The 57,671-nt window shown below is 58.3% G+C and carries 26 protein-coding genes and 12 pseudogenes; 28 read left to right on the forward strand and 10 right to left on the reverse strand.

Annotated features, from left to right (window positions below; translation table 11 throughout):
* Positions 1–1,216: 1,216 nt before the first annotated feature.
* Together I6F12_RS10545 and I6F12_RS10550 are read right to left on the reverse strand one after the other, a co-directional pair.
* Entirely contained in the window at positions 1,217–2,275 is a 1,059-nt protein-coding gene (locus I6F12_RS10545) for a phosphotransferase family protein (RefSeq protein WP_225156148.1), read from the reverse strand.
* Positions 2,276–2,323: 48 nt separating this feature from the next.
* The gene (locus tag I6F12_RS10550; protein WP_225156149.1) at positions 2,324–3,559 is read right to left on the reverse strand and encodes an acyl-CoA dehydrogenase family protein; all 1,236 of its coding nucleotides are present in this window, start codon (positions 3,557–3,559) and stop codon (positions 2,324–2,326) included.
* Between the two features lie 1,984 nt (positions 3,560–5,543).
* Here I6F12_RS10550 and I6F12_RS10555 point away from each other — a divergent pair.
* From I6F12_RS10555 to I6F12_RS10570, 3 genes and pseudogenes are all read left to right on the forward strand, one after another.
* Positions 5,544–6,083 carry a hypothetical protein gene (locus I6F12_RS10555; RefSeq protein WP_225156150.1) on the forward strand — a complete coding sequence of 180 codons (540 nt, stop codon included), beginning with the start codon at positions 5,544–5,546 and terminating at the stop codon, positions 6,081–6,083.
* Between the two features lie 268 nt (positions 6,084–6,351).
* Positions 6,352–9,669, forward strand: coding sequence for a carboxyl transferase domain-containing protein (locus I6F12_RS10560; protein ID WP_225156151.1), 3,318 nt, complete (start codon positions 6,352–6,354; stop codon positions 9,667–9,669).
* Between the two features lie 916 nt (positions 9,670–10,585).
* Positions 10,586–10,997 (forward strand): annotated as a pseudogene (locus I6F12_RS10570) (IS5/IS1182 family transposase); the annotation flags it as partial.
* An 81-nt stretch (positions 10,998–11,078) separates the two neighbouring features.
* On the opposite strand, the pseudogene I6F12_RS37465 reads toward I6F12_RS10570, so the two are convergent.
* Positions 11,079–12,604, reverse strand: a pseudogene (locus I6F12_RS37465) (IS66 family transposase).
* 770 nt (positions 12,605–13,374) lie between these two features.
* Between I6F12_RS37465 and I6F12_RS10595 the strand changes: the two are divergent.
* Positions 13,375–13,702: pseudogene (locus I6F12_RS10595) on the forward strand (IS21 family transposase); the annotation flags it as partial.
* Between the two features lie 38 nt (positions 13,703–13,740).
* Here the strand turns inward: I6F12_RS10595 and I6F12_RS10600 are convergent.
* Positions 13,741–14,463, reverse strand: a pseudogene (locus I6F12_RS10600) (IS5 family transposase).
* Positions 14,464–15,076: 613 nt separating this feature from the next.
* Here I6F12_RS10600 and istB point away from each other — a divergent pair.
* From istB to I6F12_RS10645, 8 genes and pseudogenes are all read left to right on the forward strand, one after another.
* Positions 15,077–15,819: pseudogene (gene istB / locus I6F12_RS10605) on the forward strand (IS21-like element helper ATPase IstB).
* A gap of 1,636 nt (positions 15,820–17,455) precedes the next feature.
* Positions 17,456–17,917: pseudogene (locus tag I6F12_RS10615) on the forward strand (transposase); the annotation flags it as partial.
* 34 nt (positions 17,918–17,951) lie between these two features.
* Positions 17,952–18,504: pseudogene (locus I6F12_RS10620) on the forward strand (IS481 family transposase); the annotation flags it as partial.
* Between the two features lie 199 nt (positions 18,505–18,703).
* Positions 18,704–19,000 (forward strand): hypothetical protein, encoded by a 297-nt coding sequence (locus tag I6F12_RS10625; protein ID WP_225156154.1) that lies wholly within the window; start codon positions 18,704–18,706, stop codon positions 18,998–19,000.
* A gap of 1,274 nt (positions 19,001–20,274) precedes the next feature.
* Positions 20,275–21,129 (forward strand): MaoC family dehydratase, encoded by an 855-nt coding sequence (locus I6F12_RS10630; RefSeq protein ID WP_225156155.1) that lies wholly within the window; start codon positions 20,275–20,277, stop codon positions 21,127–21,129.
* Positions 21,130–21,425: 296 nt separating this feature from the next.
* Positions 21,426–21,749, forward strand: a complete 324-nt coding sequence (locus I6F12_RS37470) for a CCE_0567 family metalloprotein (protein ID WP_345944166.1) — start codon at positions 21,426–21,428, stop codon at positions 21,747–21,749.
* Positions 21,750–21,863: 114 nt separating this feature from the next.
* Positions 21,864–22,036: pseudogene (locus I6F12_RS10640) on the forward strand (IS5/IS1182 family transposase); the annotation flags it as partial.
* 345 nt (positions 22,037–22,381) lie between these two features.
* The gene (locus I6F12_RS10645) at positions 22,382–22,879 is read left to right on the forward strand and encodes a hypothetical protein (RefSeq protein ID WP_225156156.1); all 498 of its coding nucleotides are present in this window, start codon (positions 22,382–22,384) and stop codon (positions 22,877–22,879) included.
* A gap of 558 nt (positions 22,880–23,437) precedes the next feature.
* Here I6F12_RS10645 and I6F12_RS10650 read toward each other — a convergent pair.
* Positions 23,438–24,377 (reverse strand): annotated as a pseudogene (locus I6F12_RS10650) (IS630 family transposase).
* Positions 24,378–24,700: 323 nt separating this feature from the next.
* Between I6F12_RS10650 and I6F12_RS10655 the strand changes: the two are divergent.
* From I6F12_RS10655 to I6F12_RS10715, 13 genes and pseudogenes are all read left to right on the forward strand, one after another.
* Positions 24,701–25,477: pseudogene (locus tag I6F12_RS10655) on the forward strand (IS630 family transposase); the annotation flags it as partial.
* A 720-nt stretch (positions 25,478–26,197) separates the two neighbouring features.
* Positions 26,198–27,406 carry an acetyl-CoA C-acetyltransferase gene (locus I6F12_RS10660; RefSeq protein WP_225156157.1) on the forward strand — a complete coding sequence of 403 codons (1,209 nt, stop codon included), beginning with the start codon at positions 26,198–26,200 and terminating at the stop codon, positions 27,404–27,406.
* A gap of 150 nt (positions 27,407–27,556) precedes the next feature.
* Entirely contained in the window at positions 27,557–29,776 is a 2,220-nt protein-coding gene (locus I6F12_RS10665) for a 3-hydroxyacyl-CoA dehydrogenase NAD-binding domain-containing protein (protein ID WP_225156158.1), read from the forward strand.
* Positions 29,777–29,792: 16 nt separating this feature from the next.
* A complete protein-coding gene (locus I6F12_RS10670) occupies positions 29,793–30,965 on the forward strand; it encodes a Xaa-Pro peptidase family protein (protein ID WP_225156159.1) in 1,173 nt (390 codons plus the stop codon).
* 435 nt (positions 30,966–31,400) lie between these two features.
* Complete coding sequence (ectB, locus tag I6F12_RS10675) at positions 31,401–32,735, forward strand: diaminobutyrate--2-oxoglutarate transaminase (RefSeq protein ID WP_225156160.1); 1,335 nt, start codon at positions 31,401–31,403, stop codon at positions 32,733–32,735.
* A gap of 1,588 nt (positions 32,736–34,323) precedes the next feature.
* Complete coding sequence (locus I6F12_RS10680) at positions 34,324–34,518, forward strand: hypothetical protein (protein WP_225156161.1); 195 nt, start codon at positions 34,324–34,326, stop codon at positions 34,516–34,518.
* A gap of 753 nt (positions 34,519–35,271) precedes the next feature.
* Positions 35,272–35,880 carry a transposase gene (locus I6F12_RS10685; protein ID WP_225156162.1) on the forward strand — a complete coding sequence of 203 codons (609 nt, stop codon included), beginning with the start codon at positions 35,272–35,274 and terminating at the stop codon, positions 35,878–35,880.
* A gap of 1,766 nt (positions 35,881–37,646) precedes the next feature.
* Positions 37,647–38,390, forward strand: coding sequence for a hypothetical protein (locus tag I6F12_RS10690; RefSeq protein WP_225156164.1), 744 nt, complete (start codon positions 37,647–37,649; stop codon positions 38,388–38,390).
* 371 nt (positions 38,391–38,761) lie between these two features.
* Positions 38,762–40,135 (forward strand): aspartate aminotransferase family protein, encoded by a 1,374-nt coding sequence (locus I6F12_RS10695; RefSeq protein ID WP_225156165.1) that lies wholly within the window; start codon positions 38,762–38,764, stop codon positions 40,133–40,135.
* A 484-nt stretch (positions 40,136–40,619) separates the two neighbouring features.
* Complete coding sequence (locus tag I6F12_RS10700; protein ID WP_225156166.1) at positions 40,620–40,895, forward strand: transposase; 276 nt, start codon at positions 40,620–40,622, stop codon at positions 40,893–40,895.
* A gap of 438 nt (positions 40,896–41,333) precedes the next feature.
* Entirely contained in the window at positions 41,334–41,537 is a 204-nt protein-coding gene (locus I6F12_RS10705) for a transposase (protein WP_225156167.1), read from the forward strand.
* Positions 41,500–41,877 carry a hypothetical protein gene (locus tag I6F12_RS10710; protein WP_225156169.1) on the forward strand — a complete coding sequence of 126 codons (378 nt, stop codon included), beginning with the start codon at positions 41,500–41,502 and terminating at the stop codon, positions 41,875–41,877. Before I6F12_RS10705 ends, I6F12_RS10710 begins: the two co-directional genes overlap by 38 nt.
* Before the next feature lie 760 nt (positions 41,878–42,637).
* Positions 42,638–43,382: pseudogene (locus I6F12_RS10715) on the forward strand (transposase); the annotation flags it as partial.
* 96 nt (positions 43,383–43,478) lie between these two features.
* On the opposite strand, the gene I6F12_RS10720 reads toward I6F12_RS10715, so the two are convergent.
* Positions 43,479–43,811 (reverse strand): transposase, encoded by a 333-nt coding sequence (locus tag I6F12_RS10720; RefSeq protein WP_225156555.1) that lies wholly within the window; start codon positions 43,809–43,811, stop codon positions 43,479–43,481.
* 863 nt (positions 43,812–44,674) lie between these two features.
* Between I6F12_RS10720 and I6F12_RS10725 the strand changes: the two are divergent.
* Positions 44,675–44,894, forward strand: a pseudogene (locus I6F12_RS10725) (IS256 family transposase); the annotation flags it as partial.
* 730 nt (positions 44,895–45,624) lie between these two features.
* Here I6F12_RS10725 and I6F12_RS10730 read toward each other — a convergent pair.
* Positions 45,625–47,166 (reverse strand): acyl-CoA synthetase, encoded by a 1,542-nt coding sequence (locus I6F12_RS10730; protein WP_225156170.1) that lies wholly within the window; start codon positions 47,164–47,166, stop codon positions 45,625–45,627.
* 2,616 nt (positions 47,167–49,782) lie between these two features.
* Here I6F12_RS10730 and I6F12_RS10740 point away from each other — a divergent pair.
* Positions 49,783–51,060, forward strand: coding sequence for an aminotransferase class I/II-fold pyridoxal phosphate-dependent enzyme (locus tag I6F12_RS10740; protein WP_225156171.1), 1,278 nt, complete (start codon positions 49,783–49,785; stop codon positions 51,058–51,060).
* 257 nt (positions 51,061–51,317) lie between these two features.
* Complete coding sequence (locus tag I6F12_RS10745; RefSeq protein ID WP_225156173.1) at positions 51,318–52,106, forward strand: SDR family NAD(P)-dependent oxidoreductase; 789 nt, start codon at positions 51,318–51,320, stop codon at positions 52,104–52,106.
* 2,576 nt (positions 52,107–54,682) lie between these two features.
* Here the strand turns inward: I6F12_RS10745 and I6F12_RS10750 are convergent.
* The 3 genes from I6F12_RS10750 to pabB form a co-directional block, all read right to left on the reverse strand.
* Positions 54,683–54,904: a hypothetical protein gene (locus I6F12_RS10750; RefSeq protein ID WP_225156174.1), complete on the reverse strand. Its 222-nt coding sequence runs from the start codon at positions 54,902–54,904 to the stop codon at positions 54,683–54,685.
* Positions 54,905–55,428: 524 nt separating this feature from the next.
* Positions 55,429–56,007, reverse strand: coding sequence for an aminodeoxychorismate/anthranilate synthase component II (locus I6F12_RS10755; protein WP_225156176.1), 579 nt, complete (start codon positions 56,005–56,007; stop codon positions 55,429–55,431).
* Positions 56,004–57,395 (reverse strand): aminodeoxychorismate synthase component I, encoded by a 1,392-nt coding sequence (pabB, locus tag I6F12_RS10760; protein ID WP_225156556.1) that lies wholly within the window; start codon positions 57,393–57,395, stop codon positions 56,004–56,006. Before pabB ends, I6F12_RS10755 begins: the two co-directional genes overlap by 4 nt.
* Positions 57,396–57,671 lie beyond the last annotated feature (276 nt).

Here is a 57,671-nt window from a genome sequence, read left to right on the forward strand (position 1 = left end):
GCGGGATCTGGCGCTGCTATGCCGAGGGCTCCGCGCCAGCTCCCGTCGCTACCACCGCCCAACCGGGCAAATCCAACAACCGGAGCCAACTCAGGATTGGATAAAACTTGGGGGCAAGGTCAGCCCGTCCCTAAACTCGCATCCACTACTCTCTCGATCAATCCAACATTCCCCGTCCATGGACCGCAAACAGCCTTTTGTCGATCGATCCCTCAATGTCAGCCCCATAGAGCACTCCCCTCGCGAATCAGGTGCTCAGCAAGGAATCACAAATGATTCTTTCAATTCAAGATTTCGCCGATCAGCGGATCAGCTTGAATGGTCAAAGTTATGGGTAATTGAAAGCCGGTGAGGACCGCATAGCGGTCACCCAGGCTGCTTGAAGTGGGTAAATGCACCCCAGCGCTTGAGCATGTCGTCCATCGCCCTTGGCAACATCGTTGGGTCTGTGAGAGCTTGGCGCGTTGTTCACGCATCCAGACCTTCAGATCACAGCGACCAGCGGGACGCTGCGCTCTCACAGGCCTTGCCGCGACAATCTCCATGCGTCCGCTCGCTGGCGCCACTAAAGCTACTGAGGGGCGCCGGTGGTTCCTCCCACATCAACATTGCCAGCAATAAGGCTGGCTGAGGTTGTTCACTATTGCTCGTGCGCGGCCCAACGATCGTCGCCAAGTCAACAGGATCGAGCGCGAGATGCCGTATCGTCGCGCTGTGGATGAGAGCGCATGCGGGGCCTACAAACTCTCCGGGACGATCTTGAGCTTCTCATCATCGGTCCGGCGACGGCGACGGCCAGTCTCAACAACCTCGAACCGTTCAATCTGAGCACTGAACTTATTGCCGACCATAAGCGCTGTTACACAGCACGCGCCCTACCCGAGAAGGCGGCCCTCACCGGAAGGAGACCTCTTTGCGTCGGCCGGCATCATTCTCTTGTTGTAGAGCTCGAAGGGTCATGTATCCCGCATCTCGCGGTGACTACGCGTTCTGAGAAAGGGCGAGATTATGACCCTCGCACATCGCTGTTGCGCAACGTATGGTGTGCAATTCCACCTCGAATTGATACTGAGACAGGCGACGTCCTGCTCACAAAGTTCCTAAGGCGCAGAGACTTCCTGGTGTGGTGCCGATATAACGCAAGTAGCGACTCATCGAGATTGGAAATCTGGGCAACGGCCGCGCAGTTTATTGGGTTTATTTTGCTGCTCGCGCGCTACACTGCCCCCGCTCTCTGCGCATACTCCCAGGACGCCTGCGCGAGGGGGACGGTGCGCTTGGCGGCCTCGAGAGCTTTGGCATTGGCCGCGGTACCCTCGCGGATGCGGCCTGCAATACCCTGGGTGATGCCTGCGAGACGGAAGAGATTATATGAGAAGTACCAGTTCAAGTCTGGAAGCTCAGTGCCGGTACAATTGGAATAGATGTCCGCGGCCTCTTCCATCCTAGGGATGTTGAGTACATGAAAGTCGGCACCGCGCAGACCCGGCATGGTCCACTGCATCAACAGGTAGGTGAAATCGGCCGTGGGGTCGCCGAGCGTAGATAACTCCCAGTCGAGCACCGCAGTCACCCGCGGCTCCGTGGCATGGAAAATCATGTTGTCAAGGCGATAGTCACCATGCACGACAGAGATACGTTTTTGCTCGGGGAGCGTCCGCGGCAGCCACTCGATTAGCTTTTCGATTTCGGGAATATATTGCGTTTCCGAGGCCCGATATTGCCTAGTCCAGCGGTCGACCTGACGCGCGAAATAATTACCGGGCTTGCCGAAGCCCACGAGATCGAGATTTTCGGGATCGTACATGTGGAGCTTCGCTAACGTCTCGATCTTGCTCGTAAAGATCGCGGGTCTCACCTCCCGCGAAAGACTTGGCAGGGTGGGGTCCCAGAACACCCGCCCCTCTTCCATGGACATGATATAGAATGCTGCACCGATAACGTTGTCATCGGTACAAAGCGCGTGGGCATGCGCAACTGGATATCCCCGTTTGCCAAGAGCCGAGATGACGCGGAACTCCCGGTCAACCGAATGCGCCGAAGGCAACAGTTTGCCGAAGGGCTTGCGGCGCATCACGTAAGAGCCACCGGGCGTGTTCAACCGATATGTCGGGTTTGACTGTCCACCCTTGAATCGCAGCACGGTGAGAGGACCCGTATAGCCCTCCACGCGCTCGCGCATCCAGGCATCAAGGTTTGTCTCGTTGAAGCGATGCCTCTCCTCAATAGGCTTCGTGCCTGAAAACTCTTCATCCTCATTTAGATCTTTGGCCAAGAGGCGCTCCTTCAGCTCTTCTTTGGAGCGCCACGGCGCCCCGTTTTCTCAAATTACCGCAGAATCGGCGTATTTTCGCAGTTCAAGCCTGGCGATCGAGCGGCAGTGCACCTCATCGGGGCCATCCGCGAGACGCATCGTTCGAGCGGAGGCATAGTGGCGCGCAAGCCCAGCCTCGTCCGACACGCCGGCACCGCCGAAGGCTTGGATAGCCTGGTCGATGACCTTGAGCGCCATGCGAGGGGCCGCCACTTTGATCATGGCGATTTCGAGCTGAGCGGTCTTGTTACCGACCTTATCCATGATATCGGCTGCCTTCAGGCACAACAGCCGGGTCATTTCGATGTCAATGCGCGCCTCAGCAATGCGCTGCTCCCAAACCGAATGCTCGGCTACCCTCTTCCCGAAAGCGACGCGCGAATTGAGCCGGTGGACCATTTTCTCCATGGCCTCTTCGGCCCTGCCGATGGTGCGCATGCAATGGTGAATGCGGCCGGGACCGAGCCGACCTTGGGCGATCTCAAAACCTCTGCCTTCACCCAGCAACAGATTGCCTCTGGGAACCCGGACATTCTCAAGCAGCACTTGGCCGTGACCATGCGGCGCATCGTCATAGCCAAACACGGGCAGCATCCGCTCGATCGTGATGCCGGGCGCGTCCAGCGGAACCAGGATCTGTGACTGCTGTTTGTGGCGCGGCGCGTTCAAGTCGGTCTTGCCCATAAGAACGGCAATCTTGCAGCGAGGATCGCCAACGCCTGATGACCACCACTTGCGCCCGTTGATGATGTAATGATTCCCGTCCCGCTCGATCCGGGTCTCGATATTGGTCGCATCCGATGAGGCGACTGCAGGCTCCGTCATGAGGAACGCAGAGCGGATCTCACCATCGAGTAGGGGGCGCAGCCATTTGCGCTTCTGCTCCTGGGTACCGTATCGGATTAGGACCTCCATATTGCCTGTATCCGGCGCAGAGCAGTTGAAGACTTCTGAAGCCCAACCGATGCGCCCCATCTCTTCCGCAAGCAGTGCATATTCCAGGTTGGTCAATCCCGCGCCCCGAAATTCATCGTCCTCATGCGCAGATGGCGGCAGAAACAAGTTCCAGAGCCCTTCGGCACGCGCCTTCTTCTTCAGCTCCTCTACTACAGGGATGATCTTCCACCTATCACCCTCGACATCTTGTTGATGGTAGACGGGAACGGCTGGCCGAACATGTTTGGTCATGAACGACCGCACACGATCCAGCCACTCCGTTTGCTTCGCCGACATTGTAAAGTCCATGTAACTCTCCTTCTCTTCTACCTTGCTTTAAGAACAACGATCATGAATGCTCGCATCTCCATTGCCCCCCGTCTCACTCGTCACGTCCTGATGGGGCACAGCCGCAAAGAACAGTGCCTTTTAATTCTCTTTTACGGCCACTTTTTCGCATCACTCTTTCAACGCGCTCTTGTGTTTATGGACAGTAGATCGATTCACGTCAGACGTGGCCTTGCCTGGGCTCGTCGCCTCCTGAAAGGACTTCACCAGCACATTTTCATCTCACGAATGCCTGCCCCTGATATAGGCTTATGGCGGTGGATCAACGAGAGGCTTTTTGCGGGGTTGGATAGCGGGCATAAACTCGACTGTGTCGACCGAGGAGTTTGCGGCTACCTTGGCGGGAACGGCTATTGACCTCAACATTTTACGAGCTTGTCTTCCATAAATGTGAAGATGCAATCTTAGGAAGTCACGAAGCTTTCGATTGCACCCGAGGGGCTCTGGATGATCTATGGTATGGTCAACTCTAAATCAGCTGACCTCGCTATACAGTCGGCTTTCAGTTTGATCGCCTCCGATACGCTGATGACGCCGCGCCCGCCGGCGACCACAAGCACTGGGCATCTCAATTTCGCAATAGGTGCTAGCGACGGGGCGGAAGCTATTTCTTCGTCTAATCCATCTGCAGCTCGCATCATCCATCCGACAGGCCACACACCGCGACCCGCCGCAGCAATGCGCCGATCAGAAGCAGCGAATTCCGTCGCGATAGCAGCCGACAAACCTTCTCCATAAGTGCCAGTGCGCGTAGCATCAACCTCGGGCCGAGCTGACAAATGTCCAAACAGCAAGACGACAAGAATTCCGATTGGCCGCGAAAAATTTGAAGACGTTTGAATGAGAGACAACGAGAACCGACAGACCCCGACTAACCGCTACAGGCGGGAGCCTTGCCAGAATCGTTTCTCCTGTTTCGTCTTCCTTGCCGATGCAAATGATTGCCGGGGTGCATACACCGAGTCCGCCGCCGGCAAGTAGTAGGCGGGAAGTTCGATGGGGTCGCAGCACAAGCGAATGGGGCATATTTTAGTGCATTAACGGCCTTTGAAGTTGCCAGGCGACTCATTGATGATGGTAACCCACAAAGTGCGGAAATCTCGGCGAGACTCACGTCTAGCATTCTTCATCGAAGGTTCCATTTTAGTTTGATGCTCAGCCCACTGCGCAGGTGGTAGAGGTCTCAGACACTCATCCATCTGGTCACCCAAGACCGTCGACTCATGGATTCGCAGAGTTCGACAGGCAAAATGGCCAAAAACATCGCGGTGTCTCGCCGCGCGGAAGCAAGATCGTCCATGGCGTGAGAACATGCGGCGCGCTCCATGCACTTGCCCCCTTAGTGTTGATCCGTCCTCCCGCTCAGGATTCGAAAGTTGAACCAGCGACTCGCGCGCAGATCGCCCAGTGCCCTTGAGTCCTTCGGCAAAACATCGATTTCGGCTTAGGCTTGTCTCTTCGCTCCGATTCTTATCCGCTCAGAAAGTCGAAGTTCCCTAATATCGCAGCCGACAGGGCCGAAATTCTGCGTGTCGTTACCTGAACGCGAAACTTTTCGACGAGGCTAAGGGCTGTTGGTCGCGCAATTGGCGGAGTAACGGCGTCCAATCTTTTTGTTTGGGGGGCGACGGCGCGGCGCCCAGATCGGCTCAAGGTTGCAGAATGTTGTGCATAACGACGGTCACGGTCGAACCCTGCTAAACTGATATCAGGTCGCTGAAAAAAGCTGCCCCTTGATAACAAGTCGCAGAATTTCGGTTTAGGACGGCGGATTTTAAGGCAAACGCGGCTCTCAACATTGGCTATCCTTCGATTTATGATTTCAAAAATACCACACTCCCTGAGAGTGTTGAATCCCCCGACGTTGCGCCCCGGCCCGATGCTGAACTCGGCAACCTGTAGCTTCGCGTCATCTTGGAGACGGTCCCAGAAGCTTGGGGACAGAATGTTGTCTTCGGCGATCCGGCCGTTGAACGTACCTGCATTGCAGCCGCCCGACGGTTGGTCGGCGCGAAGCGCCGTGGCGTTCAGCTCAACCCGCTGGTTTTCTATTCGTCATCAAGCGGTGGCCTCGTTCGTGAATGCCCCCGTGATGATATCGAGCGTGCTGCTGTTACCAGCGCTGCTTCGCCAACTCCCGCGGGATGCTAAAATCCCAGTTCTAACCTATGACTCGACGTATTGTGCTGAAGATCTGTTCAGGACTGGTGATCCCGCCGAGCGAACAAGAGTCGTAATCGGCAGTGCCGAAGGTGGCAAGCTTTGGTATAGCGAGCCGACACTGATCGACGTCGCGACGTTCGAGACGGATGTTGTTGCGTGCGTCTACGTGCTGCGATCCGTCGATCGCGGCTATCGTCTTCAAGTTCGTGGTGCTTCCACCGATTATACGACATCACAGACCGGTGCCGGCTCACCATCGCCTCTGTGGCCTGAGCGTGTCACCACATATCGCGAAAATGCTGCCGTGATTGCTAAGAAATGAACAGCGATCGACACCCGGGGCGATGCCGCCGCCGACCTCGGCATTGAACGTGGCTGCACCGCGCCTTGGTTTTGTTTCATACGTTCTCAGCCAGGCGCTGAAAGTCAAGCTACGCGTGCGCACGAGATCGTGGATCGGGCTACCGCCGCGATGACGGTCACCTGCCAAATTTAAGCTCGCCCTGCGCTATTCGACGGGAGTGGCCGTCGGGAAGGTTCGCAAGGTCTGTTTTCCGTGCCTGCACCGTCAAAAGAATGAGGAGAGCGAATTGAAGAAGCTGTTGATCGCGAACCGGGGAGAGATTGCTTTGCGTGTACAGCGCGCCGCACGCGACCTCGGTGTTGCCACGGTGGCCGTCTACTCTCAGGATGACGTCTGCTCACGGCACCGGATGCTGGCCGACGTGGCGCAGGCCCTGCCTGGCGCGGGCCCGTCTGCGTACATGGACATCGCGGGAATCATCGCGGCAGCGAAGGAGACTGGATGCGACGCCGTCCATCCGGGGTACGGCTTTTTGAGCGAGCGGACAGACTTTGCCCAGGCTTGCCGCGATGCGGGTATCAAGTTCGTCGGCCCCACGGTGCAGCAGCTGGCGCTGTTCGGTAACAAGGGTCATGCATTGCAGTTCGCGGCAAAGTGCGGGGTGGCAGTGATGCCAGCCACGCCAGGCGAAGCCTCGCTTGAGCAAATTACAGCGTTCTTCGACGCCCAGGGCGGCTCCGGCATCGTCATCAAGGCCTCGGGCGGGGGCGGCGGTCGCGGCATGCGCATTGTGCGCCGCCGAGAAGACATCGCCGAGGCATATGCGCGTTGTCGGTCGGAGGCGAGGGCTGCCTTCGGCGTCGACGCATTGTACGCCGAACGCCTTGTCAGTCGGGCGCGCCATATTGAAGTGCAGATCGCCGGCGACGGTACCCACGTCGTCACCCTCGGCGAACGGGATTGCACTCTGCAGCGCCGGTTTCAGAAACTGGTGGAGATCGCTCCGAGCCCCGTGTTGAAACCCGAACTTCGCGAGCGAATCACCGCTGCAGCTTGCGGCATTGCATGCCGGGTTGGCTATCTGAACCTGGGCACCTTCGAGTTCCTGGTCGAAGAAACCGAGGGTGGCGCGCATCACGGGTTCGTCTTTATCGAGGCCAATCCGCGGTTGCAGGTGGAGCACACCGTGACCGAGCAGGTCACAGGCGTGGACCTGGTAGCGCTGCAGATTGGGCTGGCAGCGGGCCGGAGTCTAGGCGAGCTGGGCATTGACCCGAGTTCGCCTCCCCAACCCAGGGGATACTCCATTCAGGTACGCATCAATGCGGAGCTGATGGATGCCACGGGTGCCGCGCGCCCGGCGCACGGACGCCTGGAACGGTTCGACCCGCCTTCGGGTCCTGACGTTCGAGTCGACTCGCACGGCTACACCGGCTATGAGCCGGCGCCTAGCTTTGATACGCTTCTCGCGAAACTGATTGTCACGAGTGCGTCCCCCCGGTTCGGTGACGCCGTACGCCGTCTGCAGCGGAGCTTACTAGAATTCCGCATTGTCGGCGTGCCGACCAACCTGGACCTGCTGCGCGCTCTCGCGCAGCGTGCGGACTTTCTCTCGCAGAACGTACACACGCGCCACTTTGAAGCGATTGTTCGGGAGCTAACCGAATCTGCAGCGGAAATCGGGGAAGCCGAGCGCGCGCGAGAAACGCTCCTTGAGGGTACGAGCGTCCGCTTCACCACAGCAGCGCCGCCTTCCGCCGACATTGACGAAACCGTCGGCTACGGAGCTGCGGCAGTTCGCGCTCCGCTGAGTGGGCAAGTGGTCGAGATCACTGTCCAGTTGGATGATCTAATTCAGCCAGGGCAAACGGTTGCGGTCCTTGAGGCCATGAAGATGGAGCACACGATTGCTGCCCAATGTGGCGGTCGGGTGATCGATCTGCGGCTGCAGGCCGGAGCTCAGGCGTTCGAAGGCCAGGTACTCCTGGTACTGGAGCCCCTCGAGACTGATAGGGTTTCCGGGCATTCAACGCACGGCACCGACCCACATGTGATTCGGGGGGATCTGCAGCGGGTGCTAGATCGACATACTGTTCTTTATGACGAAGCCCGTCCCGACGCCGTGGCCAAGCGGCGTTCGCGCGGGCAGCGCACGGCGCGTGAAAACGTCGCCGACTTGTGCGATCCGGACAGCTTCGTGGAATATGGTGCGCTAGCGCTAGCAGCGCAGGCCACTCGCCGCACGCAGGCGGATCTGATCGCGCACACGCCGGCCGACGGGCTTATCACCGGGATCGGGAACGTCAACGAGGCCTTGGTTGGCAAAGCGCACGCGCGCACCGCCGTGATGGCCTACGACGCCACGGTGTTGGCGGGCACCCAAGGAAAGCGCAACCACCTCAAAACGGACCGCATCGTCGAGGTGGCAGCGCGCGACGAGCTGCCTCTTGTGCTGTTCGCGGAAGGTGGCGGCGGCCGCCCCGGAGATGTGGACATTCCTTCGGTCTCCGGCCTCTTCCAACCGTCGTTTGCTGCATTCGCTCATCTCAGCGGCAAGGTGCCGGTCGTAGGCATCGTCTCCGGCCGCTGCTTTGCCGGCAATGCCGCTTTCCTAGGATGCTGCGATGTCATTATCGCGGATCGGTCCGCCAACATCGGCATGGCCGGTCCCGCCATGATCGAAGGCGGCGGCCTCGGGGTCTTTCGCCCTGAGGATGTTGGTCCAGCCTCCGTACAATACGCAAACGGCGTCGTCGACGTTCTCGTGGAGAACGAAGCACAGGCCACGCAAGTTGCCAAACATTACTTGTCCATGTTCCAGGGCTGCATCGAGCACTGGATCGCGCCCGATCCGATCCACTTGCGTCACGTCGTGCCGGAAAGCCGCTTACGCGTGTACGACACCCGCAAGGCGATCCAGGGCATCGCGGATACGGGCAGCGTGCTAATGCTGCGGAGCGGATTCGGTCTTGGGGTCCATACGGCGCTCGCTCGCGTGGAAGGACAGCCCGTGGGCATCATGGCCAACAACCCGCATCACCTCGGGGGCGCGATCGACCCGGATGCCGCGGACAAGGCCGCGCGTTTCATGCAGCTGTGCGACGCACACGGGCTTCCGATCGTGTCCCTGATTGATACGCCGGGCTTCATGGTCGGCCCCGAAGTGGAGGCTCGCGCGCAGGTGAGGCACGTCTCGCGCATGTTCCTCGCTGCCGCCAAACTGCGCGTCGCCTTGCTGGCAGTTATACTGCGCAAAGGCTATGGCCTGGGCGCCATGGCAATGGCAGGTGGGGGCTTCCGGTCAGCGAACCTCACCATCTCCTGGCCGACCGGCGAGTTCGGGCCGATGGGACTGGAAGGCGCCATTCGGCTGGGCTTCAAAAAAGAGCTGGAGGCAGTTGCCAATGGGCCGGAGCGCAAGGCACTGTTTGATCGACTCGTGGCGCAAGCCTACGAACGTGGACACGCGATAAGCACAGCCGCGGCCGTCGAAATCGATGCGGTCATTGACCCCGCTGAAACGCGCAGGTGGATTGTACAAGGGATCGCGTCGGCGGCCTTGCGAGGTAGCCGCGCACGCCGCTCGTTCATAGACGCCTGGTGACATGAGCCGGTGGCATGCAAGACGCCACGATCCGCCCATTGTTATCGACCATCAGGCTCGCACACGTGACGATGAGCGTGGCGCGCAACGATTTGCTTGGGATCGATGGTCGGGCCGAACGGACGATATTTACGATTGGCTAAATCGACGGGCGAGTACCAACACGAGCAATGAAGCGTCTGCCAACAGCGGTCTGATGGTGATCGCGTCCATTTTTTGAGGCCACACAAGTGGAACTTGATAAACTTGATGGCAAGCGCCAAGAGCAGGAGTCCCACGCGCGAGGATCGTCTCCTGAGGGTCGAGTCGCACTAGGAGCAGCGGGAGGACTTGGGAAGGCCATCGCGACCGAATTGCGTGAACGAGGGGCGGACGTGCATGGCGTGGACATCGTTAGCGAAGGTGTTTTTCACGCGGATCTCTCCACTGCGAGCGGGAATCGAGACGTGGTCGCCTATGTACTTGCAACCGCTCCTGACATTCTTGTCTTGAATCCCGGATGTCAGTTCATCGCAACACTCGATCAGTTTCCGGATGCCGAATGGAATTGTCTTCGATCTGTAATGCTGGATGGACCATTCTTCGCGCTAAAAGCGGCTTGGCCGGCTTTGACGAAATCTTCCGGTGCTTGCGTCGTGGTCACGGCATCACCCGTAAGCTACGGGGGGCGCGCTAGAAGGCTGCGTACTGTGCCTCGGTCTGGTCCGCGTTGAGGCGTTGGTGGGCGCTGCGCATGGTCTAACCGTCAACGCGATCGCGCCGGGCGGATGGAAACCGGGCAGATGCGTGGTCAGATGGAAGTTCAGGCCGCAAACCGAGACATGAGCGCCGGCGAGGTAATCGCCCTTTTCCGCGCGGAGCAAGCAGGCGATCGCTTCGTCGACGTGCATGAGATTGCGCCAACCGTTGGCTTTAAAGCCTATCGGTGGCGCACAAGACTGACGCCATCGGCCCCAAGGTCCTGGAGCGGGTGGTCGTCGATACCAAGGCGCAGCCCAAGGCCATCGCGCATCCGACTGATGCCCGTCTGATGCAATGGGGCACTCACCAAGCTCGTCGGGCTCGCCAAGCGAAGCCACGTGCCGCTGCGCCAGAGCTATCTGCTGGCCAAGCGCGCCGCTTCATGACCGGCCGCTATAGCCACGCCCAACAGTTCAAACGCGCGCGGCGCCAGCTCAAGTTCCTGCGGACAGGCTTGGTCGGATTATCCGCGACATCCGCCGCAAGATTGATGGCGATACGGTGCTCAAAGCTCGCTTCGGCCCGTTGCTCGGTTTAGCGCAGCAGGTGCGCAGCCACGACAGCATCAGCGCGGTCCGAAGGTCTATGATACGCCTACGATAAAGACCGCTAAAACTGACGCCTGCGCGCGGGCACGGCGCGAGCTATATGATGGCGTTGGGTGAAGGTCAGGGGGCTTTCTGATCGTCGAATTTGGCGGCTTGGCGCAGAAGCTTCCATTCCCTGGGCAGCAGTTCGTGCAGCCGCGATGCAGGCAGATCGGCGATGCGGGCGAGGACGTCAGCAAACCAGGCCTTTGGATCGACGTCACTGAGACGACACGTCGTGATCGTCGTCAGCAAAATGGCGGCACGGTCGGCACCACGCTGGCTGCCCGCGAAGGTCCAGTCGCGCCGTCCCAAGGCGATGCCTCTCAAAGCGCGTGCGCCGTAATTATTGCTCAAGCAGATCCTTCCGTCGTCAAGGAAGCAGGCGAAGCCCTCCCAGCGCCTGAGCATGTAGTTGATCGGCTTCAGGACCTCGGACGAGCGCGAGAGGGTTTTGCGCTCACGCAGCAGCCAGTCGAGTGCGTCGTCGAGAAGCGGCTTGCGCTGTCCATGGCGCACGGCGCGCCGCTCGTCGGCGCTCGATCTCGAACAGGGCATCCAGCCGCCTGACCGCCTCCAATGCGATCGGGGATACCGGTTTGCCCTTCTTGCCTTGCCGAGCATTTTCTCGATGTCAGCCAGCGTCGAAGAAGCCTCGCCGTGCATGTGCAAAGCAATACGCCGGCGTAATTGGTCGTGTCCTCTTCTGCGGATCGAACAATGGCTCGATACGGTTGTAGCAATCGGCTTGCAGGATGCCGGCGCAGATGCTTCTTGGGATGCGCCTCCTCGGTCGATCGACGTGTAATAGACCGCGTCGTAGGCCCGACGAAACGGCCGGTCATCCCGCACATACGTCCAGATCTGCCCTGTCGTGCACTTGCCCTTCGGCAGGATACGGATGGTGGTGTCGTCGCCATGAAGTCGCTCGGCGACGAGCACATGGCATTCGATCAAGTGGAAGAGCGGCATGACGGCAAAGGTCCCGTGGTCGATCTGGTCGGCCAGCGTCGCTAGCGGCAAATCGATCCTTTCGGTCTTAAAGCGCACGCTCTGGCGGTTGAGCGGGATAAGCATGCCGAAGTTGTCGAACAGGATCGTCGCCAACAATTGTGGGCCGATGAAGGCGCGCGGCGTGGCATGGAACGGCGCCAAGCGGCTGGCTGATCTGCTCGCAATCGCGGCAGGTGAACTTTTCGCGTACGGTCTCGATGTCCTTGAAGCGGCGCGGGATCTCCTCCAGCGTCTTGGTCACGTCCTCGCCGACCTTCGCCAGCCGCGATCCAATCGCAGCAAGCGCAGATCGTTGGAGCTTCAACGACAACGCGCTCGTGTGCGCACCGGCTGCTTACGCGTGAACGGACGTACGTTCTGCGTCTTCGCTGCCGCCTGTGCGGCAAGCTCATCCTCACTCGCTGTGGTGACGAGTTCCTCGAGCTCCAACTCCAACTGCTCGAGCAGCCGTGCCGAGCGCTCGGATCGCCGCCCGTGCAGTTCGCGTTTGAACTTCTCAATTCGCAGCTCAAGATGCGCGATCAGCGCCTCGCCTGCAGCGCCGCCAGAGCGCTGACAAGGTCCGATGGAAGATCGTCCGGCTTCGATATCATGAAGCCATTGAATCAGATCAAGCCGCAGATTTAAACTAAAAACGGCTATCCGACCCGTGTCGGACTCTGTGCTTCTTGCGGGTTGCGCCAATCCATTCCGGACAAGAGGCAGCTCATCTGAGCCGGCGCGATCGTCACAGCTTCGCGCGCAACCCGATGGCCAGATGAACCTTCCTCGATCGAGTCTTTTGGTGAACAGGCATGCGTGTAGCCTGTCGCAAGCCACACTCGCGCGCCCGTCGGAACCGGGATCACCGGCCTACCAAAGCATCGAGTACGCGACAGAGCGCGTCGCCATCAACGTCGTCATCGACCCGGATGCGGTGCCCGCTAACAAGATCTATCTCGATGATGCCCAGGCTCTTCCGGCGACGCGCCGTCGTCGGCGTCAATGGCGCTTCGGCAACCTCCCGCACAGATACAGACGACCCAATTGCGGCCGGCACGAACGGCGCCATATTCACTGCACCGTGCTTGCAAACTCTTTGCGCCAACCTGAACCGGCCACGCGAGCCACCTCGGAAGCACTGGCGCCGGGCTCGAGCGATGATGCAAAAGCTGTTCCTTCTCGCCTGCGACCACCGGCGCCGCCGCTCGACCGATGTGATTACCTCCGCCCTCGAATCGTCATAGCGCTTCTCCTAGGATTACCCCTAGGACCAGCAGCCATCGCGTTTGTCAAACAAGGCGGCCTTCAATGGAGCGATACCCTGCTCCTGCCGTGGCTCGCAGATCAGGTCGCACAGCGGGCGGAGGCCGGCGCGGTTAGCGACAATCTCAAGGCGGGCATCACCCGGGCGTGCTTTCACGAGCCGATGCTCAACCGGACTCATGCCGATCTTGCCCGCCAGTACCGCACCGCTATTGTTCCATCACGGCCGTACCGTCCACGCGACCAAGGTCGAGGTGGGCGTCCAAATCGTTGGGCGATGGATTCTGGCGCGCTTGCGCAACCGCCGTTTCTTCTCGCTCGCTGCCCTCAACGAGGCGAACCACGCACTGCTCGTCGATCTCAACAATCGACCGTTGCGAAGCTGGGGACGAAGTCGGCGCGAGCTATTCGAGGAGCTCGACCGACCGGCACTGACCCCATTGCCCGACGAACCCTACTAGAGTGTGGACTCAATTGATCGAAGTCAAATTCGCACGGAAGCGAGTTGAACGAAAGCGAAGAACGTCGCGCCGAGCTTGTCGTAGCGGGTGGCGATGCGTCGAAACCGCTTCACTTTGTTGAAGAAGCGCTCAACGTGGTTGCGCTCGCGATGATGGCCTTCTTCCACAGGAGCCTCTTCTTCCGGTTGGATTTGTTGGGAATGTTGGGGATCGCACCTTGATCGCGGATGTGGGCACGAACACGATCGGCGTCGTAGCCTTTGTCGGCGATGACGACGGCGCGCGCATCGAGTCCGTCGAGCAGGGCCTCGGCGCACGCCACGTCGTGGGCCTCGCCGGGGGTGATCACGAGGCGGACCGGCCGGTCTTTCGCGTCGACGCGCGCGTGGATATTGGTGGTGAGGCCGCCTCGGCTTCGGCCCACACAACGATCTCCACTCTTTTTTCACCCCGAAGCATGCTGATGGACCCGCACGACCGAACTGGCGATCATCTGCACCTTGCCATCGTGTGCCTTGACGACCGCATCCATCAGCCGGGTCCCAGATGCCGGCTTTGCGCCAGCGGTTGAAGCGATTGTAAGCGATCGTATAAGGCCCGGATCGCTTGGGCAGATCTCGCCACGGCGCTCCCGCGCGCAGGACACAGAAAATGCCGTTGAGAACGCGGCGGTTGTTGCCTGGCTTGTCACCTCGACGGTCCTTCGGGGTCGTAGCGCATGATACCAGCCCCGATGTTCGGTACATGGTCCGCCCTGATCCGCTAGACGAATTTGAGTACACGACATAGTACGCTGAGTGGAAGCGCTGTCGGGTCAACCTTCGATTATCATGTCGCTATTGCAAAAATTATTGCAGCGTGCCTCACAACCTCGTGCATAAAGAGGTTGAGGCACGGATCACCCGAAAGACCGTCGAGATTTTCTTGCGCGGCAAGCGCGTCGCCTCGCATCTGCGCAGCACGCAGCCGCATCGTCCGACCACTGCTCGCGAGCATATGCCAAGCTCGCATCGCCGCTACCGCGACTGGGCCCATGAGCGTATCCGCTCCGAGGCCGCTAAGGTAGGGGCCCGACGCCGAGACCCTGATTGAGGTCATCCTGCGCTCGCGGCCGCATCCGGAACAGGGCTTCCGCTCGGCCATCGGCATTCTTGGACTGGTAAAGAGCTATGGGGAGGAACGTGTCGACGCCACCTGCGCCCGCTCGATGCTGCTCAATGCCCGTTCCTACAAGTCGGTAGCCGCCATCCTCAAGTACGCCACCGATAAAACCGCGCCTCCCGGCCCAGGAGGCGGCGCCCATTCTCCTCCACGCCAACATCCGCGGCCGCAACTACTACAAATGATCAGGAGATCATCGTGCTCATCCAACCGACCGTCGAACGCCTGCGCGCACTCGGCCTCACCACCATGGCAGACACCCTCATCGAACTGCAGGACAATCCCGAGGCCGCCGATATGCCGCACCCCGATTGGCTCGGCCTCCTCGTCGATCGCGAGGTCACGTCCTGCGACAACCGCCGCCTTCGTACGGCGCTTGAGCATTGCCAAGCTCCGGCAGGCCGCCACCATCGAGAATATCGATGATCGCACCGCTCGTGGTCTCGACCGTTCCCTCTTTAAGACCCTCGCCACCTGCCAACGGACCCGCGAGCACAACCATCCTGTCATCGTCGGTCCGACCGGCACCGGGAAGTCCTGGCTGGCTTGCGCGCTTGGCAACAGAGGCTCTCGCGATGGCTTCTCCATCCTCTACAAGCCCGTCCCCCGCCTGTTCGCCGATCTCGACCAGGCGCGTGGCGAAGGCCCTCTCGCACGCCTGATCGCGGCGCTGGAGCGCGTCAATTTACTCATCCTTGACGACTGGGGACTCGAACCGCTCACTGCCGACTAGCGCCGTGACCTGCTCGAGATCGTCGATGATCGCTATGACAAGGGATCATTGTTGATCACAAGCCAGGTCCCCGTGTCGCAATGGCATGACGTGATTGCCGATTTACGCTCGGAGACGCCATATTGACCGCATCATTCACAATGCCCACCGCGTCGAGCTCAAGAGCGACAGCCTGCGTCGTCGGGCCGACGACCGGACAACAGCGTGACCACCGCGCGCCCCGATCGCCCAACCAGCCCACACGCCCCTCCCGCGCGCGCCGCTGCGTCGCTCGTGGGGGCCACTCCGCGCCGCGCGCGGGGCCCTCCCAGGGCCGCTAAACCGATCTCCAGACCCTCCCGCCCGTCTTGACCAGGAAGACCATTTCCAGCACACATCAACACGTCAGTCGTGTTCGCCGCCGCAAGTGATGACCATCGTTTGGAAACGGTGATCACGATCGCCTGCAATCGCTGATCACCATCCCTGGAATACGCACGTAGGGGCTGGCGATGCACCGAAACTGCTTCGCTTATTGAAGAACGCTCAACGTGGTCGCGCTCGCGATAGATGGCCTTCTTCCACCGAACCTTCTTCTTCCGGTTGTTTTGCTGCCGATGTTGGGGAGCGCCCCTTGATCACTGGTCTGAGCGCGAACACGAGTGGCATTATAGCCATTGTCGGCAACGACGATGCGCGAATAGAGTCAGTCGAGCAAGGCGCCGGCGCACTTCACGTTGTGGGTCTCGCCGAGGGTGATCATGAGTCGGAGCGGGCGGTCTTCGCGTGGTAGATTATGGTGGTGAGGCCGCCTCCGCTTCAGCCCACGCAACGATTTCCACTCTTTCACCCCCGGAGACATGTTGATGGACCCGACGGTCAAACTGTCGATCATCTGCGGCGTTGCCATCTTGTGCCTTGACGACCGCATCGATAAGCCGCTCCCAGATGCCGGCTTTGCTCCTGCGGTTGAAGGGATTGTACGCGGTCGTATACGGCCCGAATGGCTCGGGCAGATCGTGCCACGGCGCGCCCGGACGCAACACCCAGATGGTGTTGAGAACGCAGCGGCAGCTGCCTGGCTTGCGACCTCAACGGTCCTTCGGGAGAAGGGGTTCCATAACACTCCATTCGAAATCCGTCAGGTTCGTAGGGCATGATCCCAGCCCTGGTGTCGGTAGCTTGAATCATGATCCGCAGTACAAATGAAACAACCGTCCACCACAACTCTCGCGATTGCTCCACGTGTATCGCACTGCCAAAGACGTCAAGCTTCCGACAGCTGCGATTTTCATGAGTACCGTCTGGATAACGGGGGCTTCCCGACAGAAAGGGCGGACACATCGGAATTTTCGCGCTCATTGCTCCCACTACATCCGGCGACGGTATTGGCCCGTAGGCGTCACGAGAGTAAGGTAATCGTTCTTGTAGGCCGCGTACTCATAAATTAACCGCGTCGATCGATGTCCGCTCATTCCTCGATTGTATTGCTAAACTCCGGTTGGGCGACTCGCAAACCATGATTCCGTTGGTTTGGGGCGGCATCTGCGGGAGCAGCGATGATTGGGCAGCAGGAGAGCGGCCGGGCCCAGTTCATTTACTCGTTAGATCTCGACAAGGTGGCGGCGGCTGTTCACCTGATACGGCAACTTGACGGCAACTGATCTCTTCTAGCATTACAGTTGCATTCTCTTCGAGGGTTCTGAATCCATGAGTTGCTTGGCATCTCGCAACGATGAAGCCCACAGCGCCAACGTATTCTCAACCGACGCACCACCAATCATCAGATCCCGAATCATGGTCACCCACCGGGCGGAAGCGGCCGGCGATCCAGACCCGCGGCGCCAGCAGGCGATGGCGGTCGGATGCCGACGCACGATGACGACGCGGTCCTGGTCATCGATGAGACCGGCTTTTTGCAACAGGGCAAGCCCTCGTGCGGGGTCGCACGCCAGTACACTGGCTCGGCGGGCAAGATCACCAATTGCCAGATCGGAGTGTTCGCCTCCTATGTGTCGCGGCGTGGCCATGCCTTCATCGACCGGGCGCTCTAACTTCCAAAGGAATGGACGGACGAATCCGCTCGCCTGAAGGCAGTGCATGTACCGACCGATGTGAGCTTTGCGACGAAGCCTAAGATCGCGCGTCGAATGATCGCTCGCGCGATCGCCGCAAAGGTGCCGTTCTCGTTCGTGGCGGCGGACAGCGTGTACGGCACCCGAGAGATCGAAACCCTGCTGCGCAAGCTGGGCAAGGGCTATGTTCTGGGTGTTGCTTCCAATCATGTGTTCCGTTCTTGGGCAAGCAGCAGCCTGTCGCCGGCACTGCCTCCGCGATCGCGCAGAGCCTTCCCAAGAAGGCCTGGCATCGCCTCTCGTCCGGCGAAGGGACCAAAGCTCCGCGTTGGCACGACTGGGCCTCAATCAGAAGACTGTCGCGAAGTGGAAGCAGCGCGAGACCGTCACCGATCGTTCGACTCGCCCCAAGGAGCCAAATCCACTGTCCTTTCCATCGCGGAGGAGGCGATCATCGTCGCTTTCCGGCGGCACACGCTGCTGCTCACTCGACGATTGCCTCTATGCACTGCAGCCTGCCATCCCGCATCTGACGTGGTCATCCCTGCATCGCTGCCTCCAGCGCCACGCCATCAGCCGATTGCCGGAGGTCGAAATGGCAAGCCCTCGAAGAAGAAGTTCAGGGCTTATCCGATTGGTCTATTTCCACATCCACATCGCCGAACTCCAGACCGCTGAAGGCAAGCTCTACCTCTACATCGCAATCGATCGGACCAGCAAGTTCGCGTTCGTGCAACTGGGCAGGAAGACGGGAAGGAACCTCGGCCGCGGCCTTCCTGGAAGCTCTTATTGCGGCGGTCCCCTACAAGATCCACACGATTCTCACCGACAATGGAATGGCGCTTTGGCCATAAGCACGTCTACGTCGCCTGCTCCCGTGCGCTACTGCTCAATACCCCTTCCTACAAGTCGAGTCGTCGCCATCCTCAAGAACGCCACCGACAAAGCCGGCTCCTTCCGCCCATCTACGCGATTAGCTTCGGCGCACAGGAGTGGAACGGTAACAAAATCTGCTAATCAATTCACGCTTACTTACTGATGGCGCATGTCGCCTCGCCTGAAAATATGTCGACGCAACCACTATCGCCGCCGCCTTCGCTGAACGAGGTGCAGAAGATGGTTTCTCGCGAAATGACGGTCGAGGATGGCGCGGTCGTCACTATCGGCACCATTCATGGCGGCGCGGGGACCAACATCATCTGCCTATCTGTCGACATGGAGTTGACAATCACGACGGCTAGCTCGCAGCGCAGGCGGCTGCTCTCCCGTGAGTACGTGAACTGGTCGAAGGCGTGGCTTCGATGCACCACGCCGAACGCATTAGGGGCGGTGTAGCAAAACCCGCCAAATCAACTTGGGCGCCCGTCGCCCAAATACAACCTTATCGCACTACCTGCATGAAGACAGCCTGATCGTCTTCGACCGTGACCGTGCGGATCGTGATATTAGTGTTCATGCGCCCCTTGACCAATCGCTCCGCCACAGACCTCTCGCATCACCCGCTCGATTGCTTCGATGTCATTCTTGACTACCTGACGACTGAAACTGACCCACGTCATAGAAATGCCGGATGAAATCCGGGCAGACGCTGAGCGGGAATTACAGGCCGCGACCGGTTCCAATGTCCTGTTCTGATCGTAGCAAGGAAACTGGCCCGCCCCCTGCAACGTGGGAAGAACAGGGTGATACTTAACGAAAAGTGGGCAAAGTGCTGACCATGGATCGCCTTCAAAAGCCTCTCTCTCGATTCCAAATCGCCTGCCCATTCGTGCCCCTGCGGGTACCAAGCGAGTTCCAGATCGGATAATAGTAGCATTTCAGAAAACCCTGCCTTTGCTGCGCAAATCGAGGAACTGACCAGACAGTGCCGTCGTCGACCTGAAGAAGAGGCGCTGGCAGTGGCGGTTGTATCGCTCGCCAACGCAACGGAGCTTCTGTGCGCTCTACCGGTGGAATGGATGCGTGACCCGCACAAACCGCAGCGGCGCTCTTGAAGCGTCTGCATTCTCAGTTGGGTTACAACCAGCTGGAGCGCGGCGTTTCGTATGTATGTCGCGGGCTACAAGGGATCGTTATTTTGGTCAACTGCCGCACGAGGTGGCTCATGCTTGGCGCATGCAAGCCTCCCTATGCATGAACGCTGATCAGCGCGATTTGTAACGGAGCAGTCGTGACTCGTGTGGTTCCTTCGAAACGCGTGTCATTAATCCGACGCGCGTCGCAAAACGAACGGGCTCCTTAGAAAAGGCGCGATATTTTCTATCGAGCGACTTGGTATGTGATTTGCTTGCCCGTGAATCTAAGCAATTGGAGGGCGAGCCATCGTAAATCTCATGGATAACTCGCTGAATGCAACCGGTCCTCTACTTCCCGTCGGCGCAGACGGCGAACGGCTCGCGCATCACCCGTTGCAGATTAATTTCGTCCATTGCGATTTCGGGAAAATGAACGCAGCCGGAGGACGAAGCTGGTGATCCAACCGAAAGCGACGGGCCGCCATTCTCCACTTGATCCACTCTCTTGCTGTGGGACAGGGGGGGCACCCAAGCGGACGCGAAAGCCGCAACAACAGAACCGCTAACTTTCAGCCCAGGAGGAGTTTCAAAAAGATGCCGATCGACTACGAACAGCTCATTGCCATGAAGAATCTCAACCAGAAATATAGCTACAGCGATCGCGAGGTAATGCTTTACGCGTACGCTATCGGCATGGGTGCCGATCCGCTGGATAAGGAGGAACTCGCCTTTGTCAATGAGGCGACCGCGACGCCGCGCCCGTTGAAGGTGGTGCCGACCTTCGCGTCCGTGGCTGCTTGGGGTGCGAAACCCGGCGAGATGAACCTCAACCACGTAATGTTGCTGGACGGCGAGCGCGACATCATCTTCCACAAGCCGCTTGCGACCGCCGCTAACATCACAGCTGATTCCACTGTGCTTGCGGTGTTCGACAAGGGCAAGGACAAGGGCGCCGTGATCCAGCACCAGACCGTATTGAAGAATACAGAGGGTGAGCCGCTCACGACGATTGTTGCCTCGTATTTTGCGCGCGGCGACGGCGGTTTTGGCGGATCATCGGGTGGCCAACCCGCCCCGCATCATGTCCCGACCCGCGCGCCTGACCGGACAGTCGATATTTTGACCCGCCCCGATCAGGCGCTGATCTATCGCTTGTGCGGCGACCGCGGCCCGTTGCACTCCGACCCCACATTCGCGAAACTTGCTGGCTATTCCAGACCGATCCTGCAAGGTATGTGCACCTATGGCATCACTTGCCGGGCTATTTTGCAAACTTACGCCGACTATGATCCGACAGCGTTCAAACGGCACTCGGCACGATTCTCTTCGCCGGTCTATCCTGGAGAGACTGTGACGCTGGAGATGTGGAGGGATGGCGACGTAATCTCGTTCGAGGCGAGGGCGCGTGGCGCTACGGTGATCAAGAACGGGATGACGTTGTTGGGCTAAAAAGGGATGTTTCTGAGCACCATGTCGGGTTTACAACGATACTCCGTCTTGCCGCGCGAACACTCGAACGTCAGGCTGCACTGGTACGCTCCTTGCTAACGCTAGCTAAGAGATGTCATTGCAACTTCAGACCATTGAAGGACATCAGCATGAGTGGACTGCGAACTTAGCAACGTGGAATTACCTACTTCAAATAGCTGGTCAGCGAAAAATCGAACCAAAAGAAATGTTCGAAATAAAGCGCACAAAAGTACTGAGAGACTTTCAAGCGCATAGCAAATGATTCAGGGCATCTCATGAGCGATCTTGAAATCTTGAAAACTGAGGTGAGGACACTATGGGCCAAAGCGACGCGGGCCAAGACGGATCTGTGTGACCTTTTAGGGGAACTTCCCGCCAACTGGACGTTAATCGTGGCGAAAGCGCAGGAGGCGCACGATGCGTTTTCGGAACTCGAGCGCAAGCGCGGTAACCTGGAAGAGGTAGAAGAGGCCTCTGGATATCCAAGCACGGCATTTGCAACGCGCGACGGCTGTAGCTCGACGCCGGATTGCCTGATTTCGCTCAATCAACAACCGTGCAACGGCTGCGGACGCTGTTTCAGAATTTGCGGAGTTTGAGAGAAATCGACGAGGCGGACGATCGGTCAGGCCAGCGATATGACCCGCCGCTTTCAGCTGAAGTGAGCGGATGCAACCTCGCGCTCGGTTGCCTGCATCAGGCCGCCATCTAGCTACGATGGCGACGGCTTTCGCGCCGAAATCGTCAATCGCGGCGCCAAGCTCGTCATTCCAAACAAATCCAACAGGGTGATCCTCACAGCTTCAGCAAACGCGCTTACAAAGGGCGCAACGTTATCGAGCGCTGTTTCTGCCGGCTCAGGTACTTCAGGCATGTCGCGACTCACTAGGACAAACTTGCCAGCCATTCTTGGCAGCCATCCACCTCGCCACCATCTGCCGACTGGATCAATTGAGTCTGAACCTGGCACCACTTTGGCACATTCGTCGATTTGGCGAGCCTGCAATGATTGGCTCGAAAATGGGCGATGAACCTGATGCTCATCAACGTCTGGACCCGCAAATTCGGCAGGGTCCTCCGTTTGCCGCAGGGCGATATGCCGGCCAGGCTGGGCGCTGGCCGGCCCTTCCAAATCTGCGGTGTTGCGCCGGTTCGGTGAACTCTCCGCGGCCCGGATGGCGGAGGGGGGCCACCGATCTGTCGCGCCTCAATTTGCTCGCGGTCCAGATCGATGGGGCTTCACGTCGACGATGATCTGATCCTCGTGGCGCGTTGGGGTTCGACAGCAATGGGGAGACGCTTCATCTGGCCGTTGTCGATGGCGCGACAGAGAATGCGCCTACCGTACAAAGCACTCCTGAACAAGCTGGTGTGGCGTGGCCTTGATCCTGGCATCTGCGGCCTCTTCATTGTTGACGGCGCGAAGGCGCCGGAGAGGGCGATCCGGCAGAACTTCGGCAGTCACACGCCGATCCGCGGTGCCAGGTTCATAAGGCTCGCAATATTGTCGAGCGCTTGTCGAAACATCTCCATGCGACAGTCAGAAAGGGCTGCCGCCGGCCTGGCAAATCAATTACCTGGGCGCGCCGAACATCTGATCAAGAATCTGGCCCCTCGACTAGAGCTTGAGACACCGGGCGCATCGGCCTGCATCCTCGAAGGCCGGGATGAGATCTTCACGGTGATGCGCCTTGGCCTGCCGTTGGAACTAGGGCGTTCGCTTGCTTGATACCCAACATCATCGAGAACATGAACAGCACGATCCGTCGCGTTTGTTGCAACGCCAAATGCTGGCGTGACGCGAGCATGGGTTGCGCTGGACGCTACCGACATGATCGAGGCGGCTAATGGGCTTCAGCCGCCTGAAGACGTGCAAGCAACTGCCGGTCCTCGCGTCGGCTCTGAAGGCCATTCAGACCCGCCACGCTCCGCTTGAGCAGGAGAGGAAGGCCGCGTAAGGTCAGACTCCCGCACCGGCCGCTCCGCGAACTTCAACATGAAGCGCGACATCCCCTTACTATAACTCGCCACTTTATCCGACACTGCGCTACCTGAACCGATGCTTCGCGCGTCCGGTGGTGGCTCAAAACTAGCCTCAAGCGACGTCGCCGGCGATGATTGGATCCGCAGGGTCTCTTTGCGCGATCCAACGCTCTTCGGCCATTGGCCTGCGCTATGCGGCGCAACGGCTGGACGATAAGAGCCGTATGAGCCGCGAGGCTCACGTACGGATCCATGAGCCCTGCGCGGTGAAAGTCCCCCGGGCGATGCCTAAAGCGTGATGGCATTAGGTTCGATAGCCTGAATTTTTGAGGTAGTTGGCGCATTCCTCGGAGGTGAAGGCATCGAGTGCATGGCCGATTGCGGTGCAGACCGCGTCGACGGTTCGGGCGGCAGCTTTGCGGACGAGCTGCTTGAGCTTGGCAAAGACCTGTTCGCTCGGGTTCAGGTCTGGCGAGTATTTTGGCAGGAAGAAGAGTTTGGCGCCGACCGAAGGGATGAGCTGGCGAACCGCTTTGCTCCTGTGGCTACAGAGATTATCCAAGACGACGATGTCACCGGGCGGAAGGGTCGGCAGGAGAACCTTCTCGACATAGGTGCGGAAGCTCACGCGATCGATCGGCCCCTCGATGAACCATGGCGCATCGATCCGGTCATGGCGCAGTGCGGCCAGGAAGGTCATGGTCGTCCAGCGGCCGTGGGGAACTTTTGCGTGAAGCCTGCTCCCGCGCGGCGCCCACCCCCGCAAGGGCGCCATATCGGTCCGGGTCCAAGTCTCGTCGATCAAGACCAGCCGTTCAGCTTCGACGCGATCTTGATACTTTGCCCACTGGGCTCGCCGCCGCGCGACGTCGGGACGATCGCGTTCGCCAGCCGCCACGCTTTTTTTTGAAGCTAAGCTTCTCGGCATGCACGAAGTCCCATACCGAGTGATAATCGACTTTCAGGCCGCGCCCGGCGAGCTCGGCTTCGAGACCGCGTATGGTGAAATCGCCGTCCTTGATCCGCTGCGACAGCCAGACCGCGTACTCACCCGAAATTGCCTTCGGCTTGTAGCCGCCGATCTAGCTAGGCTCGACACTGCCGGTCCATCAACGCGCTTCATCCAGCCGATAGCCGTGCTGATTGCCACCCCAAACTGCTTGGCGGCCTGATTGCGGGACATCCCGCCCTCGATCGCGGCCCACAACATGCTTGCGAAGATCAAGAGAGTACGGCTTGCCCATCCATGCTGGCCTCCGTCCAGCCAGCATGGTGAATCAGAAACCGACTGAGCTGGGAATCCCAAATCGATTCAGACTAACCCCATCCCGCTTTAGTGCACTGCCGGAGCAAGCAAGAAGCGGAACCCCAAAGCCTCGATCTCCAGACTCCACTCGCGGAATGCGAGCTTGAGATGCACCCCACCAAAGCTGGATCGTCTACTGTAAGGACAGCAGGCAGAAGGAAAGCTATGAGAACGCGAAGTTTGACTTCCTCGGCTGCTGCTTCGGTCCCGGACAGGCGCTAGAAATCGCAGCCTCCTTGGTGTTCTGCGGCTTTCTGCGTGGGCTCGATGATCGAACTTACCGAACACAAGAGCCTGTCGCACGAAACTCTCCGGCGGGGTCTGGCGGAAAATGGCCTTAAGCCCTGGCGGAGGGATATGTATTGCACTCCACACATCGACGGTGAATATGTCGCCCGAATGGAGGACTGCCCGATCTCTATGCCGAGGCGCCCGATCCAAAGCGGCCGGTCCTGTGCTTCGACGCAAAGCCCGGTGCAACTCATCAGCGAGGCGCGTCAGCCGAATCCGGCCGCGCCCGGTCTGCTCGAACGCTACGATTACGAGTATTGTAGCAGCGGCACGGTCAATCTCTTTGTTTTCCTCGATGTGCATCGTCCCTCGCACTAGATCAAGTTCACCGAGCGGTGTGCAGCAGAAGATTGCGTCCACTGCATGCACGACAACGTCGACCTCTATTATCCCCATGCCGAGACCATCCGGGTCGTTCAGGACAACCTATCGATCCACTCCGCGGGCGCACTCGATCAGGCGTTCCCGCCAGCCGAAGCAAGGCGGCTCTTGCGACGGCTCGAGTTTTACTACACCCCCAAGCACGTCACCTGGCTCAACATCATGGAGATCGAGATCGGCGTCCTGTGGAGTCAGTGCCTGGATCGCAGGATCGGCGATCCCAAGCGGCTGCGCCGCGAAATCGCCGCCGGGGGACGCAAACGAAATGCTGCCCGCACCCCCATCAAATGGATGTTCACAACCGACAAGGCTCGCGCAACGCGCCATCCTGCCATTGCCAAAGAGTCACAACCCGTGCAGGGCTAACAATTCCACGACTTCGAACTTGCTGTTGACGTAAATCGCAAGATCGATCGCGCAGAGTTTGCGTCCGTCCAGTGTCGTCTCATCGGCCTAAGGCCCTTCTCGATATCGAGACGCTTGCCGGCTGCGGCGCAGGCTGCCCCTTGAGCCCGTTCTGCTTGGCAACTCCAATCGGTCTATCGATCAATTTGGCCGGAGTGTCGCCGCGCGAACTGGGAGGCTGGCCAAGAATCGCTTCTCACCCGTATTACACTCGCAGATTTGCGTTCCGCGAGCTACCGTGACGTCTTTCACACCAACGAGTGCAAATTCTGTTCGGTTTCTGACGGAACGTACGTCTGTCCGGTCCAAAACACTGACCCAAACTGCAGCCTGAGAGCCTTTTAAGGATTGATGGTGCTGAAGAGCCTTGGCACGGCCTTTGCTCCTAACCGCTAGTAACACTGCATATATGCGAAGAATGGGCGAACTTCTCGGTCACTTAGACCCGTTGTCACTTCCGAGAGGGAGAGATGCATTTGTTTATTAGAGGGGCGGCGTCACCAGCGGTGAGCGTCAGGAGTCGCTCTGAGGGAGTGCTGAGCGTGCAATCAAAGTGGATTATTTGCGGATTCGCGCATGCCGTTCCGGCGAGCAGATGCGCGGGGCGTCCGAGGAAAATCCTGGCGCTCATCCCAAGTTCCATCCGGTGTTACATGATTGTCATCAGTCAACGAGGACATTATGCCTGAAGCATATATCTACGACCACGTTCGTACCCCGCGCGGCCGTGGTAAGTCCGACGGCGCGCTGCACGAGGTGACTGCGCTGCGGCTTGCCGCTGTGCCTATAGAGGCACTGAAGGAGCGAAACAACTTACCGGAAGATTCTGTCGATGACGTTATTCTCGGGGTTGTCGATCCTGTCGGCGAGGCCGGCTCGGACATCGCGCGTTTCGCGGCGCTGAAGGCGGGACTTGGTGAGGCTGTACCCGGCGTGCAGATCAGTCGCTTCTGCGCCTCCGGCCTCGATGCTGTCAACTTTGCTGCCGCTCAGGTCATGAGCGGCCACAACCAACTGGTGATCGGCGGCGGCGCCGAATCCATGAGCCGAGTTGGCATCGGCGCCTCCGGCGGAGCCTGGTCAATGGACCCCTCCGTTGCCGTGCCCGCTTACTTCATGCCGCAGGGCGTATCGGCCGACCTGATCGCCACAAAATATGGCTTCTCACGCGACGACGTCGACGCCTATGCGGTGCAGAGCCACAAGCGCGCCTCAAAAGCCTGGGACGACAGCCTCTTCGAGAAGTCCGTCGTGCCGGTGAAGGACATAAACGGTCTTACTATTCTCGCCAAGGATGAACATATTCGCCCGAACACGAGCATGCAGTCGCTGGCACAGCTGAAACCCTCCTTTGCTGACATGGCGGCAATGACGGGCTTTGATGCGGTCGCGGTGCAGGCGCATCCTGAGATCGAGCGGATCAACTATGTGCACCATGCCGGCAACTCGTCGGGCATCGTCGACGGAGCCGGCGCTGTGCTGCTCGGCAGCAAGGAGGCGGGAATCAGATTCAGCCTGAAGGCTCGCGCCAAAATCCGCGCTTTCACAAGCGTCGGCTCGGAACCCGCGATGATGCTGACTGGTCCGGTCGATGTCACTAAAAAGTTGTTCGCGCGATCAGGCATGAAGAAGTCCGACATCGACCTCTTCGAACTTAACGAGGCCTTCTCTTCCGTCGTCCTGCGCTATATCCAGGCCTTCGAGATCGACATCGATAAGATCAACGTCAATGGCGGCGCCATCGCGCTTGGCCATCCACTCGGCGCCACAGGCGCCATGATCCTCGGTACCGTGCTCGACGAGCTTGAGCGCACTCATAAGGAAACCGCGCTGGTGACGCTATGCGTTGGTAGTGGTATGGGAACCGCAACCGTAATTGAGCGGGTATGAACGCGTTGCTCATACCGAGGCAGAGACGCCGAAGCGAACTGCGAGCCCGCAATATTGGAATGAATTCGTGCGTGCCGTGAAGCGCGTTTGCGCCATGCAATTTCGGGTATTTCTGGCGCAGCGTGGCAGTCGGCGTTAATGGAGGATCAAATGCAAAACTTCAAAGTCGAGACTGAAGCCGACGGCATTGCGTTAATTACATGGGATGTTCCCGGCCAGTCGATGAACGTGCTGGACGAGACTGCGGCTGGCGAGCTCGGGGAGATCGTTAAGCAGGTCTCAATCGATGCGGCGGTCAAGGGCGTCGTCATTACGTCCGCCAAGGAAGCTCTCTCGGCTGGCCTCGGTCCTTCGATGGTCGAAGGCATGAACCGCACCTTCGGTCAGGTGTTGAGGGAGAAGGGCGAGCTGGCCGCGAACCAGATGCTGTTCGACGAGAGCCGCCGCTTCTCGCTCGTCTTTCGTGCAATCGAAACGTCACGCAAACCTTGGGTCGCCGCGATCAACGGGCCCACCGTGGGCGGCGCCTTCGAGTTGATGCTGTCCTGCCATTACCGCGTTGCGGCTGACAATCCGAAGACTCGAGTTGGCCTACCTGAGATAAAGTTTGGTCTGCTTCCGGGCGCCGGCGGCACCCAGCGTGTGCCGCGCATCGTTGCGCTCCAGGACGCAATGCAGATCCTCCTCAAGGGTCACGAGATGAATCTGGCGCGTGCCAAAGAACTGAAGCTGATCGACACCATCGTTGCGCAAACTGATCTGATCAGGGCGGCAAAGGACTGGATTAGGGACGGCGGCAAGGCAGTGGCGCGCTGGGATGAGCAGGAGTTTAAGCTACCGAACGGCCCGGTCTTCTCTAATGCCAGCAGGATGATATTTCGAGCCGCTAACGCCCTTCATCGACGCGAAACTTACGACAACTATCCGGCCGCGCGCGCGGTCATCAGCTGCGTCTACGAAGGTTTGCAGCTACCAATGGATGCGGCGCTTCGTGTCGAATCGCGCTATTTCGCGCACATCCTTCGCTCGAAGGAGACGCAGGCGATGGTCCGCTGCCTTTTTCTTTCGACTCAAGAATTGGCCAGGGGCGCGCGGCGGCCGCGGAACGTCCCGCCTACGAAAGTAGAGAAGATCGCCATAATCGGCGCAGGCTTCATGGGTGCTAGCGTCGGTTATGTCTCGGCGATCGCTGGTATCGATGTTGTCCTGATTAGCCGTCATCAGGAGAGCGCGGACAAGGCAAAAGCTCACGCCAAAGCAGTGTTCGATGATCTCATCGCAAGGGGCGGCGCCAATAAAGGTGATCGCGACAACACGCTTTCCCGCATTACCGCCACCACCGATTACGCTGCTATCAAAGATTGCGACCTCATAATCGAATCGGTGTTCGAGGACCGCAAAGTGAAGTTCGACACATACGCAAAGGCGCAGCCGTTCCTTAAGGAGGGCGCGATCTTTGCCTCCAACACCTCGACGTTGCCGATCAATTCGTTGGCCGAGCAGTTCGACGACCAAACAAAGTTCATTGGCATCCATTTTTTCTCGCCGGTCGAGAAGATGAAGCTGGTCGAAATCATCCGGGGTAAGAACACTGGCGATGTCGCAGTCGCGACCGCGCTGGACTATGTGCGGCAGATCGTCAAGGTACCCATCGTGGTGAACGACTCCCGCGGGTTCTTCGCCAATCGCTGCGTGCGACGCTATATCGCCGAGGGCACCGAAATGTTTTTGGAGGGCGTACCACCCGCGATGATCGAAAACTGTGCTAAGATGGCGGGCATGCCGGTCGGACCGCTCTCATTATCGGATGAAGTGGCGTTGGATCTTCGCTTAATGGTGATGAAGGCGACCGAAGTTGATCTGGGCCGGAACGCGGTCGATCAGGCACACAAAAGGCTGCTGGTCGAGTTGGTGGACAATCAGGGCCGCTTCGGCCGCAAGAACGGCAAGGGCTTCTATGATTATCCAGAGAAGGGCAAGGGGAAGAAAAGCCTCTGGCCCGGCCTTATCCAAATGCAACCGAAGCGTCTCAATCCGGATACGCTCGATGTGGAGGAGCTGAAGCTGCGCTTTTTAGTAGTACAGGCGTTGGAAGCGGCGCGCACGGTAGATGACCAAGTAATCACCGATCCGCGCGAGGCTGATGTAGGATCGGTCCTGGGATTCGGCTTTGCGCCCTTCACAGGGGGCGCGCTGTCCTATATCGACTCCATGGGCACCAAGAAGTTCCTTGAGCTCTGTCGCAAGCTGGAGGCCAAATTTGGCGACCGTTTCACCCCGCCTAAGCTCTTGCGAGATATGGTGGAGAACGGCGACACATTTTACAGCCGCTTCTACCATTGCCCTATCGATCGCCGTGGTAGTCCGTAAGCGCGATAGAGGGATCATGACCACTTGGCTCGTTTTCGAGAGGCGGGAGTTCCTTGCCCGTCTCGAGGCAACCTGCAGGCAGCTCGACGAGCACAAGCTCGACGTGGCGCTCGTGTTCAGCCCCGCCAACCAATATTATCTCACGGGCTACAACTCAGAAGCTCACTACATTCCACAGGTGGTGATCGTGCCCGCCGATGGCTCGCAGCCGACTCTCATTACGCGCGCGATGGATGCACCTACGGCGACGCTCACCTGTTACCTCGATACAGCCCACGTGATTGCCCTGCCTGAGAGCTTCGTGGGTATCTGCGAAAAGGATGGCTTCAACTTCATCTGCGACCATCTTAAATCGATGGGCTTCGCATCGAGGCGCATCGGCGTCGAGATGAGCGCCGGCACGTTCAGCGCCGCCTCCTGGGAAAAGGTCAAAAGGCTGCTGCCGAACGCTGCTTTTAGGGACTTTAGTGGCGTCATCACCCGGCTGCGGCTCATCAAATCTCCGGCGGAGATCGCGTATATGCGTCAGGCCGCCGCTATTGCAGATGAAGCGATGAGGGCTGTGGTCGACACGATTGGCCCTGGCGTTCGCCAGCGCGACGCCGGTGCGGCTCTGGTTGCAGCGCTTGTACGCGGCACCGACGAATTTGGTGGCGACCGTATCCCCCTCCCAAAGGTGGCCGCAGGAAAGCAGCGCGTGAGAGCCCCGCATCTCACCTGGACTGACGGGGTTTACAATCTCGGTGATCCGGTCAATATCGAACTCGGTGCTAGCCGTTGCCGTTATATCGCGGCGCTATCGAGGTCCGTTTCGGTCGGGAAGCCCAGCCCGGCGCTCAAGAATATCCATGCAATTGTGCTGGAAGGGATGGAAGAAGCAATTGAGCAGGTGCGGCCCGGAAATGTCTGGGGCGCCACCTCCGATGCATTCCAGAAAGTCATCGTGCCGCGAGGCTACACCAAGACGTCACGCATCGGATATTCGATCGGCATCGACTGGCTGGAGCCGACCGCCAGCCTCCAGCAAGAGGACACAACGACCTTCGTGCCGAACATGACCATGCATATGATCTGCGGCATGTGGGAGGAGAAGGACATTGGTTATGTCCTTAGCGAGACGTTCCTCGTCACCGAGAATGGTGCAGAGCGTCTCGCGAAAACACCCCGCGCGCTCTTTGTGAAAGAGTGAGCTGCTTGGCGCGCGATCCGGGTACAGGGGTGTTGCATTTGCGATCTCTTTAGGGACATCCGTCAACTATAGGTCGCCCTCACAGTGGAGTCCGTGAACGCACCGATCGCCGCGCAACCTGCTGACAAACCTTTTTCATCCGTGGGACCGCGTATACGAGGGAATCTCGATGAAGTTGGTGAAGAACCTAGGACGGTGTATCCTGACATGGCAGCGCAAACAGACAAATTGTGAAAAGCGCGGAAGACTCTCAGACTTAGTAGGTTTCTCCCGGCCGGTTCTCAGATAACAGTTGGAGGCGCTTCCGGTAGATGTGCGTCGCGAACCCAAATACGTTGAGAGGTGCGCCGAAACCTAGGGATAGAGGAATGCATAGCCGTCCATTGTTGGCAGCGGGTGTTCAGTGAATCGCTTGCTTGCGGAGGAGATGACCACATGAGTGAACTAACTGCAGCGTGCAACATGAAAGTTATCGAAGCTCTAGAATCGAACGTCCGCGCGTACTCACGCTCTTTTCCAGCTGTTTTCAGCAAGGCGCGCGGTTCAATCATGCTGACGACGAGTGGTCGAAAGGTCATCGACTTCCTCTCCGGTGCCGGAACGCTGAACTACGGCCACAACAATCACGAGATCAGAACTGCTATTACCGAGTATCTAGCGTCCGACGCCGTGGTTCATGGGCTCGATATGGCAACACCCGCAAAGATCGAGTTTATGGAGACCTTCAGCTCTATCATACTTCAGGAGCGAAATCTGCGGTACCGATTTCAATTTACGGGACCGACAGGAGCTAACGCCATTGAGGCAGCATTAAAGCTCTCACGCAAAATAACAGGACGTCAAAATATTATTTCGTTCACAAATGGATATCATGGTATGAGCCTGGGAGCGATTGCCGCGAGCGGCAATCGCTTTTACCGGAAAGCCAGCAGCATTTCTCTATCCGGTGCTACGTTCATGCCGTACGACGGCTACTTTGGGCCAGCGAATAACACGGCTGAGTACTTGAGAAAGATATTGATGGATGACAGCAGCGGGATTGATCGCCCAGCAGCCATCCTCGTCGAAACTGTGCAAGGAGAGGGGGGCATAAACGTAGCTCGCAAGGAATGGCTGCAATCAATTCAGGCGATAGCAAAAGAGGTCGGGGCCGTTTTCATAGTTGACGATATTCAAATGGGCTGCGGTCGCACTGGCGAGTTCTTCAGTTTTGAATTCGCAACGTTGTCGCCAGATATTGTCGTGATGTCGAAAGCTCTGAGCGGATATGGTTTGCCGTTGTCGATGTTGTTGATCAAAGAAGAGCTCGACGCATGGCGGCCAGGAGAACACACGGGCACATTTCGAGGAAATAACCTTGCGCTCGTATCGGCAAAGGCAGCGTTGAATTTGTATTGGCGAGGTCGGACGTTCTCGCAAGAGATTCGACGCCTGGGAGATCGTATGCGAACTCGACTTGACGCTATTGCATATGAGCATGGAAGCCACTTTGTTGTTCGAGGGCGGGGTATGGCATTGGGATTCGATTGTAAAATCGCAGAAACCGCGGAAGCGACGTCGCGTAACGCCTTTGAAAGGGGATTAGTTATCGAACGATGCGGGGCCATTGATCAGGTCATAAAATTTCTACCCGCACTCACCATCGACTCCGATACGCTAAGTCAAGGCCTCGACATATTCGAGGAGGCGTTGGTAGAGGCGATGAAATTGGACAAACTCAGAGCGAGCCAGAATCACAAGTCGTTCAGAGGCAAGCCTGCTATGGTCTAAGACGGCCATCGCCGAACAGATCTTCTTTGTGATCCTTTGGACAAGCTCAATGCCTTTACGTCGGAAGCGAGCTGTGGCTTCTCATCAAATCACGCTGCCCGTCTGAGGCTAAGCTTCGGGAGAGCGATCCCTGGGCTCACAGTTCGCATGTCAAAGTGGCCCGTACTCTTTTCCACTTTCATGAAGAGAGCCTGCCATGGACCATAAAAACAGACGCACGAAGTGTGGGCACTGTCCTGCCAGTGGGCGAATGGACAGGACCCATTAAGATCTGCAAGAACTGCGTTCTGACAGTAGCGCCAACAATCTGCGCTATAATTCTACGGCGATGGTTCAAACCGAGCATATTGATCGGTTCTCCTCGCCAACGATCTCGTAACCTATTTCCCTTATCGGCCGAAGGTCAGCAGTGAGGCAGCGGTCATCAGTTGCGACTGGGAAGAACCTCCTCTAGCATTACAGTTAGTGCGCCGGGAGACGGCAAGCAGTAGGCGGTGGAAGTCACTGCGATGAAAGAGTAGCGATTCACTTCGGCCCGAGGCGTGCGCAGGCGTCCGCGCGAATGCGGGCGAAGCGACGGCAGGGGAGCACAGCCATCGAGCCGCGAAAGAGCTTATTCCCGAGAGCCGATGCTGTCAATTGACCGGAAGGCAACACGAAGGGCGCGATATCGCGAGCGTCCGGTCGTCTCGGCGTGGTCGCAGGCCCTGGCATGTGCAGGAGCGTTTTGTACGGAAACGGGGAGCTCTCTTGCTTGTCCAGGTGCTCACGGAGCAGTCTGGCCCGCGGTGGGAAGGCGTGGAGCTGTAGCCGCGATGAACGATCTGGAGAAGTCTGAATCCGCCATAGTAGCTATGAAGTCGTCGAACAAAGCCGGAAGTCCGGTGGCGGAGGCGATGGAGGGAGGGGCGGGGACTAAGGGAAACGCGAGACAGCAAAGCACGCTCCGGACACAAGGCCGAGATCGTGTGATGAAGGAGCTTGTTCGCCTACGGTAAGGCGCAAGGCAGAGGTAGGAAAGAGCGGTTCACCGCGCTTCTCCACCATATCAACGCCGACACGCTCGGTATGGCTTTCTCTGCGCTCAAGCGCAAAGCAGCCCCCGGCGTGGATGTTGCGACATGGCAGGACTTCGAGACAGATCTGGAGCCTCGGCTTTCGATCTGCACCGACCGGTCCACGGAGGAGCGTATCGTCCCCAACCGTAACGCGGACGTATATCCCGAAGGCCGACGGTCGGGAGAGAGCGCTGGCGATCGCGGCCTTGCAGGACAAAATCGTTCAGGGCGCGACCGTTATGGTGCTCAACGCCATCTACGAAGGCGGCTTCGTTGGCTTTTTCTACGGGGGTTCGACCCGGTAGAGGTCCACACGATGGGCTGGACGCCGTGCCGGTAGTTCACAACCCTGAAAGATGAACTGGATACTGATGCCGACGTGCAAAACTTCTTCGGTAGTGTGAACCAAGACTAGCTGGTCCAGTTTTTGGAACGCCGCATCGGCGACAAGCGGCGCATCATCCGCCTGATCCGTAAATGGCTCAGGACGGGGTCGTAACGTGGCCGACAGGGGAACGGGGCAGGGACCGGTGATTTCACCGCCTCGCCATGCTTACCTGCACTACACGTTCGATCTCTGGGCCGAACGCTCGCGGCGGCAAGAGGCCCATGGCGACATAATTATCGTGCGCGATGCCGATGATCTCGTGGTTGGCTTCGAGCATGAGGACACGCTCGCCGTTTCCTTCATGAAATGCGTGAACGGCTTGAAGCATTCGCGTTGACGCTCCATCCCGACAAGCCCACCTGATTGAGTTCGGTCGCCCTGCGGCGACCAATCGCAAAGGGCGCGGCATTGGCAAACCGGAGACGTTCATGTTTCTCGGCTTCACCCACATCTGCGGTAAGTCGCGCCGAGGAGCTTCCTGCTCGAAAGGAAGACCCGAAAGTCCGTGGAAGAAGCTTCAGGACATCAAGGAAGAGCTGCGACGACGGATGCATCAACCCATCCGCGCCCAGGGTGCATGGCTGAGACAGGTCGTCAACGGCCAGTTCGCACTATGGCATTCCCAAAATGGGGGCGCTCTCGGCGTTTCGCTACCATGTGACCGATCGTTGGCTTCGAACGCTCGGCGGCGAAGTCAACGAGGCGGCTTCCCCAGGATCATATCACGAGGTTGGCGGAGAATGGCCAACCCCGTATCCTCCATTCTTGGCCACAACAGCGCTTCGCGGTCACCTGCCCAAGGGTAAGAGCCGGATGCCTTAATTGGGCTCGTCCGGATCCGCGCGGTGGCGCTCAATAATGAGTGCCGCTACCGCGAACAACTGATTGAGGGTTCCGAATCCATGGGTGACCACAATCCGAGATCTGAATTTGTTGTGCGTCAGTTCAAGATACACTGACGCTGTTGGCTTCCTCGTTGTGAGATGCCAAGCAACGCATCCGTCCGCTGTCTACGCAGAAGCGGGTGACGGCCGCGGCGCGGCAGTGTCACGACGGACTGTGGGACAACAAGCCGCGCAAGATAGGTTAGATGCGGTCGGAAGCGGTTGACGATCCGGGCCCTTGGCGCCGGCAGGCGATCCTGGGCCAGGGACAGTGGGATGCCGATGCGCTGCGCGACTTTGTCCGTGAGTACGCGCTGGAAACGCTTGGCGATCAGGAAGCCGTTGTGGTCATCGATGAGACCGGCCCTTTGAAGAAGGGCAAGGCCTCGTGCGGGTCGCACGCCAGTACACCGGCTCGGCAGGCAAGATCACCAATTGCCAGATCGGGGTGTTCGCCACCTATGTGGCGCGGCATGGCCATGGCTTTTATCGACCTGGCACTCTACCTGCAAAGGAATGGACGGACAAGCCCGCTTCGCCTGAAGGCGGCGCATGTGCCGAGGGATGTGCGCTTTGCAACGAAGCCCCAAGACCGCACGCTGAATGATCTTTCGCGGGATCGCCGCAAAGGCGCCGTCTCGTTCGTGGCGGCGGTCAACGTGTATGGCACGGGAGATCGAAACTCTGCTGCGCAAGGCCGGCAAAGGTTATGTTCTGGGTATTGCTTCCAATCATGTGTTCCGGTCCTGGGACAAGCCGGAGCCCCGGCGCCGCCGCCGCCATCGCGCAAAAACCTTCCCAAGAAGGCCTGGTGACGCCATTCGTCCGGCGGACGGAACAAAGGTTCGCGCTGGCACGACTGGGCCTATCTCAAACTGGCCGATCTCTAAGTCAGTGAATACAACGATGACCTTGCCGGGGAATAGACGCGGGGTCTCCTGATCCGCCGCAACATTGCCACGGCAGCTTGGCCAGTGTCTCCACATGGTGGCGCACGGCTACGTCCATGCAGAAGCTGCCATCGGTGGAAGGCCATCGCTGGGCCATCGAGCACAGCGTCGAAACCGCTAAGAACGAGCTTGGCCTGGATCACAACGAAACCCGTTCTTGGCATGCTCGCTCGTCATGCTTGCCTTCGCGATGATGGCCGTCATGCGTCATCAGTCCAACACTGGACCACCGCTCAAAAAGGCGCGACCGCATCCTCGACCGAAGCGTCGTTCTTGATCCGGTGGTCGATCTAGGACATCCGCCGTAAGGCTACGCCGTAGCCGAGATTTCTCGGTGCGCATCCCCGTCTTGAAGTGACCTCAGGTTTCGCGTGCAATACAGCGTCAGACCCAGGAAGTAGAGAGTTTCGGGGCGGTTGCTGCCGCGCTTGCCAGCGTGTCTTTGCGCGAACTGACCAAACTCGACCAACTTGGCCTTGATCCTCTCCAGACGGAGACCGAACTTCGCCAATCGTAGCCGCAAGGCGTCCAGTACGCGGATGGCGTCCGATCGATATTGGAAACAGATCACAAAATCATCGATGTAGCTCAGCAGTCGGGTTAGCCTCGCAACCGTCCCTTCACGTCACGTTCAAACCGAATGTGGAGAACGTAATGAAGGTGCACGTTGCTCAACAGCGCACAAATCGATCCACCCTGCGGCGATCCCTGCTCAGTTGGATTAAGCGCTCCGTCTTGCAAGATGCCCGCTTTCAACCACCGCCGGATCAAGCTGATCAGGCGTGGATCCCCGGCAAACCGGAGGACTCAATCATGACTGAGACTCCCGAAGAACTTCTTCGAGTCCGCCTCCAGCACCCCGCCGATGACCTCCTTGAGGGTCGCCAAGGCGTGATGGGCGCTGAGCTCCGGCCTGCCACCGAACGAACAGGCAAGAAGTCCTGCTCGTAGATGGCGGACAGCACTCAGCCGTGGTGCGCTGGAGCGCCGGTCAGCGACAGTCGGCACCCCGAGGGGCCGCTTCTCCGTCTTGCCTGGGCTTTGGGATATAAACCCGCCGAATGTTAGGCGCGCGATATCGTTGCCGGTGGGGCGATTAGAGCACCTCCCGGTCCCGTACAAGAAGCTTCTGCACGTGCCAAAGGTCTGCGACCACGCCGAGACGATCGGGCGCTCGCGATGTCGCGCCCCTTCGTGTTGCCTCCGCTCGGTTGACAGCGTCGGCTCTTAAGAAAAAGTTCTTTCGCGGCCCGATGGCTGGCTTATGCGCGCCTGCCGACGCTTCGCCGACATCCTCGCGGACGCCTTCGCATGGCTGAGGCCAATGTGGATCGCTACTGCTTCATCGCAGTGAACTTCCACTGCCTACTTGCCGGTCTCCCGGCACCAACTGGAATGCTGGCGCGTCTTGCTTAGTCTTGGTCCTCTGAGCCGCAAGCAGATTGCGGGCCGACAATGTTCCTAAGACCGCAGGACCGCCGATGTCATCTCCTTCAACCGCCGCCAGTCCCATCGATGTTACTACGACAACGCGAATGCTGATTTGTTTCGGGTCCGGTATCTGTCTTACCAGACTAGGTAGTGTCGCAAGTCGCTACCAATGACGTACGATCGAGTTCGCCATACGGGCGATGATGATGCCGTATCATCACGGCAGAACAGGTGTAAAAATGGACAGCGTAGTCAATCCGCTCCAACTTTCACGGTTCATTAGAGTATATGATGACGCCGCGGCGAACAAAGGTATCAGACTTTCAATAGGATTTGATTTTCACGACTATGTCTCGATCACACGTTCTCTTCCAACCAAGACACCGACGTATCCAATTTTCCGACCAGATCGTTCGCCAATTGAAAAAGGCAAGGGATATTGGCTCATAGGCCTCGACAAGCATAACGAGGTCGCACTGGCCGAGGCCGCTCGACTATATGATCTTTCGCACACCAACTTTGCCGAGCTTCTTGAATCTTTGAAAATGTTCTACGCTGATCCGGCCACACATGCGCATCCTCAGGACCGTTGTATCTGCACGGCGCCAAGCGCGCGAAAGATTACGGGTAAAATGGCCTACCACGGGGATGTGTGGGTGCGCCCGGAGTTTAGAGGCCAGGGCATGCTAAAAATCATGACAGGAATACTGCGCGGTGTGACTCTTGCCCTGTGGGCTCCTGACTACGTATGCGGGCTTGCAGGAAGGTGGTCGCTAGATAAGAGCGTGTACGGTGCGATGCATCATGAGCCAGGTGGAGCGATGTTGCACCTAGTGGAAGAAGATATCGTGGCCGAGGATTGGCTTCTGTGGACGACAGGCGAAGAATTGAGGAACCTTCTTCTTGCTTCCCACGACAGAAGCGATCGCACTGTCGAGTCATGACGAGAATGGCGGTACGATAAGATGTCTGCACAGGCCTGCGTGATCGCCGTGCTTTGCACATGGACCACTAGCTACTCGACAGCAGCGTCGAGTTTCGGAGCTGCGATCCACCAGCACGAGCGGGCTGCCAACTACCTGGTTAGCACGCGGACTAGACAGGGAGACATTCAGAATCACATCTTGCGAGCTGACTGCGCGAGGCGAAACAAGTGGCTCGGCGGCACTTAATTTCATTTTCACCTAGGGGTTGATCGATTTCACTGCAGCGCGTTCGATCTGGAGGCCGAGCTCAAACTGATAGGAGCGCGACGTCCCTACAAGAAGTAGACTTGGCGCGATTCAGGAAGGGCAAATAGATTGATGAGGGTACCTTGACCCAAGGGTTTGCCGGTTCGAACATCGACGGAACTCCGCGTGTCGGGCCGAAATCTGAGAGTAGCTTTGCCCGCGCACGGCTGGTGTTCCCTGATGGTACTTCGCGAGTGACTATTGAACGCGAGTCGGGCCCACTGTATGTTGAGCGCGGATTAGGCAGCTATCTTTTTGATGTCGACGGTCGCAAGTTTCTCGACCTCGGTGCCAACTTTACGACGTTGATTCATGGTCACGCCTTTGCGCCCGTTGTGGAAGCGCTAAGATATCAACTTCAGCGCGGTAGTTGCTTCGCAAATCCGACGGAGATCGAGATCGAACTCGCCGCACTACTCTGTGGCCGAATTCCGCAGGTTGATCGTGTTCGGTTCGTCAATTCGGGCACTGAAGCCGTGCTGTTTGCGATCAAAGCTGCGCGGGCCTTCACTGGACGCTCAAAGATTGCCAAACTCGAGGGTGCATATCATGGCGCTTATGATTGGGCGGAGGTAAGTCTAGAGGCGACGCCGGAGAATTGGGGTGCTGACGCAGCACCTAACTCTACCGCGTTCTATTGCGGAATGCCGGTAAGCGTGCTCGATGAGGTTGCTGTGCTGCGCTTCAATGATGTTGAAGGGACGCAGAGGATATTATCAATGCATGCGCAGAAGCTTGCTGCTGTTCTTTTGGATCCGATGCCAAGCCGGGGAGGGCTAATTGAACCGAAGCCGGAGTTCATTGATGCCATTCAGCAAACCGCACGTAGGAACGGCATTTTGGTGATTTCCGATGAAGTGCTGAATCTCAGGCAGAGCTTCCGGGGGGCTTCTGCCCGCTATGGCCTTGTTCCGGATCTTGTCACGATGGGCAAGATCATTGGCGGAGGTTTGCCCATTGGAGCGATCGGAGGTCGCGCAGACGTGATGAAAGTCTTCGATGCCTCTGCGGGTCGGCCACTGCTTCCGCAAGGCGGTACCTTTTCCGCCAATCCACTGTCCATGACAGCGGGGCATGTTGCGATGCGGCATTTGGATCATGCGGCTTTTGCGCATCTGGAGACACTTGGACACATTGTTCGGGCGGGGATTAGTGGCGCGATCTCAAGCCGACGCGCGCCCCTGTGCGTGACCGGAGCTGCCTCGCTTTTTCGCATCCATCCGATGACAGCAACTCCGAATGACTATCGTGAGTCCCGTCCATCGCCTGCCGGGGCAACCCTCATGAAGCAGCTCACGCGCTTCTTTGCGGAGAACGGCGTCATTCTTCCACGTAGCGCGGCCGCTTCGATCTCGACACCAATGACCCGCGCCGACGCCCAGTTTATCGTCGACGTGTTCGCGGGCTTTCTCGACAGCCATCAAGACGTGCTGGACGCTGCAGAGTTTCGCAGATAACTGGGTGCGAACCGCGCCGCCCCCGATCTCGTTTGCCACCTGCTCCTCTCACGAGGGCAATTTGCCCCTGCAGAATCGCGCCCGGCACAAAGCCAGGTGGCACGTCTCCGGCTAACCGCTTCCACGACCTTCGCCGCATCGTTTGACGACGCCACAGAAACAACAGGCCTGGGGATGTCGCCGCGCCACGGCGGACACGCTTGCAGCCGGCGCAAAACTCTCCGCGACAATCGCCTCCTTTTGCGCGAGTCGACCAGCGCCGATGCCGGCCGGTCCCGGTGATGATCTGACGCGCTGCAGCGTGTCGGCGCCGTCTTCGAGGTTAGGCATATACCTATCCTTATCGTCATCTCTACGACTATCCTTTGACATGATGGCTCACGGAATCTTCCTAACCGATCAGATCAGTCCTCACCACGTGGTCCGTGGATGACGTTCACCGGCCTGCAATCGGGTCGCCAGCTCAGCGGGTGCCAATGAGGAAGTGGCGCTGGCAGCGTGCTTTGCCCACGTCAGAAGACGGTTCTACGAGCTTCACGTCAACGAGAGCTCTCGTCGGGTGACCGAGGACGTTGCCACCATGGGCGGGCTGTGGGAGATCATGGCCAAGATCGGCGGCCTGGATCCCGAAAGGCGGATGAAAGCGCGCCGAGAAAAGTCGGCCTCGATCGTCGCTGCGCTCTTCGATCTTGTGGGACATGGAGCTGCCGCGCCCATGGCCGAGGCCCTCTATGCCACGTCGCCCTCGAGCGCTTCCTGAGCGACCGCCGTATCGAGGGCGACTCCAACACCGTCGAGCGGGCATTCCGCCGCAAACCATCACAAGAAAAAACGGGCTCTTTGCGGGCAGCCATGGCGGCGGCCGGACCTGGGCGGCCGGCGCCTTCGCTTCTGCAAGCTGCGGACCACGAAGATGAATCATGTCGGCCGCAAGCCTGGCTCACACCGAATGGATCGCGCAGAACTGGCCTATCTCTCAGGTCTATGCTCTCATATCCTGGCACTTTAAAGCCTCAACGGCCTCAGCTTTTCTTTCAATTACCCACATTTGACGTCGGAATTCGAACGACGCGCCGGGGGCGTAGATGTGGTGATTCGTTGTCGAGCACCTGATCCGGAGGGGTGGGTTGCTCGATGGGCTTGGTGAAAGATCGCGCGGAGACGAGTGCTCACCGATTGACCGGTATTGGGAGGTGCGTTGATCGGGAAGCTGCGGGATGTAAGTTTAAAGATGAAGGCTTGGTCGCCGGTTCTGCAAATTGCGCGCACGTTCGGGAGCGACATGGGCCAAAGCATCCCGCTGGTTTCTCAGGACTGGGCCAACACGAAAGCCGCCTTTCGCCTCTTCTCCAACGAATGGGTCAATGAGGCGGATATTCTTCGGCGACGCGCGGGCGCGTAACGGCGACAGAAGACCGATTCTCGTCCTATATGACACGACGGAATTCAGCTTCAACCGCGAGAAGCCGGATCTGATTGGCTTTACGGGTAAAACAGCAGGGCGCACGTGCGGCATCCTGATGCATGCGAGCCTCGCCGTGACGACTAAGGGGTTTCCGCTCGGACTGGCGGCAATCAAGTTCTGGTCTCGCAGAAAGTTCATGGGAACGACGGCGCGGGAGCGAACGATCAATCCGACACGGGTTCCGATTGAGCAGAAGGAGAGCGTCCGCTGGCCGGAGAATTTCCGGCAATCGACCGAACTTCTCGCTGCCCCTGGACGATGCGTTTCATGTTGCTGATCGCGAGAGCGACATCTATGAGCTGCTTTGCCTCGCTGAGGAGGTCGGAACGCGTTTCCTGGTGCGAACATGTGTTCATACGCTTGCCGGCGACGGTAACCATACAATTCCTACGAAATGGACGAGGTTACAGTCAAAGGTCTACATCGGATCAAGGTCAAGGACTTACAAAGGCGACCCGGATAAAGGGCTTTGCTTCGAGTTCCGCAGCCGATAGGCAAGCAGAAGAAAATATCTCGCACTCACTCTGGCGGTGATCCATGTCTAAGAGCGGAGAAGGCCGAAGCGGCGAAAGAAGATCGAGTGGAGTTCCTCAATGATCTCCCGGTCCAATCGCGCGAGGACGCCCTCGATAACATCGAATGGTACGCGTTAGGGTGGAAGATCGAAGTGTTCCATAAAATCCTCAAATTGGATCGGAAGGCAGAGGAGTCGAATTGCGAACCGCTGAGCGTTTTTGTCAGTCTGATCGCGTTTTCTGCATTGTGAGTTGGCGCGTCTTCTAGATGACGATGCTCAATCGTTCCCCTTCGAGTGCCCCACCGCAGACGGCGCTGCCGGCTCCCAAAATTAGGCTTCTTGATCATTTTGTGAAGGACAGGAGTGGCGATCGCTTTCGACGAAGCATGCTCTGCACTATGTCATCAAGGTCGCTGTCTGACGTCCAGCTATCGCCGAAAATTGGTGACGGTGGAAATCGGAAAGGGGGCATATCGTGGGGGTGTCTGACCTCTTTACTTCTCCACAGGAGCGATATGTTGTGTCCAAGGATAACATCATTAAGCTGATTGAAGCCAGGAAACGTTCGCCGACCAACTGACAGAAGCGTTGCGCAGCGAGGCACGTGCCCTTCTCGCCCAGGCATCGAGTCCGAGGTCGACAAGCATGCCGATGAAGACCGCGGACGGCCGCCAGCGCGTCGTCCGCCACGGTCACCTGCCGGAACGCGAGGTGATGAACGCTCTCGGTCCGGTCGCTGTCCGCCGGCCACGTGTGCGTGAGCGCGAGGCGACGCCACCGATCCCTACCGCATCCAGTTCTCTCCGTCGATCCTTGCACCCCACATGCGCCGTTCTAAGTCGATCGAGACGCTTCTGTCGATCCTTTATCTGAAGGGTGTCTCGACTGGCGACTTCTCGGTGGCGCTGGCTGCGCTGCTCGGCAAGGATGCTGCCGGATTGTCGGCCTACGCCATCGGTCGCCTGAGGGATGGCTGCCTCGACGAACACGCCGCGTGGCAGAAGCGCAATCTCTCGGCGAAGCACTACGGCATCCTCGTGCTGATCGGTGCGACGCCGGAAGGGTGCAAGTCGCGCCTCCGCGGCTCGTCATCGCCGATGGCGCACTCGGCTTCTGGAAAGCCGCCGACGAGGTCTGCCCGAAAACGCCCGAGCAGCGCTGCTGGGTGCACGAGACTGCAAACGTGCTGGCCAAGCTTACGAAGAGCCAGCAGCCGAAAGCCAAGCGGGTTGCAGGAGATTTGGATGGCTGGAACGAAGATCGCCCGCCTTTCTGTTGCAGATGTCCGGCTTGAAGTTACATCGCGCGGGTCATGTTGGCGACCAGCGCTGGGCGTGCCCACAGGTAGTCCTGGCCATTCGTCAGCAAAGCCCACACTGCACCGTGACTTTGCGAGCCACGGCCACCGCGGCGATGTGATGGCCGCGTCGGACGCAGATGCGCACGAAAAAAGCATGCAGTGGACCGGGCGCCTCGGCCTCGGCCCAGGCTGCCTCGACCAGCATGGCGCGCGCGTGAGAACGGCCGATCTTGCTGATGCGACCGTGATGGGCTGCTCCCAGTCCCGACCGCCGCACCCGCGGGTTCAACGCGAAATAGCTCACCAGCTTCTGCGCGCCGTTGAACCGGCTGATCTCGCCGATCGCCGCCACGATCCAGGTGGCGACCGCCAGGTTCACGCCGGTGATCGTCATCAATCTGTTGACGCGTGATCCTCGATGGCGTCGAGCAGGGCCTGGTCTTCCGCCAGGCAATCAAGCTCACGGATGTGCCGATCGAAGGCCGCCCGCTCATCGTCCGGCAACTGTTAACGGCAAACCACGGCGGCCGTGGGTATTGAAAAGATCGGCATGCGGGGTTTTCGGGATCAGGTGCGCCTGCAGGATTGAATTCACCTCGTTCTTGGGCCGCGTGCGATACGGCGCGACTTGGCAGGCCGCGCCACGAGCCTGCGCCTGTGCGGGTCTCCGCGTCAGTCGTCCGGATCTGCGGCAGGTATCCCGCTGCCTGCAGACTGGCGAGCGTTCCGACGTCGATCTTGTCTGGGTTGACATAAGCTTGGGCAATCGCCGTCACCTGCAACGGATTGGCGATAATCACCCGCGCAGCGAATGGCGCCAGCACTCGAGAACCGCCATGCTGTTGCCGGTCGCCTCGAGCACCACATCACTGGCCAGTACGGTCTTGCCAAACCCTCCAACGCGGTCCGCGTCATATGAATGCGGTCCACATGTGGAAGCCTACCGTCCTTCCCAAACATCGGCTTTCCGAAAGTTCGGTTGGACGTCGATCCCAATCACCCGTCGCATTCGCACCTCCTATCAGACACATCATGGAGCTGCGGGCGACACGGCAACTATGGATTCGCGTTCTCAGCACAACCGGGTGAGTCGCAGAGGCGGCCAGCTACTAACTCGAGCTCTCGGCACCTCGTGTGCATCGGCCTACCCGACTTCGTGCTCCTGGTGCTTCTATCCCGATGGTCGCAACATACACCACGAGGTAGAACACGCAGCAGAACGTTGGCACTGAGACATCTCGTCCCGGTTACCAATACGTCGAGAGCGTGTTTGCGACGGTGTGCCACCGCGCCACCCGATCGAAGGGTTGTCCGTCGAACAAGACCGCGCTCGCCATGGTCTTCAAACTGGTCAACCGCAGAAAAGCTGGCGGCGTCTCGATGGCCACAACCAGCTGCCAAAACGCATTCTTGGTGTGGCGTTCAACACGGGATCGAGGTCATCGCCAAGCCAAACGACCGTCAGCCCATAGCCGCCCCGGAAAGACGCCGGGGACACTTGCTATGCCAAGGTCAAGAGCGACGCCTGCCAACGAAATCCAGCCCCTGCGACTCCAGGCAGAGGGAGTAGACGTGAAATAGACAATTGAGGGCAACGCGATAGTTTCAGGACCTGACCGGTTATACCCGTGGTGGCGCTGGAAGGCGGTGTCCAGGCCGAGCATGTCCGTAGTTTCAATGTTCGTCGACCGCTCGGACGTCATCCTTGCGTATTGCGACTGCCTATGGGTATTGACGCCGGTGGTTTGGGACACTTCGCTTCGGGCTGGGCTACTAGTGCGTACACAACATCAAAGCGTCCGGACGGTAGGTTCTGTGTATCCGATCCGTTCGCCTGATCTTCCCAGTAGGCCAGGCTGTCGCTTAGCCCCCGTGACCAGTCGATAACATCCTGCCAATTGGCACGTAGGGGGGTGTCAGAGTTGTGAGTGTTGTTCATGAATCCTCCTTTTAACGGGTTGTTGCTCGCTCCCTCTGCGAGTGGGGGGACAAAAAGAAATTGCCGGGCCTTCTTCTCGCCTTCGAGGGGAGAGCTCGTAACGTCCGGGCAATCGCGACACCTCCGGCCTGAAAGCGTTTCCCTTTTTTACTGAAGGGGCGCATAAGCGCCTGTGTTTGTCTGGTGAACGACGATGTAGTGGCCTCATTTATATCCGATATAATATTGCTCCCCGGGAGCGACGACTTTCATTTAGCTTCAACCATCCTCAAATTTTCCTGCCTGCCCGCTCCCAGTAGGTATCACGCAGCCGGCGCTTGAAGATTTTTCCGGAGTCTTCACGCGGCAGATCAGTCTGGAGCTTGATATGAGCTGGGACCTTGTAGTCGGCCAGCGAAGCCTTCAGGCGGGCGCGAATGTCGATCACGTTGAGGATGGTGCCCGGGTGCGGCTCGACCACCGCCATCAGCGCCTCCCCAAACTCCGCATCTGGAATGCCGAACACCGCACAATCATGGACACCGGGCACCCCGTGTAGCACCGCCTCGACCTCAGCCGGGTAGATGTTGACCCCCCCCGAGATCACCATGTCCTGCTTGCGGTCGCACAGGAAAACGTAGCCGTCCGCGTCAATATAGCCAACATCACCAGAGGTGATGAAGCCATCGCACTCGATCTCAACGCGCTTGCCCGGTTTGTTGTGATAGGTAAAATCCGGATACGCCGCGACGCGGGAATAGATCTCGCCAATTTCTCCTGTGGGCAACACCTGCCCGTCGGCGTCCACAATGCGCAGCTCGGCCCAGGCCGAGACTCTGCCGACCGTGCTCGGCTTCTTCAGTGCGTCGTCCGAGGTCGCAAAGGTCACGGCGCCCGCTTCGGTCGATCCGTAGAACTCATAGATGATCGGCCCCCACCAATCAATCATGGCTCGCTTGACCTCGGGTGGACAAGGCGCGGCGCCGTGGATAACGTGCCGCAGCGACGCTAGGTCGTATTTCTTGCGCACGGATTCGGGAAGTTTCATCAGTCGGATGAACATGGTTGGCACCACAAAGGCAGTGTCGATCTGCTCTGCCTCGATCAGGCGCAAGAATTCCTCAGGCTCAAAGCGCGGCATCAGCACCAGCACGCCGCCCAGCCGGCTCGACCGAATGCCGAAGGAATTGGGCGCGGAATGATAAAGCGGTCCCGGCAGCAGCGCCCGTGAGCCAAGTCCATAGATGATCGTACGAATATCCTCCAATGCAGCATTCTGCTCCGCAGTTGGCGCGGCACGCCGCACGCCTTTTGGATGACCCGTGGTGCCAGAGGTATAGATCATGTTCATCGGCTGCGGTACGGACGGTCCCTCATAGGGCGGCTGCTCGGCAATCCAGGTTTCGAAATCGCGTGCAAAATCTGGCTTTGTGAGATGGTTGGGAGCGATCTTGTAGGCAGTGACAATTTCCGGCGGCGTCGGCACACTTAGCACTGTGACATCTTTCGGAACTGCAATCGTTAGTTGATGTAAAAGATCGGCGTGGCCGATCAGCACCGATGTGCCGGAGTCCTTCAAGATGTAGTTGATCTCCTCCGTCTTAAAATGCCAGTTCACCGGTACGCCATAGGCGCCAAGCCGCATAGCGCCATGAGCTACTTCTATAAAGGCGATATCGTTACGCATCAGTATGCTGACGCTGCCGCCCGGGCCTACGCCGAGACGCTTAAGGCCGCCGGCGATGCGGCTTGCGCGATCAGCGACGGCCGCATGGCCGCGCCGCCGTTCGCCGGATATGATGCCGAGAAAGGGTTTGGACGCTTCGCACATTGTTGTGTTATCCTTAGTGCTGCAGTGGGGATCAGCACTTCATCGCCTCGCCAGAAGAACCATTGTCGCATTGATTGGACGTACGTGACGCCGCTCGTCCTCCCGGTAGGGCGTTGAAGGGCTTTCCGAAGTCCTCCAAGCACGTGGCGTAACTGCTTCGCAGCGGTTGAAGTTGGTGTCCGGCCATTTAACCAAGTCTGCGCAAGCGTACGCTCTCGTTCGGCCCAAACATCGATCTATGCCTGCCGCAGTGGCGTTAGTCTAGCGAGAAAACCCTCAAACTGAGCGCCTAGAGGACAGCTGAACGTCGAGCACCTTGCGGGCGACCAGTCGCGAATTGATTACGAGCGCTGGCAAGAACATATTGCGATTGAGGTATCATAACTTAATTCCTCGAGTCAGTTTGACTAGCTGACGTCCGAACCGCCTGAACCTGTCCGACGGCCGCCAAGCAAAAAGTTGCATGCTTCTGTAAGGAGTCCAACTACCAACGCTGGTACTTGACCCTGGCGCGAGTGTAACGTGTCGCTGTAAGATCAACGCCCGAGGCGCAGCCCCGCGATCAGAACTCGAGAAAGTTACGGGAAACGGGAGCGGTGCGTTTGTCAGCTCAGCATTGCTTCTAACTCGCGCCAGCACAGTTGGAACGGATGATCTCGCGCGAGTTAGCATCTTGCCACATCTATCTGAGCTGGTACCTGCTAAGTGACTTCGCCAATGCTTTATTCGTTCGGACCGAGGCTCGGCGGCGCTCTCCATAACAGGTGTACTGGCCTCCTATTCGGTCGGATGTCGTCAAGCGGCCTGTTGTGCTGGCCCACCTAAGTGGTGGTGCGCCTGCTTGGTAGACGGAATGGAGAATTAGATGCAGCAGCCAGGCGCGTTCCGTAGTCGTGGTGGACAAGCCCGGAAAATTTCGAAACACCGCCTACGTGATCAGTAAGAAGCGTTCTCGGCCCGAGAAGCCCACGAGGCAGGTCTCATGCCGTTCAGGGACGTTGCACGATCGGACGGACGTTTGCTTTGGACGCTGGTCCCTCGTCCGCAGGTAGTTGATTTGCTGCCGTGTTCCTACCTAGGCTAGACAATCATCCCGTGATCAACTCTGGTGCTATCGAGGCGATTGGGGCGCACCGATCATTGCACTGGTCTTGCGCACGAGGCGGAGGTAGTGGAACGATCCGGTACGGCGCCGCCGCTGGTGGGGACCCTTGCCCATTAATCGAATGTCGCCGCCTTCAGAAAGGCCGACCCCGAGACGATGCCAGCTTTATACGAGGTGGCGTTTGACAAAAGCAGGATCTCAGGCGCCTGTGCAAAGCCCGAAGTTATGTCGGCCGGTTGCTCCCACCGCGCTCATCGATTGAAGCTGATCTGGCCAGCGCCAAAACTCGGACCGCCCTTTGCGGGATACGCTTCGCACCGCAAGTAAATGCGACGTCCTTGGCGTTAACTCTTCACGATCGTGGAGTCGAACCGCTTTCCGCAAATTCACGCAATGAGGGAGCGAGAACTCTCGTGTCCTGCGGAATTATCTGACAGCTGGGACCCGCTCCAACGGGCCAATTCTTGCCGGCATGCGGGCGCGCCAGGCACCTGCTAGACGAGGGCCAAAAGAAGCTGTAGTGCTCAATGGTTGAGACTACAGCCGTGGTAGAGAATATAGAACCACTTCTCGACGTTACAGGCATCGATAGCGTACATATCGGGCCCCACTGATCTAGGTTATCCTACGGGCTCCCGCTCAAGGTCGACCACACCAGACCGAGATCCTGTGCTTCTACGGGAAGGTCGTGAAGGAGCGCAGCAAGCGCAAGCTCAATCCAGGGATCCATTGCGCCGCTGCTGAGGGAGCGGAGCGCGCGATCCAAATGGGCTTCAAGTTGGTTACGCTATCCGACGAAGAGGCACTAATGTCTACCTACGCAAAGCGGCAGGTGAACCAGTCGTGAAATGTCCAGCGGCTAGGCATAAGAGAGAGTACTGTTCTGAGCCTAAGCGGACTTGAACGGCTGATCTTTCCCCGTAAAGTAGTAGTACCGAGCGGCACGCCAGCTCAACGGATTGCAGTTTATAGTCGTCGTGAACAACCGTCGTTGACGTCCATCCATTCGAAACCTGCGTGCTCTCTAAGCCTTCTACAGGTGCCCACTCGTTCGGAAAAGCTTCATGCTGCTTGCGTGAAGGCCAGTGCATCCGCGGCCGCGGCACTTCTGACTCACGTGGCAAGCGCGTTGAGATCCAGTGACGTTAGGAGCGTGACGAACCGAAAGAATAGCATTATCATCAAAGATCGCAGAGAAACGGAGGTTGGCCACGGTCCCAAATATGCGCTCACGATAAAAGGTAGCCAGAGTCGATGAGGATGATAATTTGTCGGAAAAAAGAAAAGATGCGCACGTGATTTCCGCATTAGTGCGCGTTCTCGTGTCACGCACGCTCTAGCCTATCTGATGTGGTAGCTGCCCAAGCGACGCTGCTAGTGCTTAATCCACTTTCTCGCGACAGGCCATTCGAGCTCAAGGACTAGCCCATTATGCTTGATGGCGTGAAACCAGTCGGCGTGGGTTCGAACAACTGGCGGCGTCTGCATGCTTCGCGAATGTGGAGAGTGAAATGCAACATGTGAGCCTTGCTTTTGATGAGGTTGGGTCGACAAAACATTTTCGAAATACCGCCTACGTAATCAACGAGAGCCAGAGATACTTCGATGCGGCTCATGCATCCGGTCTCATGGCTGTTCCAGGACGTTCGACGACTGGGCGTGCCTTTGCATTGGGCACTGGACCCATTAATGATCGACGTGTGATGACGGATTTCGTGCGATGCTCTTATCTAGGCCTTGACAACCACCCGCTGATTGTCGCTGGCGCGATAGCGGCGATCGAGGCACATCAGTCGGTGCACTGGTCGTGCGCACGAACACGTCTCAATTTTGATCTTCTTGCAGATCTTGAAGTGACGCTGTCCGAGTTGTTTGAGGCGCGCGTGCTTGGTTTCTCGACGGTCATGCTCGCCAACCTTGGCGCGATGCCACTTCTTGCGTCTGGACAATTGACAGGCGGAAAAAAGCCGGTGATCGTGTTCGATCGGACGGCGCACATCTCACTGGCGTATCATAAGCCGGTCGTCGCCGATGAAACGAGAGTCGAAACAATTCAGCATAATGACATCAGCGCTCTCGAGAGCCTATGTCAAAAGCATCAGGTGGTGGCTTATGTATGCGATGGTGTCTACTCAATGGGAGGAAATGCGCCAATAAAGGAGTTGCGGCAGCTCCAGGAGCGATACGGCTTATTTCTCTACATCGACGATGCGCACGGCATATCGGTGTTCGGGCAGCAAGGCCAAGGATTCGCTCGCTCTCAATTCCCGCTAGAACTTGGTGATCGAACGATCATAGCGGCGTCGCTCGCTAAGGGATTTGGCGCTTCCGGCGGAATGTTGATGCTAGGAACAGCCGAGCAGGAGGCGATGTTTCGGCGTTACTCAATCCCTTACGCGTTTTCAGTAGCGCCCAATTTGGCTGCGGTAGGCGCGGCGCTAGGCTCGTGCAAAATTCATCGCTCATCAGAGCTCGCGCAGCGGCAGATGCGCTTAGCGCGACGGATTGATCTGTTCGACAGTCGTATCGCAACTGAGGAGCGGGGCAATTCGCTTCCGATCAGGATGATCCCGACTGGATCGGAAGAGAAAGCCATTAAAACTTCAAGAGAGCTGTTCGATGCAGGCTTTTATACGTCGGTCACATTCTTCCCGATTGTGCCCCGGGGAAAGGCGGGAGTGCGGGTTTGCATTACGGCCGATCATGCTGTCAGTGACATAGAGCGGCTGTGCGACTGCATAGCCGCGACGGGCGCATGCGACGTTCAAATAAATCCAGTCCCGTCGTGAGCGCTGGCTATATGCCGAAACGTCGCGGGTAGCCAGTGGCAGTTAAAGAGCGACGATTGCAGCGTCGGAAAAGATCGATGACGCGCGACCATCATGAGGCAAAGCGGCTTTTGGTCACGGCCCGGATTGGCTCTCTGGCCGCTTGGGTGTAGTCAGTTGGGAGATGTTATGCGAATAGATGAGGCAGATGCAATGGAAAGTCCGGTCGCTCTCTACGCAAAATGCGCTCGCTGCCGCGTTTCACCTGCTGGACCGTCATGCTGACAGCTGGCGAGCCTAGGCACCGAAATAAGGCGCGCGTTGCTCTGGTGACCGGAGGCTCACGAGGGATTGGCCGCGGCATTGTGCGCCGCTTCTTAGCTGATGGCTACCATGTCGCATTTGTGGCGACGCAGCCGAACCATGTAAAGTCTACCCTAGTGGATCTTGCGCATTCGGGAAATCAGCTTTGTGCTGAGAGTATCGACGTAACGCAGCAAGGCGAGATGGCGGGGTTTATCGATCGGATCCGAGCGCGTTGGGGCGAGATCACGGTTTTGATAAACAACGCGGGCATTTCCCCCAAGCGGGTGGACAATAGTGCCCCCTGGCTTTCACAGATGTCGTCTGACGAATGGACGCGCGTTCTTGATGTCAACCTCAAGGGGCCGTTCATTCTTATGCGCCTTATGGCACCAGGAATGATCGCGAATGGCTACGGACGCATCATTAACGTCGGGTCGATCGCTGGCCGTGCCGTGCCTTTCATCGCAGGGCCCCATTATGCCGCGTCCAAGTCAGGCTTGATCGGGCTAACTCGTGCTGCTGCACGGGATCTCGGCCCTTACGGTATCACGGTGAATTGTATCGCTCCTGGAAGGGTTCTTAGCGATCTGACAGGTTCGCCTGATTCCGCAATCAACCAATCCGCTCTTACCCGGATTCCGGTAGGCCGCTTCGGTACTCCGGAAGAGGTGGCGCACGTCGCGGCCTTTCTGGCGTCGCCAATGGCTGCCTTCATCAGTGGTGCAACCATCGATATCACCGGCGGAGAATTTGGTGCTTGAGATATAGAGCATTCTCATCATGAATATTAGCCACTCGGCTGCACCGTGTTCTCGAATTCACACGACGTTTGGAAGTGCTCCGGCGGTACTCTGTGTGGCGTACCGCCGGGACGCATCCAGATGGCTTCGGCGCATGATGAAACGAAGAAGGGGGCGCTCGGCGTCACAATAAGCCGAGTCAATGGCGTTCTTTCTGCGAAATGATCCGTCTTCAATTGCGCGACGGTCCTGCTCTGGTTCTCGGTGTCGACGGTCTGAAGCACGTGAAGCAGATCGAAGGACGCCTCGAAGGCTTAGGAGCCGAACGGCGCAGCAGTGGGTTGCTGAGTTGAAACGCAAGATCACAGTTGTACTGGTGCCAATGTCCGATCTCCTCGAGGATGAAAAGAAGATTGCACGTGGTGCAATCGTGCCCCTCGTGCTCGGCAAAGAGAGAGCGCCGAATGGCCTCTCCCGCTTCAGCAGAGAACTTTTGCAGATGCGGAATCAGAAGCGAAGAAGCGAAAGTCGAAAATGATGTGCGGACGACAATCGATTGTTTTCCGCGGTTGCTCGCCGTCGCAATTTCGTGGCAGTGAATCCGACTGTCTCGAGCGGTTCAGAGACGGCTTTGGGAATAGCGTCGCGAAGTTGGTCAAATCACTGAGCCGTTCACGCCGCTCGATCAGGTCAGCACCCAGATAGTCCCGCGGTACTACGCATAACGGCTGAGTGAACTCTGTGTTGCTCTCAATGGTAGCGGCGCGAGCGACGCTGCTTTCGCGGGCGACGGTCACAAAAGCGCGGATGGCCTTTAAGGAACTTCGTCGTTTCGAGGCGCCACTGTCTGCCCCGGCGCGACATCCATCACATTATTCGAATCCATAGCGGGATTGCCGCGTGTAAAGGGTCGGCCGCGGGACAATACTATATTGGTCCAGGTTCCGCGCAAGCTCTGCATCAACGGATCGGTGCTTTCAGAGGCACTAAGCCCTTTTGCGGCGAGCCGCCCTCTGCTTGCGACCGGGTGGAGGTGCCTCACCCTTAGATGGCCTCACATGCAGCTCTGAGACAGCAACGCCGAGCGTCGCAGCCAAACGATCGAGAAGATCGATTGTCGGGTTCGCCTTTTAGCGCTCAAGTCCGCTCATGTCGGAGGTTTTCGGTCGAGTTGGTCGATATGTGTCATCGAAGCGCTATTTCTCGGCGCTAGTTCGTGAGCCGCACCAGCGCTGGTATGGCGACCGCCCGTCTGCCAATTCGCGGCGACGCAGGTTTTGAGGCGCTGACCCGAGCCCAGCCGTTCCGCCGGGCTCGGCAGCCGTTCGATTCCGCTGGCCATTTGCGCGAACGGCGATCGTAAGGCAAAGGCGCTGACTGCAAGCAGGGCTGATGGTCCTCAACCGAACGAATGGAGTTGCAGCTTTGATGAGTGAGCCGGCGCAATGCGACAGCCCTTCAGATGAGGCTAGAATGGCCGTCCCTGCAATAGCACAGAAGCGCGTCATTGCGACGCAAACCGATGCCAAGACTCCACCCAAAAACGGCTAACGACAGATCCGATGACCATCGCCGTCATCATACCAGGCAGCCTCGATTGATTTCGCCAGACATTTGCTGACGAACGCGCGCTATCGTCAAGGATTTGTTCCGCAATCAAAAGTAATCAAGCCGTACGAGCTGTGTTAGTGGTGCTCGGTAAATAAACGCCAAAGACTCGTGAGCAGGGGCCTTTTTATCTCGAGTACTCAGACATGGGGGGCTCTTCTACAGACGAGCGACTTCCTTCCTGCAAACGCTGCGGAGAACGCTAGCGCCATCAAGGCCTCGCCTCTGACGCAAACGCTCGTCCCGAACTCGGGAGGTAAAAAGTATTCACAGCAGATCATCAAGCCCGATCAGATTGGGTGTTTCTAAGTAGCACGAACGACTCTGAACGACCTTGATGCTAGCTTGGTTGTGGTGGTAGCGCCGCAGCTCCGGGCTATCCTGGGCGGCCCTGGCGGACCCGGGCTTTGGGGTTTGCTAAGCAGCCTCCAGACGTGGCCGCGGACTAGATGCAGGACGGCAGTAACGGTCGCGGCGGGGCCGTCCGTACTGGTGGTATAGGGCGGTGCCATAAAAGGTCGTGCTGTCGTGGTTTTGTCACCAGCAACGCCTGGCATTGAGGAGATTCCGTAAGCCTGGGCGGGCGGGTGCGGTACCGTCAGATGGCAATTAACGCGGCACCAGGCGGCCTGTCCGGTGCTCTTGCTTCAACTCAACCACTTTGGGCAGCGGCAATGCGGTGGGCAGGCAGAAAGGCAAGGTCACGCCGTAGTACGTCGTCCGCCGGTCATCACTTCGATCAGCAGCTGATTGCCTCATTCCTTGCGTCCTCTCATGGCTGAGAGGACCAAAGCTCGCCAGCGTGCGATTTGTCTGCCTCTTTAAACTGACTGCGTGTCGAGCGCAAACGCTCGAGACCGATAGAACGTGCAGGAATTGGGCCAGCCGATCCGTACCGAGCTCACCTCGAAGCCGCCAACGTTCGTTCGTGAATGTTAGCCTGAGCAGCCGCTGCTCTTCCTACGCTCTTCATGAGTTCATGTGTTGGTCTAAATATCGAGTTCGATCTCGCGTGTAACCTCGATGATGCTCTCTGGATGGCCGCCGTTCTCGGCGAGAGCATATTTCAAAGCTTGGGCGCGGTCGACAAAAAGGCCGCCAAAGGAGCCGCCTTGTTCACGGGCAACCCAGTTACCGCGCCGGTTCCTGCCAACAAAAACAATGAGCGGGGCCGAGCCAGGCCAAGGAGGCTCGAAGAGCTGAGTCATCATGTCTCATCCTTGACCTGGCCAGCCGAGTTGCTAATAATGATTACCCGCTTCCAAGTCGCGATTGGAATTTTGACGCTAGCTTGTATGACGGCTGTTAACGGAGAGGTGGCGTCAAACATCGGTTCGATGCCGGGAAGCTCAGAGGTTTTGGCTCCGGCCGCCCGCCATAGAGTTCGGCTGCAGGATACCTTAATCCTAAACCGAGTGACCCTGCCAGTTCTGGCAGGCAGCACGGACTCCGGAGCTACCTGAGAACGACTCGTGGCTTTGGCTCTGCACTCAGCGCCCGCTTTATTCCAAGACGCATCGGCTCTGCCGCACCGGCACGCGCGACTTCTCGGCGTTTCTCTGGGATTGATCTCTATGGAGGCAACAGGCCCAATGTTAGAAGTCACGCCAGCCCATGGAGCGCCATCTCAAGTTGTTTATTCCGTTCTCACGATCCAGTGCTGAAGCTTGGTTACTTCGGCATTTTTGGGGATGTTCAGCTGGCTGCTCACGTCTGTTTGGCTTACATCCTGGACTCAACAAATGGCTGCAAGCCGCAAGAAATTGTTGAGCAGCAGAGACCCGTGTTCGGTGAGTATCGATTCCGGATGAAACTGCACGCCGTAAGTTGGTTGATAGCGATGTGCGAGAGCCATGATCTCGCCTTCCTCGGACCGCGCTGTCACCATCAGGTGCGGTGCGGAGCTCGAGTCGAGCTTGACCACAAGCGAATGATAACGACCGACGGAGAGTGGTGAGGGCAGTCCCTGGAATAACGGCCCCCCTTCATGCATTATGCGAGAGGATCGCCCATGCATGGGGCGTAACGCTCGCGTCACTCGTCCGCCGAAGACGCTTCCAATACATTGATGCCCCAGGCAAATCCCGAGAATCGGGGTGCGGCCGGAAAGCTCGCGGATAACGGCCATAGATATTCCCGCCTCGGTTGGAGTGCAGGGACCAGGAGAGATAACGATCGCGCGGGGATTAAGCTTGATCACGTCGGCGACGCTGATGGCGTCGTTCCTGACAACCTCGGTTGACTCGCCGAGCCTCTGAAAATACCGGCCGATGTTGAACACGAAAGAGTCGTAGTTGTCGATAATGAGGATCACAGCGGACCAGGTACTTCAGTACCAAAAGCTTCAAAGATTCGCTGTGCCTTCGCAAGCGTCTCAGCGTACTCGGCTTGCGGATCAGACATCGCCGTTATCCCGCCTCCCGTATGAAACATGGCTTGATCGCCATCAATAGTTACCGTGCGGATCGCGATGTTGGTATCCATATGCCCGTTAAAACCGATGAAGCCGATTGCCCCGCAATAGACCTGTCGAGCCACTCGCTCGATTTCCGTGATGATCTCCATCGATCGCACCTTTGGCGCCCCCGTGATCGAGCCGCCTGGAAAGCAAGCTCGCAGCAGCGTGACGGCGTCTTGGCCCTCTGAAAGTTCACCTGTGACAATCGAGACGAGGTGGTGCACCGAGGCGTGGGATTCGAGGTTGCACAGCCCTGCAACTTCGATCGAGTGCGGCGTGCAAACCCGCGACAGATCGTTGCGCAGAAGATCGACAATCATGCAGTTTTCGGCGCGGTCCTTTTCGGACGCGATGAGGACCTGTGCGCGGTGCTGATCCTCCGCTGAATCATTGCTTCGCGCTATCGTGCCCTTGATAGGGCGTGTTTCGACGTTTCGTGCGTCGAGTTTGAGGAAACGTTCCGGTGAGCTTGAGGCAATGGTGAGCTCGCCATAGCGCAACAGGGCCGCAAACGGCGCCGGATTGAGTGACCGAAGCCGGCAGTAAAAGCTAATCGGGTCGAATGAGATCGGCATCCTCGCAGTGAAACGCTGCGCGATGTTCGCTTGAAAAACGTCTCCTGCCAGAATGAGGCCGATGACGCGCTGTATGGCCGCGATGTAGTCGTCAAGGGTGAAGTTGGACTGCCATGCGCCTAATGTGCTAGGGAGTCCCTTTAGAGCTGGCGTCGGCATGTCAAGCAAGGCAGCGAACTGATCGGCGCGCCTGCGTGCGCGTTCAAGTCGAGGCGCAGTCTCCTGAGCCGGCCATCCTGTAGAAGCGATCCAGCACTTGTGATCCTGATGGTCGAAGCTGATGACCACGTCATAGAAATGCAGGACACATTCGGGCAAAGCGCGACCGGCAATCGCAGGTGGCGGCAATCGCTCAAGTGTCCTGTTTAGGTCGTAGCCCAAATAGCCGGCTGCACCTCCCTGAAAGGGAGGCAGATCTGTTCGGTTCTGTTGCGGATATCTAGCGAGTAGACTCCGGAGGGCTTCCCAGGGGGTGCCCGCAAGAGCGATGCCATTGCAACTCGCTTCTCCATTGCTGACCACGTAGCTACTGAATGGATCACAGGTAACATATGAGTAGCGTCCCAACTCGCTCCTGGCGGTGCTATCCAAAAAAGTCAGGTTCGGTTGATTTCCTAGACGCCGCATCGCAATGGCAGGTTCGATCCATCGAAGTTCGCGGACATGCATTTTAAAACCAGTTGCTCTGCTCTGTGACAGGGTGTTCCGTTCCATCTGGCCGGACGCTTTTTGCCGGTTGCTGTATGGACAGGCGGTCCTCTAAGGAGCCGCCCGCATCTGAAGAAAAGCGCGATCAATCTGGTTTTCGAGCTCGATTGCGTTCACTGAGCGTCCTTGGAAAGCGAAGTCCGTGCCGAATTCTCCCGGTGAAGCTGCCTTCACTTTTTCGGTGAAACCGGGGTCTGACCATCACGGATTGTCTGTGCCCTGCGGCTCACGGGCTCG

The sequence above is a fragment of the Bradyrhizobium sp. IC4059 genome, assembly GCF_020193615.1.
In the GTDB taxonomy this organism is placed as follows: Bacteria; Pseudomonadota; Alphaproteobacteria; order Rhizobiales; family Xanthobacteraceae; genus Bradyrhizobium; species Bradyrhizobium yuanmingense.

What these genes read in the sequence shown, in the direction of transcription:
- I6F12_RS10710 (WP_225156169.1), top strand. Translation starts at nt 41,500, where the DNA reads ATGAGGCGGATATTCTTCGGCGACGCGCGGGCGCGTAACGGCGACAGA.
- I6F12_RS10745 (WP_225156173.1), top strand. Translation starts at nt 51,318, where the DNA reads ATGCTGACAGCTGGCGAGCCTAGGCACCGAAATAAGGCGCGCGTTGCT.
- I6F12_RS10685 (WP_225156162.1), top strand. Translation starts at nt 35,272, where the DNA reads ATGCGGTCGGAAGCGGTTGACGATCCGGGCCCTTGGCGCCGGCAGGCG.
- I6F12_RS10660 (WP_225156157.1), top strand. Translation starts at nt 26,198, where the DNA reads ATGCCTGAAGCATATATCTACGACCACGTTCGTACCCCGCGCGGCCGT.
- I6F12_RS10730 (WP_225156170.1), bottom strand. Translation starts at nt 47,166, where the DNA reads ATGTGCGAAGCGTCCAAACCCTTTCTCGGCATCATATCCGGCGAACGG.
- I6F12_RS10645 (WP_225156156.1), top strand. Translation starts at nt 22,382, where the DNA reads ATGGGGCTTCACGTCGACGATGATCTGATCCTCGTGGCGCGTTGGGGT.
- I6F12_RS37470 (WP_345944166.1), top strand. Translation starts at nt 21,426, where the DNA reads ATGAGCGATCTTGAAATCTTGAAAACTGAGGTGAGGACACTATGGGCC.
- I6F12_RS10550 (WP_225156149.1), bottom strand. Translation starts at nt 3,559, where the DNA reads ATGGACTTTACAATGTCGGCGAAGCAAACGGAGTGGCTGGATCGTGTG.
- I6F12_RS10750 (WP_225156174.1), bottom strand. Translation starts at nt 54,904, where the DNA reads ATGATGACTCAGCTCTTCGAGCCTCCTTGGCCTGGCTCGGCCCCGCTC.
- I6F12_RS10720 (WP_225156555.1), bottom strand. Translation starts at nt 43,811, where the DNA reads ATGACGATCACCGGCGTGAACCTGGCGGTCGCCACCTGGATCGTGGCG.
- I6F12_RS10740 (WP_225156171.1), top strand. Translation starts at nt 49,783, where the DNA reads ATGCAACATGTGAGCCTTGCTTTTGATGAGGTTGGGTCGACAAAACAT.
- ectB (WP_225156160.1), top strand. Translation starts at nt 31,401, where the DNA reads ATGAGTGAACTAACTGCAGCGTGCAACATGAAAGTTATCGAAGCTCTA.
- I6F12_RS10670 (WP_225156159.1), top strand. Translation starts at nt 29,793, where the DNA reads ATGACCACTTGGCTCGTTTTCGAGAGGCGGGAGTTCCTTGCCCGTCTC.
- I6F12_RS10625 (WP_225156154.1), top strand. Translation starts at nt 18,704, where the DNA reads ATGGCGCATGTCGCCTCGCCTGAAAATATGTCGACGCAACCACTATCG.
- I6F12_RS10630 (WP_225156155.1), top strand. Translation starts at nt 20,275, where the DNA reads ATGCCGATCGACTACGAACAGCTCATTGCCATGAAGAATCTCAACCAG.
- I6F12_RS10690 (WP_225156164.1), top strand. Translation starts at nt 37,647, where the DNA reads ATGATGATGCCGTATCATCACGGCAGAACAGGTGTAAAAATGGACAGC.
- pabB (WP_225156556.1), bottom strand. Translation starts at nt 57,395, where the DNA reads ATGCATGTCCGCGAACTTCGATGGATCGAACCTGCCATTGCGATGCGG.
- I6F12_RS10555 (WP_225156150.1), top strand. Translation starts at nt 5,544, where the DNA reads ATGTTGTCTTCGGCGATCCGGCCGTTGAACGTACCTGCATTGCAGCCG.
- I6F12_RS10665 (WP_225156158.1), top strand. Translation starts at nt 27,557, where the DNA reads ATGCAAAACTTCAAAGTCGAGACTGAAGCCGACGGCATTGCGTTAATT.